The 51,175-nt window shown below is 73.0% G+C and carries 49 protein-coding genes, 4 tRNA genes and 1 riboswitch; of the genes, 26 read left to right on the plus strand and 27 right to left on the minus strand.

Translation table 11 applies throughout. The annotated features are described in order from the left end of the window. Positions 1 to 177: 177 nt before the first annotated feature. The 9 genes from pcp to IEZ07_RS30735 all read right to left on the minus strand — a co-directional run bounded on the left by pcp (position 178) and on the right by IEZ07_RS30735 (position 5,933). Positions 178 to 816, minus strand: coding sequence for a pyroglutamyl-peptidase I (gene pcp, locus IEZ07_RS30695; RefSeq protein WP_191897998.1), 639 nt, complete (start codon positions 814 to 816; stop codon positions 178 to 180). Continuing rightward, positions 813 to 1,190 carry a thiol-disulfide oxidoreductase DCC family protein gene (locus IEZ07_RS30700; protein ID WP_191897999.1) on the minus strand — a complete coding sequence of 126 codons (378 nt, stop codon included), beginning with the start codon at positions 1,188 to 1,190 and terminating at the stop codon, positions 813 to 815. The genes pcp and IEZ07_RS30700 overlap by 4 nt, the downstream gene beginning before the upstream one ends. A 9-nt stretch (positions 1,191 to 1,199) precedes the next feature. Then, complete coding sequence (locus IEZ07_RS30705; RefSeq protein ID WP_239320545.1) at positions 1,200 to 2,105, minus strand: hypothetical protein; 906 nt, start codon at positions 2,103 to 2,105, stop codon at positions 1,200 to 1,202. A 56-nt stretch (positions 2,106 to 2,161) separates the two neighbouring features. Further along, positions 2,162 to 3,037, minus strand: a complete 876-nt coding sequence (locus tag IEZ07_RS30710) for a hypothetical protein (RefSeq protein ID WP_239320548.1) — start codon at positions 3,035 to 3,037, stop codon at positions 2,162 to 2,164. A 196-nt stretch (positions 3,038 to 3,233) separates the two neighbouring features. After that, a tRNA-Val gene (locus IEZ07_RS30715) sits at positions 3,234 to 3,308 on the minus strand. Positions 3,309 to 3,321: 13 nt separating this feature from the next. Continuing rightward, positions 3,322 to 3,393: transfer RNA gene (locus tag IEZ07_RS30720), tRNA-Gly, on the minus strand. A gap of 77 nt (positions 3,394 to 3,470) precedes the next feature. Then, positions 3,471 to 3,541, minus strand: a tRNA-Cys gene (locus tag IEZ07_RS30725). A gap of 25 nt (positions 3,542 to 3,566) precedes the next feature. Further along, positions 3,567 to 3,638 (minus strand) — tRNA-Gly (locus IEZ07_RS30730). A gap of 96 nt (positions 3,639 to 3,734) precedes the next feature. Beyond that, positions 3,735 to 5,933, minus strand: coding sequence for an N-acetylmuramoyl-L-alanine amidase (locus IEZ07_RS30735; protein ID WP_191898000.1), 2,199 nt, complete (start codon positions 5,931 to 5,933; stop codon positions 3,735 to 3,737). A gap of 151 nt (positions 5,934 to 6,084) precedes the next feature. On the opposite strand from IEZ07_RS30735, the gene IEZ07_RS30740 reads away from it, so the two are divergent. The 6 genes from IEZ07_RS30740 to IEZ07_RS30765 all read left to right on the plus strand — a co-directional run bounded on the left by IEZ07_RS30740 (position 6,085) and on the right by IEZ07_RS30765 (position 14,368). Beyond that, complete coding sequence (locus IEZ07_RS30740) at positions 6,085 to 6,360, plus strand: hypothetical protein (protein ID WP_191898001.1); 276 nt, start codon at positions 6,085 to 6,087, stop codon at positions 6,358 to 6,360. 44 nt (positions 6,361 to 6,404) lie between these two features. After that, positions 6,405 to 8,225 carry a glutamine--fructose-6-phosphate transaminase (isomerizing) gene (gene glmS / locus IEZ07_RS30745; protein WP_191898002.1) on the plus strand — a complete coding sequence of 607 codons (1,821 nt, stop codon included), beginning with the start codon at positions 6,405 to 6,407 and terminating at the stop codon, positions 8,223 to 8,225. Positions 8,226 to 8,405: 180 nt separating this feature from the next. Then, positions 8,406 to 9,353, plus strand: a complete 948-nt coding sequence (locus IEZ07_RS30750; protein ID WP_191898003.1) for a Bug family tripartite tricarboxylate transporter substrate binding protein — start codon at positions 8,406 to 8,408, stop codon at positions 9,351 to 9,353. A 4-nt stretch (positions 9,354 to 9,357) separates the two neighbouring features. After that, positions 9,358 to 9,554: riboswitch (cobalamin riboswitch) on the plus strand. 208 nt (positions 9,555 to 9,762) lie between these two features. Continuing rightward, positions 9,763 to 12,144, plus strand: a complete 2,382-nt coding sequence (locus IEZ07_RS30755; RefSeq protein ID WP_239320552.1) for a ribonucleoside-diphosphate reductase subunit alpha — start codon at positions 9,763 to 9,765, stop codon at positions 12,142 to 12,144. Positions 12,145 to 12,283: 139 nt separating this feature from the next. After that, on the plus strand, positions 12,284 to 13,279 hold the full coding sequence (locus IEZ07_RS30760) for a ribonucleotide-diphosphate reductase subunit beta (protein ID WP_191898004.1): 996 nt from the start codon (positions 12,284 to 12,286) through the stop codon (positions 13,277 to 13,279). Positions 13,280 to 13,345: 66 nt separating this feature from the next. Continuing rightward, positions 13,346 to 14,368, plus strand: a complete 1,023-nt coding sequence (locus IEZ07_RS30765; RefSeq protein WP_230881880.1) for a mechanosensitive ion channel family protein — start codon at positions 13,346 to 13,348, stop codon at positions 14,366 to 14,368. Positions 14,369 to 14,377: 9 nt separating this feature from the next. Here the strand turns inward: IEZ07_RS30765 and IEZ07_RS30770 are convergent, their stop codons facing one another. Beyond that, the gene (locus IEZ07_RS30770; RefSeq protein WP_191898006.1) at positions 14,378 to 15,022 is read right to left on the minus strand and encodes a MarR family winged helix-turn-helix transcriptional regulator; all 645 of its coding nucleotides are present in this window, start codon (positions 15,020 to 15,022) and stop codon (positions 14,378 to 14,380) included. 112 nt (positions 15,023 to 15,134) lie between these two features. Here IEZ07_RS30770 and IEZ07_RS30775 point away from each other — a divergent pair, with 112 nt between their 5' ends. Further along, positions 15,135 to 15,953 carry a hypothetical protein gene (locus IEZ07_RS30775; protein WP_191898007.1) on the plus strand — a complete coding sequence of 273 codons (819 nt, stop codon included), beginning with the start codon at positions 15,135 to 15,137 and terminating at the stop codon, positions 15,951 to 15,953. Positions 15,954 to 16,055: 102 nt separating this feature from the next. On the opposite strand, the gene IEZ07_RS30780 is transcribed toward IEZ07_RS30775, so the two are convergent. Both IEZ07_RS30780 and IEZ07_RS30785 read right to left on the minus strand, forming a co-directional pair. Next, positions 16,056 to 17,762 (minus strand): pentapeptide repeat-containing protein, encoded by a 1,707-nt coding sequence (locus IEZ07_RS30780; protein ID WP_191898008.1) that lies wholly within the window; start codon positions 17,760 to 17,762, stop codon positions 16,056 to 16,058. Positions 17,763 to 17,807: 45 nt separating this feature from the next. After that, the gene (locus IEZ07_RS30785; protein WP_191898009.1) at positions 17,808 to 18,869 is read right to left on the minus strand and encodes a DUF5685 family protein; all 1,062 of its coding nucleotides are present in this window, start codon (positions 18,867 to 18,869) and stop codon (positions 17,808 to 17,810) included. An 80-nt stretch (positions 18,870 to 18,949) separates the two neighbouring features. On the opposite strand from IEZ07_RS30785, the gene IEZ07_RS30790 reads away from it, so the two are divergent. Both IEZ07_RS30790 and IEZ07_RS30795 read left to right on the plus strand, forming a co-directional pair. Continuing rightward, positions 18,950 to 19,714: an enoyl-CoA hydratase/isomerase family protein gene (locus tag IEZ07_RS30790; RefSeq protein ID WP_239320554.1), complete on the plus strand. Its 765-nt coding sequence runs from the start codon at positions 18,950 to 18,952 to the stop codon at positions 19,712 to 19,714. Positions 19,715 to 19,995: 281 nt separating this feature from the next. Further along, entirely contained in the window at positions 19,996 to 20,541 is a 546-nt protein-coding gene (locus IEZ07_RS30795; RefSeq protein WP_191898010.1) for a hypothetical protein, read from the plus strand. Between the two features lie 129 nt (positions 20,542 to 20,670). Here the strand turns inward: IEZ07_RS30795 and glgC are convergent, their stop codons facing one another. Beyond that, the gene (gene glgC, locus IEZ07_RS30800; RefSeq protein WP_191898011.1) at positions 20,671 to 21,897 is read right to left on the minus strand and encodes a glucose-1-phosphate adenylyltransferase; all 1,227 of its coding nucleotides are present in this window, start codon (positions 21,895 to 21,897) and stop codon (positions 20,671 to 20,673) included. A gap of 49 nt (positions 21,898 to 21,946) precedes the next feature. On the opposite strand from glgC, the gene glgA reads away from it, so the two are divergent. Continuing rightward, complete coding sequence (gene glgA / locus IEZ07_RS30805; protein WP_191898012.1) at positions 21,947 to 23,128, plus strand: glycogen synthase; 1,182 nt, start codon at positions 21,947 to 21,949, stop codon at positions 23,126 to 23,128. A 15-nt stretch (positions 23,129 to 23,143) separates the two neighbouring features. Here glgA and IEZ07_RS30810 read toward each other — a convergent pair whose 3' ends face one another. The 4 genes from IEZ07_RS30810 to IEZ07_RS30825 all read right to left on the minus strand — a co-directional run bounded on the left by IEZ07_RS30810 (position 23,144) and on the right by IEZ07_RS30825 (position 26,801). After that, a complete protein-coding gene (locus IEZ07_RS30810; RefSeq protein WP_191898013.1) occupies positions 23,144 to 23,611 on the minus strand; it encodes an OsmC family protein in 468 nt (155 codons plus the stop codon). A 228-nt stretch (positions 23,612 to 23,839) separates the two neighbouring features. After that, positions 23,840 to 24,655, minus strand: a complete 816-nt coding sequence (locus IEZ07_RS30815) for a sirohydrochlorin chelatase (RefSeq protein ID WP_239320556.1) — start codon at positions 24,653 to 24,655, stop codon at positions 23,840 to 23,842. Between the two features lie 226 nt (positions 24,656 to 24,881). After that, entirely contained in the window at positions 24,882 to 25,439 is a 558-nt protein-coding gene (locus IEZ07_RS30820; RefSeq protein ID WP_191898015.1) for a GNAT family N-acetyltransferase, read from the minus strand. Between the two features lie 54 nt (positions 25,440 to 25,493). Next, positions 25,494 to 26,801, minus strand: a complete 1,308-nt coding sequence (locus tag IEZ07_RS30825) for an MFS transporter (RefSeq protein WP_191898016.1) — start codon at positions 26,799 to 26,801, stop codon at positions 25,494 to 25,496. 90 nt (positions 26,802 to 26,891) lie between these two features. On the opposite strand from IEZ07_RS30825, the gene IEZ07_RS30830 reads away from it, so the two are divergent. Both IEZ07_RS30830 and IEZ07_RS30835 read left to right on the plus strand, forming a co-directional pair. After that, positions 26,892 to 27,578: a GntR family transcriptional regulator gene (locus IEZ07_RS30830; RefSeq protein ID WP_191898017.1), complete on the plus strand. Its 687-nt coding sequence runs from the start codon at positions 26,892 to 26,894 to the stop codon at positions 27,576 to 27,578. A 137-nt stretch (positions 27,579 to 27,715) separates the two neighbouring features. Then, positions 27,716 to 29,008, plus strand: a complete 1,293-nt coding sequence (locus IEZ07_RS30835; protein ID WP_239320558.1) for an alpha/beta hydrolase family protein — start codon at positions 27,716 to 27,718, stop codon at positions 29,006 to 29,008. Between the two features lie 9 nt (positions 29,009 to 29,017). Here the strand turns inward: IEZ07_RS30835 and IEZ07_RS30840 are convergent, their stop codons facing one another. Then, entirely contained in the window at positions 29,018 to 29,440 is a 423-nt protein-coding gene (locus IEZ07_RS30840) for an Lrp/AsnC family transcriptional regulator (protein ID WP_196453548.1), read from the minus strand. A gap of 150 nt (positions 29,441 to 29,590) precedes the next feature. Here IEZ07_RS30840 and IEZ07_RS30845 point away from each other — a divergent pair, with 150 nt between their 5' ends. Further along, positions 29,591 to 30,445 (plus strand): tryptophan 2,3-dioxygenase, encoded by an 855-nt coding sequence (locus tag IEZ07_RS30845; protein WP_204054587.1) that lies wholly within the window; start codon positions 29,591 to 29,593, stop codon positions 30,443 to 30,445. A gap of 94 nt (positions 30,446 to 30,539) precedes the next feature. After that, positions 30,540 to 31,406 (plus strand): dihydrodipicolinate synthase family protein, encoded by an 867-nt coding sequence (locus tag IEZ07_RS30850; RefSeq protein ID WP_191898018.1) that lies wholly within the window; start codon positions 30,540 to 30,542, stop codon positions 31,404 to 31,406. A gap of 111 nt (positions 31,407 to 31,517) precedes the next feature. On the opposite strand, the gene IEZ07_RS30855 is transcribed toward IEZ07_RS30850, so the two are convergent. From IEZ07_RS30855 to IEZ07_RS30870, 4 genes are all read right to left on the minus strand, one after another. Then, a complete protein-coding gene (locus IEZ07_RS30855; RefSeq protein WP_191898019.1) occupies positions 31,518 to 32,327 on the minus strand; it encodes an Fpg/Nei family DNA glycosylase in 810 nt (269 codons plus the stop codon). A 9-nt stretch (positions 32,328 to 32,336) separates the two neighbouring features. Then, positions 32,337 to 32,741 (minus strand): ribosomal maturation YjgA family protein, encoded by a 405-nt coding sequence (locus IEZ07_RS30860; RefSeq protein WP_191898020.1) that lies wholly within the window; start codon positions 32,739 to 32,741, stop codon positions 32,337 to 32,339. Positions 32,742 to 32,895: 154 nt separating this feature from the next. Next, entirely contained in the window at positions 32,896 to 33,768 is an 873-nt protein-coding gene (locus IEZ07_RS30865; protein ID WP_191898021.1) for an alpha/beta fold hydrolase, read from the minus strand. 23 nt (positions 33,769 to 33,791) lie between these two features. Continuing rightward, on the minus strand, positions 33,792 to 34,337 hold the full coding sequence (locus tag IEZ07_RS30870) for a dihydrofolate reductase family protein (protein ID WP_191898022.1): 546 nt from the start codon (positions 34,335 to 34,337) through the stop codon (positions 33,792 to 33,794). 117 nt (positions 34,338 to 34,454) lie between these two features. Here IEZ07_RS30870 and IEZ07_RS30875 point away from each other — a divergent pair, with 117 nt between their 5' ends. Continuing rightward, positions 34,455 to 35,345 (plus strand): LysR family transcriptional regulator, encoded by an 891-nt coding sequence (locus tag IEZ07_RS30875; RefSeq protein ID WP_191898023.1) that lies wholly within the window; start codon positions 34,455 to 34,457, stop codon positions 35,343 to 35,345. Between the two features lie 18 nt (positions 35,346 to 35,363). On the opposite strand, the gene IEZ07_RS30880 is transcribed toward IEZ07_RS30875, so the two are convergent. Further along, a complete protein-coding gene (locus tag IEZ07_RS30880; protein ID WP_191898024.1) occupies positions 35,364 to 36,257 on the minus strand; it encodes a LysR family transcriptional regulator in 894 nt (297 codons plus the stop codon). Between the two features lie 303 nt (positions 36,258 to 36,560). Here IEZ07_RS30880 and IEZ07_RS30885 point away from each other — a divergent pair, with 303 nt between their 5' ends. The 8 genes from IEZ07_RS30885 to IEZ07_RS30920 all read left to right on the plus strand — a co-directional run bounded on the left by IEZ07_RS30885 (position 36,561) and on the right by IEZ07_RS30920 (position 42,040). Continuing rightward, complete coding sequence (locus tag IEZ07_RS30885; RefSeq protein ID WP_191898025.1) at positions 36,561 to 37,490, plus strand: response regulator transcription factor; 930 nt, start codon at positions 36,561 to 36,563, stop codon at positions 37,488 to 37,490. 81 nt (positions 37,491 to 37,571) lie between these two features. Then, positions 37,572 to 37,976, plus strand: a complete 405-nt coding sequence (locus IEZ07_RS30890; RefSeq protein ID WP_191898026.1) for a nuclear transport factor 2 family protein — start codon at positions 37,572 to 37,574, stop codon at positions 37,974 to 37,976. Further along, positions 37,973 to 38,434, plus strand: coding sequence for a nuclear transport factor 2 family protein (locus IEZ07_RS30895; RefSeq protein WP_191898027.1), 462 nt, complete (start codon positions 37,973 to 37,975; stop codon positions 38,432 to 38,434). Before IEZ07_RS30890 ends, IEZ07_RS30895 begins: the two co-directional genes overlap by 4 nt. Next, positions 38,431 to 39,309 (plus strand): alpha/beta hydrolase, encoded by an 879-nt coding sequence (locus IEZ07_RS30900; protein ID WP_191898028.1) that lies wholly within the window; start codon positions 38,431 to 38,433, stop codon positions 39,307 to 39,309. Before IEZ07_RS30895 ends, IEZ07_RS30900 begins: the two co-directional genes overlap by 4 nt. Next, positions 39,306 to 40,142: an NAD(P)H-binding protein gene (locus IEZ07_RS30905; RefSeq protein WP_191898029.1), complete on the plus strand. Its 837-nt coding sequence runs from the start codon at positions 39,306 to 39,308 to the stop codon at positions 40,140 to 40,142. The genes IEZ07_RS30900 and IEZ07_RS30905 overlap by 4 nt, the downstream gene beginning before the upstream one ends. Before the next feature lie 74 nt (positions 40,143 to 40,216). Then, the gene (locus tag IEZ07_RS30910; RefSeq protein ID WP_191898030.1) at positions 40,217 to 40,969 is read left to right on the plus strand and encodes an SDR family NAD(P)-dependent oxidoreductase; all 753 of its coding nucleotides are present in this window, start codon (positions 40,217 to 40,219) and stop codon (positions 40,967 to 40,969) included. A gap of 26 nt (positions 40,970 to 40,995) precedes the next feature. After that, on the plus strand, positions 40,996 to 41,367 hold the full coding sequence (locus IEZ07_RS30915; protein WP_195826256.1) for a MerR family transcriptional regulator: 372 nt from the start codon (positions 40,996 to 40,998) through the stop codon (positions 41,365 to 41,367). A 262-nt stretch (positions 41,368 to 41,629) separates the two neighbouring features. Continuing rightward, positions 41,630 to 42,040: an STAS domain-containing protein gene (locus IEZ07_RS30920; protein ID WP_191898032.1), complete on the plus strand. Its 411-nt coding sequence runs from the start codon at positions 41,630 to 41,632 to the stop codon at positions 42,038 to 42,040. A gap of 93 nt (positions 42,041 to 42,133) precedes the next feature. Here IEZ07_RS30920 and IEZ07_RS30925 read toward each other — a convergent pair whose 3' ends face one another. Then, complete coding sequence (locus IEZ07_RS30925; protein ID WP_204054588.1) at positions 42,134 to 43,300, minus strand: carboxylate-amine ligase; 1,167 nt, start codon at positions 43,298 to 43,300, stop codon at positions 42,134 to 42,136. A 225-nt stretch (positions 43,301 to 43,525) separates the two neighbouring features. Between IEZ07_RS30925 and IEZ07_RS30930 the strand changes: the two genes are divergently transcribed. Then, positions 43,526 to 44,572 (plus strand): hypothetical protein, encoded by a 1,047-nt coding sequence (locus IEZ07_RS30930; protein WP_191898034.1) that lies wholly within the window; start codon positions 43,526 to 43,528, stop codon positions 44,570 to 44,572. 159 nt (positions 44,573 to 44,731) lie between these two features. Here IEZ07_RS30930 and IEZ07_RS30935 read toward each other — a convergent pair whose 3' ends face one another. Next, positions 44,732 to 45,811 (minus strand): FUSC family protein, encoded by a 1,080-nt coding sequence (locus IEZ07_RS30935; protein ID WP_239320560.1) that lies wholly within the window; start codon positions 45,809 to 45,811, stop codon positions 44,732 to 44,734. Positions 45,812 to 45,927: 116 nt separating this feature from the next. On the opposite strand from IEZ07_RS30935, the gene IEZ07_RS30940 reads away from it, so the two are divergent. Next, positions 45,928 to 47,553: a RecQ family ATP-dependent DNA helicase gene (locus IEZ07_RS30940; protein WP_191898035.1), complete on the plus strand. Its 1,626-nt coding sequence runs from the start codon at positions 45,928 to 45,930 to the stop codon at positions 47,551 to 47,553. Positions 47,554 to 47,643: 90 nt separating this feature from the next. Here the strand turns inward: IEZ07_RS30940 and IEZ07_RS30945 are convergent, their stop codons facing one another. After that, entirely contained in the window at positions 47,644 to 48,510 is an 867-nt protein-coding gene (locus IEZ07_RS30945) for a hypothetical protein (RefSeq protein WP_191898036.1), read from the minus strand. A gap of 53 nt (positions 48,511 to 48,563) precedes the next feature. Then, positions 48,564 to 49,823: an MFS transporter gene (locus IEZ07_RS30950; RefSeq protein ID WP_191898038.1), complete on the minus strand. Its 1,260-nt coding sequence runs from the start codon at positions 49,821 to 49,823 to the stop codon at positions 48,564 to 48,566. 65 nt (positions 49,824 to 49,888) lie between these two features. On the opposite strand from IEZ07_RS30950, the gene IEZ07_RS30955 reads away from it, so the two are divergent. Continuing rightward, positions 49,889 to 50,884 carry an ArsR/SmtB family transcription factor gene (locus IEZ07_RS30955; protein WP_191898039.1) on the plus strand — a complete coding sequence of 332 codons (996 nt, stop codon included), beginning with the start codon at positions 49,889 to 49,891 and terminating at the stop codon, positions 50,882 to 50,884. The last annotated feature ends 291 nt before the right edge of the window (positions 50,885 to 51,175 follow it).

Genomic DNA, 51,175 nt, shown 5'->3' on the forward strand with positions numbered 1-51,175 from the left:
CAGTGATCTTCAACGAAAGATCACTGTCTTGGTGGACGTTTCGCAACAGTCACTGAGGCGCTGCCCGGCCCGGGCCCGGGGCGCCGCGGCCGGAGCCGGCGGGTCCGGTCGGAGAGACCGCGGCCGGACGGAGCGGGAACCGGATCCGCCGGGAGGCGTTCGCCCGCGTCCTCACCGTCAGTGCAGCGAGCCGCCGGTCAGGCGCAGGTCGTCGTGGACCAGGCCGGCGGCCGTCACGATCGCGGTCAGCGCCTCGGCGACCATCGTGACCGGCATGGACGGCATGGACGGCATGGACGGCCCGCCCTGGTCGAGGACCTGTCCGGGGGCGACCGGCACGTGCACGAAGCCCCCGCGCACCTGCGGGAACTCGGTGGCGATCAGGTGCATGAGGCCGTAGAAGACGTGGTTGCAGACGAACGTCCCGGCGCTGTGCGACACGCTCGCCGGCACGCCCGCCTTCCGCGCCGCCGCCACGCAGGCCTTCACCGGCAGCGTGGCGAAGTAGGCGGCCGGCCCGCCGGGGACCACCGGGCGGTCCACCGGCTGGTCGCCCGCGTTGTCGGGGATGCGGGCGTCGTCGAGGTTGATCGCGACCCGTTCGACCGTGACGTCGGCCCGCCCGGCCGCCTGCCCGACGCAGACCACCACCTCGGGTCCGTGCTCCAGCATCGCCGCCCGCAGGCGGTCGGTCGCCGCGCCGAACACGCACGGCAGCAGTACGGCGTGCGCGCCGGGCACCAGCCGCACCGCCTCCCACGACGGGTTGACGGTCGCGCCGTCGAACGGCTCGAACCCGGCCAGCAGCGCCCTCATCGCCGGGCCGCCGGCAGGGCGCAGGCCGGGGTGCCGCCGGGCAGGCGGTGCCGGTTGGCGGCGACCAGCCGGTAGAGGCCGTGGGCCGCCCACCGCAGCGGCGGGAGCCGGAGCGCGAACCCCAGCGCGCTCCACGGCGCCCCCGCGGCGATCAGCAGCCGGGCGGCGGCCTGCGCCCCGCCGTACACCCGGCCGCGCTCGACCCAGAGCACCTCGCGGTCCGCCCGCTGCGGGGTGGTGCCGAGCGCGGTCAGGTCGGCGGACTGCCAGGGCGTCACGCGGGCCCGCACGCCGATCCACCTCTCGGCGAAGTGCACGCTCGCCGTGCAGAATCCGCAGTCGCCGTCGTAGACCAGCACCGGTCGTTCTGTCATAGACAAACCCTACTTGTCACCTTCTGTGCTAGGGCCGTCCAGGTAGCGGAAGGCCTCGTGCGCGGAGCGGACGCTCTCCCGCAGCGCCCGCTCCAGCCGGCCGGCGTCCTGCGCCAGGTGGTCGATCTCCGGCACGGCGAGCGCGTCGGCGCCCGTCTCGGCGAGGAGCTCCTCGTATCTGGGCAGCCGCGAGCGGAGCAGTTCGACCTGCTGGTGGGCGCGGAAGGCGCGCTCGGCCTCGGCGACGTGGCCGGCGTAGCGCTCCAGCGCCTCGACGCGGGCGACGACGGCGGCCTCGCTGGCGGCCAGCGCCCGCTCCAGCGGCGCCATCGCCGCGGCCACCTCCGGGGTCCTCGCGTCGTGGCCGAACCGGCCGTGCTCGTCCCGCAGGGCCGACAGCTTGGCCAGCAGCCGGGCGATCTCCCACTCCTGGGCCGGGAGCATCACGGAGTTGCGCGCGTCGTCGAGCAGTCCGGAGGCGTTGACCTGGGAGCGCAGGACGTACTCGACCGCCTTGCGGGTCCGCTCGCGCAGTTTCTCGGCGGGGGCGTCGAAGTCCTCCGGGAGCAGGTAGCGGTCCTCGTACCAGCGGGCGTTGCGGTAGACCTCCTGCTCGGTGTCCTCGCTCTCCAGGGGCCCCTCGCGGGCGACCAGGTGGCCGGTGAAGACCACGAAGAGGAGCAGCGCGGGGACGAACACGAGGATCCGCCCGTCGTCGGCGCGGAGGGCGCCGGCGAGCAGCAGGAGCGAGACGATCGCCCCGCCGACCTGCAGCGCCCGGACCGGCAGGCCGGGGGCGTCGATCCGCGGCTCGGGAGTCCATCCGGCGCGGATGCGCGACAGCAGCGATCCGTTCCTGCGGAACAGATCGGCGACCTCCGCAGGAACCTCCGGGTCGACCGCCACGTGCTGCACCGGCTCGTTCTCCCCTTTCCCGCGGTCGGACCGTAGTCGAGAAATCTTATTTTCGGCTATCCGTCGAGATAGCGGAACGCCTCGTGGGCGGAGCGGATGCTGGCGTTCAGCGCCTGCCGCAGCTGGTCGGCGTCCTGCGCCAGATGGCCGATCTCCGGAGCCATCAGCCGGCCCGCACCCGCCTCCGCGACGAGCTGCTCGTACTCCGGGAGCTGGGCGCGCAGGGCCTCGATCTGGTGGTGGGAGAGCAGCGCCCGCTCGGCCTCGGCGACGTGGTCGGCGTAGCGCTCCAGCGCCTCGACGCGGGCGACGACGGCGGCCTCGCTGGCGGCCAGCGCCCGCTCCAGCGGCGCCATCGCCGCGGCCACCTCCGGGGTCCTCCCGCTCCTGGCCATACCGTGGTGCCTGGCCCGCAGGGCCGACAGCTTGGTCAGCAGGCGGGCGATCTCCCACTCCTCCGCGGGGAGCATCACCGAGTTGCGGACGCCGTCCAGCAGGCCCATGGCGTTGACCCGGGAGCGCAGGATGCGGTCGATCGCCTGCTGGACCCGGCCGAGCAGGTGGCGCGAGGGCGGGTCGAAGTCCTCCAGGACCAGGAAGCGGCCGCGGAACTGGACCGCGTGGCGGTACAGGACGCGCTCCAGGGAGTCGGCGGGGGTGGGCTTCCTGGCGAGGTAGAGGATCGCCATGACGAGGAGCTCGATCCCGGCCAGGACGATCAGGGGGAAGGCGCCCATCCCGGCGGCGACGAGGGTGACGAACGCCAGCACCAGCGTCAGCGCGAAGACTCCCAGGACCGGGCCGGGGATCCGCGAGCCGTCCCGCGCCTCGGGGTTCCAACCGCGGTGGAACCGCGACAGCAGCGGTCCGTTCCGGCGCATGAGGTTGGCCACCTCCGCGGGCACCTCCGGATCGACCACCACACGCAGCACGGGCCCGCCCCCTTCGCCGAAGCCAAAAGCATACCTATCAACCCGATTTCGGGTCAGGCGTGCTTCCATGGTGCCTCTTCGCGAGGCCTGCGGTGTCCTCCCTGCGGGTGATTCCGGCCGCCGGTCAGGGCGCGGCGGGAACCGGAAGGAGTGGAAACGAAGCGGTCCCCCGGCCTTGGGGCCGGGGGACCGCTGGTGGTGGACGATACAGGGATTGAACCTGTGACCTCTTCCGTGTCAGGGAAGCGCTCTCCCGCTGAGCTAATCGTCCTCGGGTGAACCAGAGCGGAAGACGGGATTCGAACCCGCGACCCTCACCTTGGCAAGGTGATGCTCTACCACTGAGCCACTTCCGCGCGTCCCGCTGCGGGTTTCCCCTCGCGGTGCTCGCAACACTTTACCGGATCCCGCGGGCTCCGGCGTCCGTGCGGTGAGGTGGAGACGGGATTTGAACCCGTGTACACGGCTTTGCAGGCCGTTGCCTCGCCTCTCGGCCACTCCACCAGCCAGATCCCGGGGGATCTGTCAGAGCGGAAGACGGGATTCGAACCCGCGACCCTCACCTTGGCAAGGTGATGCTCTACCACTGAGCCACTTCCGCGTGTTTCCCGGCGAATTCGTCCGGGGCACGGGAGAACTCTAGCGCGTTCCCGGAGTGCGCGCGTCCAACCGGGCCGCCGCCCCGGAGCCGGGATTCTCAGCCCTGGAGCCGGACGACGTCCTCGGCGCGGACGAACATGACCCGGTGCCCGAACTGGATCTGGTGGTAGCGCGTCGCGCCCCGGATGAGGCGGTGCTTCGACGGGTCGAAGGTGACCGCGTGCAGGTGGGAGCCGCGCCGGGTCAGGCCGAGGCTGTAGCGCTGGCCGGCCGGGAGCCGGTACTGCAGCGGGACGGGTCGCTGCCGCTTCACCCCGCGCGGGTAGGCCGAGGCCTCGGGGTACGGTCTGCCGTACAGCCTCACCGAGGCCAGGCCCGGCCGGGGGGTGACCACGGGACCGCGGGCGCGTACGGAGGTCCGGGCACCGGCGGGGTCGTGGAACCAGGCCTTCTGGCCGAGGTACCAGATCGCGGTCCAGTCGCCCCGGCGCTCGGCCAGAGCGTAGCGCTGGCCGGTCGAGGCGCGGGCGGCGTGGTCGTAGACGCTGTGGCTGGAACCCCCGGTCGGATGTTTGCCGACGTCCCTGACCAGCGGGGCGTCGGCCGCCGGGGCGGTGCGCAGCCAGACCGAGGACGCGCCCGCGGGAGGGCAGGGGCGCGACCCGCCGCCGCACCCGGTGAAGTGGGGCCGGTGGACGGCGTAGCGGGGCAGGATCGTCACCGAGCGCGCGGGCCGCCGACCGGAGAGGGCGGTCAGGACGGCCAGGGCCGGCCGCGGAGCCCGGGCGGCCCGGTCCAGCGGGCGGCCCAGCAGCTCGAAGTAGTGCTCCCAGTCCCAGTAGGGCCCCGGGTCCTCGTGCATGCCGCGCACGGTCGCCGGGGTGGCGCCGGGCACGTTGTCGTGGCCGAGGATGTGCGCCCGGTCAAGCGGCACGCCGTACCGCCGGGCGAGGTGGCGGACCAGCCGGGCCGAGGCGCGGTACATCGCCTCGGTGTACCAGGCGCCGCCGCGGGCCAGGTGGCCCTCGTGCTCCAGGCCGATGGAGCGGGAGTTGACGTACCAGTTGCCCGCGTGCCAGCCGACGTCCTGGCCGCGCAGGTGCTGGGCGATGTGGCCGTCGCTGGAGCGCAGGGTGAAGTGCCAGCTCAGGTAGGCGGGGTTGGCCGCGAGCCGGGTCATGGCGTCGTAGCTCGTCTCCCCGTCGTGGATGACGATGTAGTCGATCTCCCTGCGGCCCTCGTAGCGGTCGTGGTTGCCGTAGCGGTCCCTGCCCAGCTTCCGGTAGGCGGCGGGGATCCACTCGCAGGAGACCCCGCGGGGGCAGTCGGGCCCGGTCCTGCCCCGGGTCTCCTGCCGCAGTGCCAGCCGCCGGGGCGCGCGGGCGTCCCGGTCCGTACGGCCCGCCTCCGCGGGGCCCGCCGGGGCCGCCGGGGCCGCCGGGGTCGTCGGGGCCAGGGCCGGGTCCGGGCGCAGGACCATCCGCTCGCCGTCGTCGGTCACCCGGGCGGCCCCGGTGCGGAGCGTCGCGTAGACCTCGTCGGCGAAGACCGCCGCGGCCCGGGCGTCACGGGTCGCGGGATAGCGGGCCACCGCGTCGTACCAGTGGGCGGGACCGGCGCCCGGCCGTCCTCCGCCGCTCCGCTGGTGGTGGGCGAGGAGCGCGGCGCCGCCCATGATGTTGGCGGCCGGGTCCAGGCGCAGCCGGGCGGGGGAGATCCCGGTCAGGCGCGCGGCCCGGTGCAGGGTGTCCGGCGGGACCCGGTCGCCGTGAGCGGCGGGGCGGGGGGGCGCCACCCGGAGCGGCCGGGTCTCGTCGCCGCGCGGGTCCGCCCCGGCCGCGCCGTGGTGGTCGTCGCGGTGGCGGCCGGGAGACGCGGCGGTGCGCGCGTCGACCAGGTGCATGGGGCCGTACCCGCCCGAGACGCTCGGTCTGCCGCCGTGGGCGTCCCAGCGGGACTGCAGGTAGGAGACGGCGAGCAGCAGGCTCTCCGGCACGCCGTACGTCCGGGCGGCCCGGGTGAAGGCGGCCTGCCTGCCCTGGTGCGGACGGTCCCGCATCCGGCTCTCCGGGCCGTTCCCCGAGCCGTTTTCCAGGGCGCTCTCCTCGCCGTTCCCCGGGGCGGTCTTCAGGTCGTTTCCGTGGGCGTTCCCCGGGGCGAGTTCCGGGCCGGGGAGCGGAGGCGGCTGCGGGCCCGTCCGGAGGTTCGGTTCCGGGGCGGCGTGGGCAGAGGGCGCGCCGAAGGCAGCGGAGACGGCGAGAGCGGCGAATACGGTGATGCACGGCAGGCGGCGCATAGTGGTTCCTCCCGCCCCCACCACTACCCAGAGTAACGATGAACTACCGTATGTGGTTCATGTGGCCGATCGGATGGAATCGCTGATTTCCTGCCCGATTCCGGGCAGGAAAGTTGGCGAATCGCGTTCTCCCTGCATATCGTCCTGGTCTGTGTCCACCGCATGGCATCCGCACGAGGAGCTGATCACTCATCTGACCCGGACGAGCGCGCTCGGGCCGGGAGAGGCGGCGCGGGTGGTGGCGGACGTGCTGGCGTACTTCTCGGAAGGGACCGAGGAGTACGTCCGGCGGCGCCACGCCGAGCTCAAGGCGAAGGGGCTGGTCAACGACGTCGCCTTCCCGCGGATCGCCGCGGAGCTGGCAGCCCGCCGCGTCTCGCCGCCCGAGCTCTCCCTGCGCCAGTTGCGACGGATCATTTACGGATAAAACCGCACAAAGGGTACAAATATCTCAGTGAGAGGGTGATGATCATGTGTGGAATCGTGGCCTACGTCGGCCCGAAGGACGCGGCGCCGATCCTGCTGGAGGGCCTCCAGCGCCTGGAATACCGGGGCTATGACTCGGCCGGCGTGGTCGTCTCCAACAAGGGACTGAAGATGCGCAAGGTCAAGGGCCGCGTGGCGGACCTGGCGGCGGCCGTGCCCGCGCGGTTCAAGGGGACGGTCGGCATCGGCCACACCCGCTGGGCCACCCACGGCGTGCCCAGCGACGTCAACGCCCACCCCCACCTGTCGAACGACGAGCGCGTCGCGGTCGTGCACAACGGCATCATCGAGAACGCCGACGAGCTGCGGGCCAAGCTGGAGGCCGACGGCGCGGTCTTCCTGTCCGAGACCGACACCGAGGTGCTGGCGCACCTGATCGCCCGGACCGTCAAGGAGACCGACTCGCTGGAGGAGGCCGTCCGCCTCGCGCTCAAGCGGGTCGTCGGCACCTACGGCATCGCCGTGCTCGACGCCGAGCGCCCCGGCGAGGTGGTCGTGGCCCGCAACGGCAGCCCGATCGTGCTGGGCATCGGCGAGAAGGAGATGTTCGCCGCCTCCGACGTGGCCGCGCTGGTCCGCTACACCCGCCAGGTGGTGCACCTGGAGGACGGCGAGCTCGCGGTGCTGCGGGCCGACGGGTTCAACACCTTCGCCAGCGACGCGCGGGAGACCGCCAAGGAGCCGCTGACCGTCGACTGGGAGGCCGCGCACTACGACACCGGCGGCTACGAGCACTACCTGCTCAAGGAGATCTCCGAGCAGCCCGACACCGTCGCCCGCACCCTGCGCGGACGGCTCGACGAGCGCTTCAACGTCGCCCACCTGGGCGGCCTCAACATGGACGCGCGGGAGACCCGCTCCTTCCGCCGCGTGAAGATCATCGGTTGCGGTTCGGCCTACTACTCCGGCCAGATCGGCGCCCAGCTCATCGAGGAGCTGGCCCGCATCCCCGCCGACGCCGAGCCGGCCAGCGAGTTCCGCTACCGCAACCCGGTCGTGGAGGCCGACACCCTGTACGTGGCGATCAGCCAGTCGGGGGAGACCTATGACACCCTCGCGGCCGTCCAGGAGCTCAAGCGCAAGGGCGGCCGGGTGCTCGGCATCGTCAACACCGTCGGCAGCGCCATCGCCCGCGAGTGCGACGGCGGCGTCTACCTGCACGCCGGGCCCGAGGTCTCCGTCGCCAGCACCAAGGCGTTCACCTCGACCGCGGTGGCCTTCGCGCTGCTGGCCCTGCACCTGGGTCGGGTGCGCGACCTGTCGCCGGCCGACGGCCGCCGGATCTGCGAGGGGCTGCGCGCGCTGCCCGATCAGATCAAGGAGATCCTCGCCCTGGAGCCGCAGGTCAAGGAACTGGCCGAGAAGTACGCCGACTCGCCGAGCATCATGTTCGTCGGCCGCGTCCGGGGCTACCCGGTGGCGCGCGAGGGCGCGCAGAAGCTCAAGGAGATCTCCTACGTGCACGCCGAGGCCTACCCGGCCAGCGAGCTCAAGCACGGCCCGCTGGCGCTGATCGGCCCGGAGATGCCGACCGTGGCGATCGTCCCCGACGACGAGCTGCTGGACAAGAACCTCACCACCCTGGGGGAGATCCGGGCGCGCGGCGGACGGGTGCTGATGGTCGGCCACCGCGTCGCCGACCCCAAGCTGGCCGACGACTGCCTGATCGTGCCCAAGAACGAGGTCGAGCTGGACCCGATCCTGCTGGGCATCCCGCTCCAGCTCTTCGCCTACCACGCGGCCGTCGCCCTGGAGCGGGACGTGGACAAGCCCCGGAACCTGGCCAAGAGCGTCACGGTGGAGTAGCCGGAACACGGCGCCCGCTACGTCCCGTTCTGTGGCGGAAAGTAATGGTGCTGTAACCTAGAGTGCCAAGGGCACCCTGGGGAAGGGGCACCTATGCACCGTAGGCGGTTTTTCTGGATCACCGCGGGGGTCGCGGCCGCCGCGGCGGGATGCGGGACGACGGACGGCGCCGGACCTCCGGTGCCGGAGAGGTTGTCGGTCATCGCGCCCGCGGCCCGCGGGCGGGAGGCAGACCGGGTGGCCCGGGCGCTGGCGTCGGCGCTGACCGGCGACGGACTGGCCCGGACGGTCGAGGTGGAGAACCACCCGGGCGGGGCCGGGGCCGCCGCCCTCGCGGCCCTCGCCGCGTCGCGGACCTCCGGTGCGCCGTTCACCCGCGAGGGCGGGCTGCTGGTGGCCGGGATGCCGATGGTCGCCGGGGCGGAGACGTCCGGCGCCGCCCCGCTGGCCGAGTCCGCCACCCCGCTGGCCCGCCTGGTCGGCGAGTGGGCGGCGCTGGCGGTCTCCGCCGACTCGCGGCTGCGCTCCTTCGAGGACTTCGCCGCCCGGCTCCGCCGGGACCCCGCCGGGCTGGTGGTCGGCGGCCGGGCGGCCGGCGGCCCGGACCACGTCCTCTACGGCATGATCGGCAAGTGCCTGGGCGTGGACGCCCGCCTCCTCGAGTACACCGGGTACGCCGGGGCCGACCAGGCCGTCGAGGCGCTCGGCGGCGGATGGGCCGCCGCGATCCTGGCCCCGGCCCGCGCCCTGGCCGCCGGACTCGCCTCGGGACGCCTGCGCGTGCTGGCGGTCTCCTCCCGCGAACGGATCGACGGGATCGAGGCGCCGACGCTCATGGAGCTGGAGGTCCGGCTGGAGTACGCCGACTGGCGCGGGCTGCTCGGCCCGGGGGAGATGAGCGCCGAGGACCGCGAGGCCGCCGTCGCGCTCTGCGACCGGATCGACGCCTCCCCGCGCTGGCGGGAACTGTGCGCGCGCCAGGGCTGGGAACGCGTTTACCTCAGCGGCGACGACTTCCGGCAGTGGCTCGCCACCGAGACCGAGCGCACCCGGGGAGTGCTCTACGAACTCGGGCTGCTGGGCTCGTCCGACACAAATTGTAGGGCCGGTTGCGCGATCCGCCCCTAGATGTAGGATCTTCCTCGTTGCTGGTTCGCCCCTGGCGGGGCGAGGAAAGAGGGAACCCGGTGCGATTCCGGGACTGCCCCGCAGCGGTGAACGGGAACGACCGCCGTCAGAGGCACTGGGGAGACCTGGGAAGCGACGGCCAGTAGGAAGCGCACGAAAACGCCCGTGAGTCCGAAGACCTGCCGGTGACGCGTGGAAGGGGAGCCGGACCGGGCTCCGGGACGCCCGAGGGCGCTCCGGACCGCCCTCGGGCGTCCCCGGCCACGCAAGCGGTCCAGGGCCTCGAGGGAGGGCCCGCGGACGAGGCGGTTCCCGCATGCCCTTCCTGCGGCCGGGATCCGCCCTCCGACGCGCGCCCGTTCCTCGAGAGCCGTACACACGGGGAATTCCAGCGCGCGAGGGGTGGCACGTGACACAGACCATGGCAGAGGCCGCGATCGGCACGGCGGGCGAGGCGGCGGGCGACGCGGCGATCGACGCAGCGGGCGACGCGGTGACCGGCACGGCGGATGACGCGGCGGGCGGCGCGGTGACCGGTACGGCGGCCGGCGCCGTGCCGGGGGCGGGAGCCGGCCCGGACACCCGCCGGCTGGCCATCGAGGAGGCCGCCGCCCGGGTGATCACCGACCCGGAGAACTCCAGGACCGCCGCCGGGCTGCTGGACGGGCTGATCGCCGACGAGACCGCCGAGCACGGCGTCCGGACCTTCTCGGAGTCCGTCGCCGCCACCCACGCGGCCGGGCTGGTCGCCGACCGGCTGGCGGAGTTCGTCGCGGCCAACGCGGCGGAGCTGGACGCGCTGGTCCGCGAGGAGACCCGGTTCGAGTACTTCGGCCTGCGCACGGTCTACGACCGCTACCTGCTGCGCCACCCGGAGACCCGCAAGGTCCTGGAGCGCCCGCAGCACTTCTTCCTCCGGGTGGCCTGCGGCCTGTCGGAGACGGTGGCCGAGGCCGGCGAGCTGTACGGCCTCATGACCACGCTGTCCTACCTGCCGAGCTCGCCGACCCTGTTCAACTCCGGCGCCCGCCGCCCGCAGCTGTCGTCGTGCTTCCTGCTCGACTCTCCGCGCGACGAGCTGGAGGCCATCTACGAGCGCTACGCGCAGGTCGCACGCCTATCGAAGTACGCCGGGGGGATCGGCATCGCCTGGACGCGGGTGCGCTCGCGGGGCTCGCTGATCCGGGGCACCAACGGCCACTCCAACGGCATCGTGCCGTGGCTGCGCACGCTGGACTCCAGCGTCGCCGCGGTCAACCAGGGCGGCCGGCGCAAGGGCGCCGCCTGCGTCTACCTGGAGACCTGGCACGCCGACGTCGAGGAGTTCCTGGAACTGCGCGACAACACCGGTGAGGACGCCCGCCGCACCCACAACCTCAACCTGGCCAACTGGGTGCCGGACGAGTTCATGCGCCGCGTCGAGGCGGACGAGGAGTGGTCGCTGTTCGACCCCAAGGACGTCCCGCACCTCACCGACCTGTACGGCGCCGCCTTCGACGCCGCCTACCGGGCCGCCGAGGAGGCCGGGCTGGCCGTGCGGCGGATCCCGGCCCGGACCCTCTACGGCCGGATGATGCGGACCCTGGCCCAGACCGGCAACGGCTGGATGACCTTCAAGGACGCGGCCAACCGCACCTCCAACCAGACCGCCCGCCCCGAGAACGTCATCCACCTGTCCAACCTCTGCACCGAGATCCTCGAGGTCACCAGCGACGCCGAGACGGCCGTCTGCAACCTCGGCTCGGTGAACCTGGCCGCCCACCTGGCCGGGGACGGGGTCGACTGGGAGCGGCTGCGCCGCACCGTCCGCACCGCCGTGCGGTTCCTGGACCGCACCATCGACCTGGGCTTCTACCCGACGCCCGAGGCCGAGGCGGCCAACCGCCGGTGGCGGCCGATCGGGCTGGGCGTGATGGGCCTGGCCGACGTGTTCTTCGCGCTGCGCCTGCCGTTCGACTCGCCGGAGGCGCTGGAGCTGTCCACCCGGATCGCCGAGGAGATCGCGCTCGCCGCCTACGGCACCTCCGCCGACCTGGCCGCCGAGCGGGGCCGGCACCCCTCCTACGGCGAAACCCGGGCCGCGGACGGGGTGCTCCACCCCGACCACTACGGCGACGGCCACAGCAACGGCCGCAGCGGCGGTCACGGGGCCTCCCGGTCCGCCGCGCGCTCGCCCGAGTGGGCCGCGCTGCGGGAGCGGATCGCGGAGACCGGCCTGCGCAACTCCCTGCTGATCGCGATCGCGCCGACCGCCACGATCGCCTCCATCGCCGGCTGCTACGAGTGCATCGAGCCGCAGGTCTCCAACGTCTTCAAGCGCGAGACCCTGTCGGGCGAGTTCCTCCAGGTCAACCGCTATCTGGTCCGCGACCTGCAGGCGCGCGGGCTGTGGAACGAGCGGATCCGGGACGCGATCAAGCGGGCCGACGGCTCGGTCCAGGACATCCCGGAGATCCCCGCCGACCTCAAGGTCCTGTACCGGACCGCCTGGGAGCTGCCGCAGAAGGCGCTGATCGACTTGGCCGCCGCGCGCACGCCGTACGTCGACCAGGCGCAGTCGCTGAACCTCTTCATGGCCACCCCGACCATCGGCAAGCTCTCCTCGATGTACGCCTACGCCTGGAAGTCGGGCCTGAAGACCACCTACTACCTGCGTTCACGCCCCGCGACGCGGATCGCCCAGACCACCGTGGCCGCCGCCCCGGGCGCGCCCGCGCCCGCCGCGGTCGCCGACCCCGAGGCCGTCGCGTGCTCCCTGGAGAACCCCGAGGTCTGCGACGCCTGCCAGTAGGGCCGCCCGGCGCCCCGCCGCGGCACGGCGCGCCCTACCGCGCCTTTCCACGGCCCGGCGCGTTCCACGGCCCGACCCGCGATCCGCGACCTCACGCACGACCTCACGCACGACCGACGACGACACGGAGACATCCAGCATGCTGCTCGACCCCGGCATGGACCTGACCCTGCGGCCCATGCGCTACCCGGACTTCTACGAGCGCTACCGGGCCGCCATCCGCAACACCTGGACGGTGGAGGAGGTGGACCTGAACTCCGACCTCGCCGACCTGGCGAAGATGACGGACCAGGAGCGCCACCTGATCAACCGGCTCGTGGCGTTCTTCGCCACCGGCGACTCGATCGTGGCCAACAACCTGGTCCTCAACCTCTACCAGCACGTCAACGCCCCCGAGGCCCGGCTCTACCTCAGCCGCCAGCTGTTCGAGGAGGCCGTGCACGTCCAGTTCTACCTGACGCTGCTCGACACCTACCTGCCCGACCACGACGAGCGGGTCAAGGCCTTCGCCGCGGTCGAGCACATCCCGTCGATCAGGGACAAGGCCGAGTTCTGCTTCCGCTGGATCGACTCGCTCGGCGGGCTGGACCGGCTGGAGACGAGCCAGGACCGCCGCGCCTTCCTGCTCAACCTGATCTGCTTCGCCGCCTGCATCGAGGGCCTGTTCTTCTACGGCGCCTTCGCCTACGTCTACTGGTTCCGCTCCCGCGGCCTGCTCGGCGGCCTGGCCACCGGGACGAACTGGGTGTTCCGCGACGAGTCCATGCACATGGAGTTCGCCTTCAGCGTGGTGGACACCGTGCGCGCCGAGGAGCCCGGTCTCTTCGACGACGAGCTCGCCGCGCAGGTCGTCCGGATGATGGAGGAGGCGGTCGCGGCCGAGCTGGCCTTCGCCGCCGACCTGTGCGGCGACGGCCTGCCCGGGATGGGCGTCGAGGCGATGCGGGGCTACCTGGAGTACGTGGCCGACCAGCGCCTGGCCCGGCTCGGCATGCCCGCCCGGTACGGCACCGCCAACCCGTTCGCCTTCATGGAGCTGCAGGACGTGCAGGAGCTGGCGAACTTCTTCGAACGCCGGGTTTCTGCGTATCAGGTGGCTGTCGAGGGGAATGTCACATTCGACGAGGACTTCTGATTATGGGCCAGCCATAGGGGAAACCTCTCGCCGGTAAAAAGTCGACGAGGGGGGACGCCGTCCGTGATGGACTGGATCATCATGCTGGTCGCCGTACTGGCCGCGGTCGCGGCCGTGGAGGTGGTGAGGCGGGTGCTGCGCTCACGACTGATCGGGGAGAAGTGGGTCCTCGCCGGCCCGCTGGTGCGGCGCTGCACCTGGCCCGCGTTCGCCACGGCGGCCGTGGTCGCGGCCTACACGGTCTACGAGCCGGGCGCCATGGCCGACGGCGAGGCCAACCAGAACATCCAGCGGCTGCTCAGCCTGGCCATGATCGCCTCCATCACGTGGCTGGTCATCCAGGCCGCCTACGCGGTCACCGACGTCGTGCTGGAGCGGCTGCTCAAGGTCGAGGGCGAGCGCAACCTGCGGGCCCGGCGCATCCGCACCCAGATCGCGCTGGTCCGCAGGGTCGCCTCGGCGGTGGTCGTCGTGGTCGCGCTGGGCGCGATGCTCTTCACCTTCCCGCAGATGCGCGCGCTGGGCGCCGGACTGCTCGCCTCCGCCGGCATCGCGGGCGTGGTCGCGGGCATCGCGGCCCAGTCGACGCTCGGCAACCTGCTCGCGGGACTGCAGCTCGCCTTCAGTGACGCGATCCGGCTGGACGACGTGGTCGTGGTGGAGAACGAGTGGGGCCGGATCGAGGAGCTGACCCTCACCTACGTGGTCCTGCGCCTGTGGGACGAGCGCCGGCTGGTCCTGCCCGTCTCCTACTTCACCACCAACCCGTTCCAGAACTGGACCCGGCACGGCAGCCGGGTGATCGGCCACGTGATGTTCCGGGTCGACTGGTCGGTCCCGGTGGACGAGCTGCGCACCGAGCTCTACCACGCGCTGCGCGAGCACCCCCTGTGGGACCAGAAGGACTGGGTGCTCCAGGTCACCGACGTCCTGCCCAACGGCCTGGTGGAGCTGCGCGCGCTGATGAGCGCCGCCGACTCCGCCAGCGCCTGGGACCTCAAGTGCGACATGCGCGAGCACCTGGTGAGGTTCGTCCGGGAGAAGTATCCCGAGTCGCTGCCCCGCTTCCGGGTCGAGACCTCCGCCTGAGGGCCTTTCCTACGCCTCGCCGGCCGGCTGGTGCTCGGCGCAGTCCACCCGCAGGGCGGCGTCTCCGAAGGGCGTGTCGAGCAGGCGGCAGTGGTGCGTCAGTTCCGGGTCGTCGTGCGCGGCGCGGGCGAAGAAGCGGCAGGTCACGCAGGTCCGGGCGACCGCGAGCACGCCGGTCCCGTGGAGGCGGGCGATCAGGTCGAGCAGGAAGCGCAGGGTGCCGGCCTTGTCGGCCTCCGGGGCGCCGCCCAGCCAGGTGGTGACGGGATCGGACCAGTGCGCCAGCTCGCCGGCGAGTCTCCGGCCGGCGTCGGTCAGCAGGAGGACGTGGCTGCGCCGGTCGCCCGGATCGGGTTCCCGCCGGACGAGCTCCTTGCGGCGCAGCGCCGTGAGCGCCTCGCTCATGGTGGCGGCCGAGACGTCGAACTCGGCGGCCAGGTCGCTGGAGCGCGGCGGCCGCGCCCCGCCGGACAGGTGCAGCAGCAACTGGGTCTGGATCGGGCTCAGCCCGTTGGCGTAGGCCTGCCGCCACAGCAGGGTGCGCACCGCGTGCCCGGTCCGCTCCAGCGCCGCGGCCAGCCGGCGGTCCAGGTCGGCGCCGTCGGCGACCGTCGGTGCGGCCGTGTCGGCCGGTAGCGGTCCTTCCTGCTGCACCGCTCCTCCATTCGTCAGGAGTCCTAAGCATAGAGGTTGACAGCACCTCCCCGCTCTTCTAATTTACTTCGGAGTCCGAAGCTTAGGACTCCGAAAGAAAGAGAGGGTCACCATGTCCCGAATCGAGATCCGGGGGCGCCGCCTCACCGTCGCGACGGCCCTCGGCCTGCTCGCCGCAGGCCTGCTCGCCACGCCTGCGGCCGCCCACCCGGGCGGGAAGGGCCATCCGGACGGGAAGGGCCACCGGCACGCCGCGGAGCAGGGCGGCATCCGCTCACCGCGCGGCGACGCCCGCCCGTCCGCCTTCGACCTCGTCCGCACCAGCGTGCGGCGCGACGGACGCCATCTCGTCTTCACCGAGCAGGTGCGCGGCCGCGCCGGTTCCGTACGGCCCGAGCGGCACGGGTCCTTCGCCGGCAGCGAGGTGCTCAGCTACGTCTGGCCCACCTCGCTCGACCCCTCCGCGGTCGGGTTCACCGCCGGCAGCGGCACCCTGGCGCTCGCCGCGACCTCCCACCCCGACTTCGACGACACCCCCGGCTACGACGAGGACCGCAACGGCCGCACCGACGACGACGGCGCCCGCTGGCACAGCCACTGGGTGGTCCTCGTCCCCGACACCACCCGCCCCGACGGAGCGCTGAAGGTGCGCGACATCGCCGAGGGCGAGAAGCCGGACCTGCCCCGCACCTGGCCCGGGGTGCCGCTCTACCTCGACAGCCCGCCCTACCCGACGCGGCTGGACGCCCACACGGTGCGGATCCGCGTTCCCCTGGCGGACCTGGGCTTCCCGAAGGACTTCGCCTACGACGGCGTCACCGCCGCGCTGCGGATCAACGCCGATCTGCACGATCCGCTGCTGCGGGTGAGCAACGTGCTCGACGTCGCCTCCGGGGACCTCTCCCTGCGCGGTCGGGTCGGGCGGCGCTGAGCCCCGCCGCGGATCCCCGCGCGTGCGGGCGCGCAGCCTCGAAGGCCGCGCCCGCACGCGGGACCGGAAGCCCTCACCGGGGGTCGCGGGGATCCGGGACCCTCACGGGGAGTTCGACGGTCGGAGCACCCGGGCGGCTCCGGCGATCAGGGCGGTGGCCAGGATCCATCCGGAGGCCACCAGCGTCCAGGCGAGCCACCGGGTCCAGCCCACCGGCTCCCAGGCCCCGCGCTGCTCGAAGACGCTCACCGGGACCAGCAGGTCCAGCGTGTAGACGAAGGCGTTGAAGTGCCGGACGTGGTCCGGGTCGATCTTCACCGGCTGCACGGACGAGAAGACCGCCGTGCCCGCGGCCAGCAGCACCACCGCCCACAGCCCGGCCAGCCAGGGGCGGTAGCCGTACCCGACGGCGACGTCGAGCAGGCGGCCCCAGAACCGGCCGGTGGGCCTGAGCGTGCCGCGGTGCTCGCGCTGCTTGGCCAGCAGCACCCGGCGGGCGTCCGGCTCGTGGCCGATCCGCCGGTACCAGGCGGCCAGCTGCTCGTACGGCTGCGGCCGGTAGCCGCCCGGGTCCCGGCCGACCCACGAGAGCCGCTCGGCCACGGTCCACGGGCCGCGCAGCGCCTCGTAGGTCAGCCCGTTGAGCTGGACCCGGTCGGGGTAGGCAGCGGGGTGGTCCAGCAGCACGCCGATCCGCGAGTAGCCGAGATTGGCCTCGCCCTCGATCGCCGACGGCTTGAGGATCAGCTCGTCCACCTGCATGTGGCTCAGGTGCAGGGACCGGTCGGGCGCCTCCAGCGTCGCCCGGTCGAACGAGAGCACGCCGTTGATCCGCGCCCCGCGCAGCCGCACGGTGCCCACGGCGGTGAACCCCGCGCTGAACTCCGCCGCGGAGGACTCCAGGAAGTCGGCGTAGACGGCGTACGACGTGGCCGGGCTCTCCCGGAAGCCGGAGTAGCCGTACGGCTCGGCGGCCGTAGGCTCGGCGGTCGCGGTCGCGGTCGCGGTCGCGGTCGCGGTCGAGGGCCCGGGCTCGGGCCCGGTGGCAGGGAGAGCGGAGTGCCGGGTGGCGGTGATCGACGCCTCCTGCAGGTAGAGGCCGCCGTTGAATCTGGCGCCCACCATGCGCAGCCCGCCGGTGGCCCGCAGGCCCCGCAGGAACGCGCCGCCGTCCACGACCGCGCCGCCGGCCCACACGGCCCAGCGGTGCCCGTCCTCCAGGCCGCGCTCCCGCCGCTCGGCCTCGCTGTACGGCCTCCTGACGTCCTCCATGAACCGCATCAGGTCGGGGTCGGCCGCGTCCGGAGGGCTCACCCGAGCCCTGGCGAGCCGGAGCTGGCCGGTGATGTGGGCGTTGTCCATCCGCAGGCCCCGCAGGGACGAGCCGTCGAAGTCAAGCAGCCCGTCGACGGTGCTGCGCGCCGCCCGGACCCGGCCCAGTTCGCAGCCGCGGAAACGCAGGCCCTGGGTCTTCGCGTCGCTGATGTCGACCGTCCCGGACAGGTGGCAGTTGAGCAGGTGGAGCTTGGCCCCGACGGCGCCGTCCGACAGGTCCAGGTTCCCGGTGATCCGGGCCCCGGCCAGCCGCAGGCCGGGGGTCGCGCCCGGCTCCGGCTCCCGTGCGCCGAGCAGCAGCGCCGCGACGACCTCCGCCCGGACCGTCCGCTCCGGCCCCCAGCACTCCCCGTTCGCCGGGTCGTCGGCCTCCGGATCGCCGGAGCGCAGGTCCACCCAGGCGCCCGTCTGGTAGGCGTCCCAGAGCCGCCGCTCGGCCGGGTTCAGCCGGCGGAAGGGCCGGTTCAGCCGCATTCGGTCTCTCCGTCCTCCGTCGAAAGCGGTCTCGGAACCGCGGTCTCAGGGACTGCAGTCACAGCAGCAGCAGTCGCAACAGCCGCCGGAGCAGTCGCACTCGCGCAGGTAGCAGCGCTCGTCGCCCGGGCGGCCCCGCTTCCTGCTCCACCGGGGCCGCCACATCCCGCAGGTGAGGAAGGTCGCCACCCCGGCCGCGGACCTGCGCACGAACCCCGGCCGTTCGTACGAGGCCGAGGACGCGGAGGCGCCGAACGCCCGCTCCACCGCCCGCCGCACCTCGGTGCCGAGCAGCACCTCGGCCAGGTGGCGGTCCTCCAGCTCCACCTCCCGCAGGGCCAGGGCCAGGCCGCGGGCGGCGTCGTCGCAGAGCCGCCGGGCCTCCTCGCGGGAGGTCCCGGTGGCGGTCAGCGGGTTGAACGCCCCCCGGGCGTCGTCCTCCTCGCGGTCCTCCACCGCGTCCAGCAGGTGGGCGATCCGGCCGAAGAACCTGCCCGCCTCGGCCAGCGCCTCGGCGTTGCCCGGCCTTCCCGCGAGCACCGCCGTGTGCGCGAAGGCGGCCGCCACGGCCTCCTCGGCGGGACCGGTCAGATCGAGCAGCGTGACACCCGGCGTCCGGGCCGGGACCGCCGCACGGCGCTCCAGCGCGAGCTGCCGCTCCACGGCGGCGTCCAGGACGGCGGTGTCGAATCCGATCCCGGCCCCCATCCGGGCCCCGGCCGAAGCCCAGCGGGCGGCGACCAGGCCGCGAACCGGCGCGGTGGCGGGAGTGGAGTCGCCGTCGGCGACGTGGTCGCGGATCCTGCCCGCGGCCAGCACGAGCGAGACCGAGGCCGCCAGCCGGGCCCCCTGCGCCCGGGCGTCCACCACGTCGGCGGACCGGAACCCGCGCAGCGGGCACGGGCCCGCCTTCCGGTGCGGGGAGGCCGACGGCAGCTGCGCCTCGGTGAGCACCGAGACGATCAGGCCGTCGTAGTTGGCGGCCAGCCGCGCCGTCTGACCCTGCCCGTCGCGCAGGGTCAGGCAGAGCCCGCACAGGTGGGCCGCCCACGCGCGGCGCAGCGACGGGCAGGTGTGCTCGCCGCACGGGCGGATGATTCCGAACATTCGGCCTCACAGCTTCGGGCGTCCGGGGGGAGCGGGGTCCGGCCGCATGATCGAACAGAGCTCCCGGGAGAATCTACCCCGTGCGGATCTGCAACGGCTTCCGGCTGACCCTCGGCGCACCCGCCGAGCACGTCGCCACGCTCACGATCGACCGACCGGACAAGCGCAACGCGATGAGCGCGGACATGTGGCGGGCGCTGCCCGGCATCCTGGAGCCGCTCGCGGCGGACCCGGCCGTACGGGTGCTCGTGCTCACCGGAGCGGGCGGGACCTTCTGCTCCGGCGCGGACATCTCCGAGATCGCCGAGCTGTCCGAGGACGGCGATGACACCGGCCTGACCGTCACCGCGGAGCGGGCGCTGACCAGGTTCCCCAAACCGGTGATCGCGATGATCGAGGGCTTCTGCGTGGGCGGCGGCTGCCAGCTCGCGCTCGCCTGCGACCTCCGCCTGGCCGCCGACGGCGCCCGCTTCGGAATCACCCCGGCCAAGCTCGGCATCGTCTACCCCCTCTCCTCCACCCGCCGCCTGGTCGACCACGTCGGCCCCTCCGCGGCCAAGTCGCTGCTCTACACCGCCGACCTGGTCGACGCCGGGCGGGCGCTGCGCATCGGCCTGGTCGACGAGGTCCTGCCGGCCGGGGAGCTGGCGGGCCGGGTGTACGGCCTGGCCCGTACGATGGCCGGGCGGTCGCAGCTCACCCTGGCGGCCGGCAAGGAGATCGTGGACGGCCGGGCGGGGGAGGATGCCTTCCGCGCCTGGCAGAAGGCATCCCGGGAGGAGCTGGCCGAGGGCGTCGCGGCCTTCCTGGAGCGCCGCCCGCCCCGCTTCACCTGGGGTCGATGACGGGCGGTCCCGGTGCGAAGCGCACTTCCGTTCGCGAAGGAGAATATTTCCGGTCATCTGCTCAAGGAAAGTATGGGTTTTCTCCCTCCGGGTGGGGTTTCGTTCAAACGCGGGCGGAACGATTTGATGCGATTGTCGAATCTGAGGTATTTCAGTTTCACTGTTTCCCGGTGAACGCACGCCGAGATCTCCAAAACTGCATCCCGCGAGGCCTCCCCCATCCCCGGCCTCGCCGGCGGGCTTCGGCTACGCTGCGGAATCACATCCGGAGGACTTCCCCCATGACCACGACGCCCACGATCGAGGAACGGGTCACCCATTTGGAGCGGGACATCATGGAATTCGGCATGAGGTGCAGACAGCGGTCGCTGCAGCACGCCCACCAGGCGGTGGACCCCGCCTACGGCATGATCGAGGAGATGCACCACCGGCTCGTCGGTGTCGAGCAGGCGGTCGGGCGGACCAGGGACGACGTCAAGATCCTGGGCGAGCAGATCGGCGGGGCCATCGGCCGGATGGACCGGGTGGAGCGCCGGTTCGACCTGCTGCTCGGCCAGGTCTACGACCTCGACAAGCGTCTGACCGACCGGATGGACGGGCTGGACAAGCGCATCGACGGGCTGGACAAGCGGATCGACGGGCTGGACAAGCGACTGAGCGGACGCATCGACGAGCTTGACGAGCGGTTGAGCGGACGGATCGACGAGCTGAGCGCCCAGGTGGGGGAGCTGAACGGCCGGGTCGATGCGCTGGCCAAGTCCAACGCCGCCATGTTCCAGGCGATCCTGGAGCGGCTGCCGGAGAAGAGGGAACCGGCCCGTCCGTAGCGGGTCCTCCCGGCGATGAGCCGGGCGCGGACCGCACCTCACACCCGGCGGCGAGCCGGAACGGGTCCTGGTTCCCCGGCGTCCGGGGAACCGGGATCCCGGCTGCGGGCACCGGGGCGGCGGCGGATCCTACCGGTCGACGATCTCGTTCTTGCCGATGACCACGACGCCGCTGCCGGTGACCGCGAAACGGGAGCGGTCGTGCTCCAGGTCGAAACCGATCCGGGCGCCGTCCGGGATGACCACGTTCTTGTCGATGATGGCCTTGCGCACGATCGCGCCCCTGCCCACCTTCACGTTGCCCATCAGCACGGAGTCCTCGACCACTGAGTGGGAGTGCAGCACCACGCCGGGGGAGAGGACGGACCTCTCGGCCAGACCGCCGGAGACGATCACCCCGGAGGAGACCAGCGAGTCGATCGCCCGGCCGACCCGGTCGCCGTCGTTGTGCACGAACTTCGCCGGGGGGAGCGGGTCGTGGCCGGTGTAGATCGGCCAACGGTCGTTGTAGAGGTTGAAGAACGGGTGCGCCGAGATGAGGTCCATGTGCGCCTCGTAGTAGGCGTCCAGCGTCCCCACGTCGCGCCAGTAGCCGCGGTCGCGCTCGGTCGAGCCGGGCACGACGTTGTCGGCGAAGTCGTAGACCTCGGCGCTGCCGCTCTTGACCATCATCGGGATGATGTTCCCGCCGAGGTCGTGCTTGCTGGTGGGGTCGAGCGCATCCTCGCGGAGCGCGTCGATCATCGCCTGGGTCCGGAAGACGTAGTTGCCCATCGAGGCGTAGACCTGGTCGGGCGCGTCCGGCAGGCCCACGGCGTCGGTGGGCTTCTCGCGGAACGCGGTGATCCGCCGCCCCGCCGGATCGGTCTCGATCACCCCGAACTGGTCGGCCAGCGACAGGGGCTGCCGGATCGCCGCCACGGTCACGTCCGCGCCGGAGTCGATGTGCTGCTCCACCATCTGCCGGGGGTCCATCCGGTAGATGTGGTCGGCGCCGAACACGATGACGTGCTCGGGCATCTCGTCGTAGACCAGGTTCAGGTTCTGGAACAGCGCGTCGGCCGACCCGGAGAACCAGTGCGGCCCGAGCCGCTGCTGCGCCGGGACCGGGGTGACGTAGTTGCCGAGCATCGCCGACAGGCGCCAGGTGCGTGAGATGTGCCGGTCGAGGCTGTGGTTCTTGTACTGCGTCAGCACGACGATCTTCAGGTAGTGACCGTTGGCCAGGTTCGACAGCACGAAGTCGATCAGCCGGTAGATCCCTCCGAACGGCACCGCCGGTTTGGCCCGGTCCGCAGTCAACGGCATGAGCCGCTTGCCTTCACCACCGGCGAGCACGATCGCGAGGACTCTCATACCCAGGACCTTAACCTGACGAAGGGGGATGAAACACTAGGGTGTGACCATGCGAGTCGATCTACTGAGCCGCGAGTACCCGCCGGAGGTCTACGGCGGTGCCGGAGTGCACGTCGAGTACCTCGCCAGGGAGCTGAGGGCGCTGGCCGACACCCGCGTCCGCTGCTTCGGGGCCCCGCGGACCGAGCCCGGGACCGACGCCTACCGGGTCCCCGGCGGCCTGGAGGCGGCCAACGCCGCGCTGCAGGTGCTCGGGGTGGATCTGGAGATGGCCGCGGGGTGCGAGGGCGCCGACCTCGTGCACAGCCACACGTGGTACGCCAACTTCGCCGGCCACGTGGCCAAGCTGCTGTACGGCACGCCGCACGTGGCGACCACCCACAGCCTGGAGCCGCTCCGGCCGTGGAAGGCCGAGCAGCTCGGCGGGGGGTACACCCTCTCGTCGTGGGCCGAGCGGACCTCCCTGGCCGCGGCCGACGCGATCATCGCGGTCTCGGAGGGCATGCGCCGGGACGTGCTCGCCTGCTACCCGGAGATCGACCCGGCGCGGGTCTCGGTGATCCACAACGGCATCGACACCGACGAGTACGCCCCGGACCCCGGCACCGAAGTGCTGAAGAAGCACGGCATCGACGCCGGTCGGCCGTACGTTGTGTTCGTCGGGCGGATCACCCGGCAGAAGGGCCTGGTCCACCTGCTGCACGCGGCCCGGGACCTGCACCCCGACGCCCAGCTGGTGCTCTGCGCGGGCGCCCCCGACACACCCGAGATCTCCGCCGAGGTGACCGGCCTCGTCCGGGAGCTGGAGCGGGACCGGGCCGGGGTCGTCTGGATCTCGGAGATGCTCCCGCGCCCCGAGGTGATCCAGATCCTCACCCACGCCGCCGTGTTCGTCTGCCCCTCGGTCTACGAGCCCATGGGCATCGTGAACCTGGAGGCCATGGCGTGCGAGACCGCCGTGGTCGCCACCGCCACCGGCGGCATCCCCGAGGTCGTGGCCGACGGCTCGACCGGGCTGCTGGTCCCGATCGAGCAGACCGCCGCGGACGGCACGCCGGACGACCCGGCCCGGTTCGCCGCCGACCTCGCCGCGCGGGTCAACCGGCTGCTGGCCGACCCGGCGCTCGCCGCCGAGCTGGGCCGGGCCGGGCGGATCCGGGCCGTGGAGCACTTCTCCTGGGCCCGGATCGCCGAGCGGACGATGGAGCTCTACCGGTCGCTCGTGCCCTGACAGGTCCGAAGGGGGTCAGAACCCGATCACGGGCTCGGGCCTGACGGGGAAGTTCACCGAGCGGGCGATGAAGCAGTATTCGTGGACCTCGCCGTGCAGGCGCTCGGCCGTGGCCGCCATCTCGGCGGAGGCGACGGTCACGGCCGGCCGGAGCACGACCTCGGTGAACCGCCCCGAGCCGTTGCCGTCCTCCAGCATGACGCCCTCCGGCTCGTCCGTGTAGCCGGTCACCACGACGCCGTTGACCGTGCACAGGTGCAGGTACCAGAGCATGTGGCACTGGGAGAGCGAGGCGACGAGCAGTTCCTCGGGATTCCAGCGGGCGGGGTCGCCCCGGAAGGCGGGGTCGGACGAGCCGGCCAGCGGTTCCTTGCCAGGGGCGGAGACCTCGTGCTCCCGGCCGTAGCCGCGGTAGCTCACGGTGCCCTCGCCGCGGTTCCCGGTCCAGGTGACGGTGAGCCGGTAGCGGTGTTCGCGTGTCATGCCGGAATCATGGCGGAGAGATCGCGACCGGAACCGGTCGGGGCGCACCCGCGGAAGGGCGCACGGGCCACGGCGGCCGTATCCGCCGGAATCCGTACCGCGGGGCCGTGTCCGCCGGGCCGCCGGAATCCGTACCGCGGGGCCGTGTCCGCCGGGCCGCCGGAATCCGTACCGCGGGCGGGGCGCGCCCGTGGGGACCTCCGTCCGCCGCGGGCGCGCCCGGGAGCCCTACGCCTCGGCGAGCACGCTTCCGTAGGCGCGGGCCGCCAGGTCGGCGATGAGCCCGTGCGAGCCCAGCAGGGCGGCGCACTCGATCCCGGCGTCCCCGGCCGCCGCGTCCGCGAGACCGGGGGCGGCCTCGGGACCGATCAGGCAGGGGGACAGGGCGATGCGCCCGGCGCCGATGCCGCGCAGCCGCTCGGCCGCGTCGGCGACGGAGGGGGCGCCGTCCAGGGAGGCGACCAGCACGGGGAGGGTCAGCCGGGAGGCCAGCAGCACGGCCGTCGGCTGCGCCTCCACCGCCCCCCGGTCCCCGCCGACCGTGGCCAGGACGACCGCGTCGACCGGGCTGGAGACATTGAGCAGCCGCACCCGGTCGGGCCTGGCGAGGTCCTTCTCGGCGAGCCGGATGTGCAGGGCCTCGGCGAGCAGCGGGTGCGGGCCGAGGTGCTCGGTGACCGTCACGGTCGCCCCGCTCTCCGCCACCGCCTCGGCGATCATCCGGTCGGCGACGGGGTGCGGCCCGGTCAGCAGGGGCACCACGATGGCGGCCACGCCGTCCTCGGGCCTGGAGCGGGCGGCGGCCTCCAGTTCGGAGGTCAGCTCCTTGCCGTCCTCGCCGAGACCGGCCAGGCGGACCTCGATCTGCGGGTTGTCGACCCGGACGGTGGCGGCGAGCTCGGCGGCGGCACCGGACGCGTCGCCGGGTACGGCCAGCACGAGCGCGGGGGCCTCGGGCGGGAGCTGGGAAGGCACGGGCCTGCGGTGCCGGCCGGAGGGCCGGGCGGCGCGTCCGCGCACGGGGAGGCTGGAACTCTCACTCACACGCGCGAACTCTAGGGCCATTTCGGTCGCTCCGTCGCCGGAAAACGGCAGCGATTCCGTCACAACCTGCCGGGACGCCGGAGGAGGCACCCACACCGCGCCCCTCCAGCCCTCCCGCGGTGCCCGCCACGGGTGCCCGTCGCAGTGCCCGTCGCAGTGCCCGCCACTGCCCGCCACGGTGCCCCGCGGCGCCTTCGCGGGACCGCCGGGGGCGCGCCCGGAGCGGTCAGGTGTCGCGCTGGCCCTCCCACTCGTCCTCCAGCGCCGAGTGCACGATGGAGTCGCGCCAGGAGCCGTTGACCCGCACGTGGTGCCGGATCCTGCCCTCCTCGACCATCCCGGCGACCAGCATCGCGAGCTGGGCGGCGGTGTTGGCGGGGGAGCGGGCGCCCCAGATGCGGTGCAGGCGCAGGTGCTTGAAGCCGAACGTCAGCAGCAGCCTGATCAGGTCGGTGCCGATCCCCCGCCCCCAGTGGTCGGGACGGAGCCCGAGGCCGATCTCCGCGCTGTGCGGGTGGTCGGCCTCGATGTGCAGCCGGGCGACGCCGATGACCTCGCCGCCGTCCAGGTCGGTCACCGCCAGGACGTAGAGCCGCCGGGGCTCCCCGCCCGCGGACTCGATCGCCTCGGCGACGATCTCCTCGACCTCCCCCCTGGTGCGGGGGTCGAACGGCAGATGCTCGGTGGTCGCCGGATCGCCGTACACGGCGTGCAGCGCGTCCACGTCGGCGGGCGTCACTTCCCTCAGTCCGAGTCTCTTGCCGGAGATCTCAACAGGGCGCATGCGCAGACGCTAACGTCTCACGCGTCCCGCGGCTAGAGATGATTCCGGTCGGGATCATTTCCCGATTTCGGCGCGATTCGTCGCGGGCGGCACCCGGGTGGCCTGGGAAGCGCTCTCCGGAGCGATCAGCAGGCCGGCGGCGGTGACGGCGAGGGCCGCGACCACGTAGAGGGAGATCGCCACCGTGGTCTGGAACCTGCCGAGCAGCTCCAGGGCGACGATCGGGGCCAGCGCGCCGCCGAAGATCCCGGCGACCTGGTAGCCCATCGAGGCGCCGCTGTAGCGCAGCCGGGTGCTGAACAGCTCGGCGATGAACGCCGCCTGCGGGCCGTACATCGCGGCGTGGCAGGCCAGCGCCACGATCGAGGCGAGCGCGATCACCGGGAAGGACCTGCTGTCCAGCAGCGGGAAGAAGGCGAACACCCACAGCGCGGTGGCGGCCGTGCCCGCCAGGTAGACCGGGCGCCTGCCCACCCGGTCCGACAGGGCGCCGAACAGGGGGATGAGGAAGAGCTGGACGGCCGAGCCGATCAGCACCGCGTTCAGCGCCACCCCGCGGTCCAGCTTCAGGGTGCCGCTGACGTAGGAGAGGCTGTAGGTGACGAAGGTGTAGAAGGCGACGTCCACCCCGATGCGCGCGCAGAAGGCCGAGGCCAGCGCCCGGGGGTGGGTGCGCAGGACCTCCAGCAGCGGCATCTTCGCCTTCTGCCCGCTCTGCTCCACCTCGGCGAAGAGCGGCGACTCCACGATCCGGAGCCTGATCCACAGGCCCACGGCCACGAGCAGGCCGGACAGCAGGAACGGCACCCGCCAGCCCCAGGACAGGAACGCCTCCTCCGGCAGCGCCGCGGACATGATCCCGAGCACGCCGGCCGCCAGCAGGTTCCCGGCGGGCACGCCGGCCTGCGGCCAGCTCGCGTTGAAGCCGCGGCGCCCGGGGTCGCCGTGCTCGATGGACATGAGCACGGCCCCGCCCCACTCGCCGCCCAGGCCCAGACCCTGCAGGAAGCGCAGGGCGACCAGGAGCAGCGGCGCGGCGACGCCGAGCGTGGCGTAGGTGGGCAGCAGGCCGATGAGGAAGGTCGCGATGCCCATCAGCAGCAGGGTGGCCACCAGCACGTTCTTGCGGCCGGCGCGGTCGCCGAAGTGGCCGAAGACGATGCCGCCCAGGGGGCGGGCGACGAACCCGATGGCGTAGGTGAGCAGCGCCAGCAGCGTGCCGGTGAGAGGTTCGAAGGTGGGGAAGAAGAGCTTGTTGAAGACCAGGGCCGCGGCCGAGCCGTACAGGAAGAAGTCGTACCACTCCAGGGAGGTGCCGATCAGTCCGGCGAGGACGACCCGCCGGGTCTGGGAGCCTGCCATCGCGCTCGCTCCTTACGCTGGGGGATTAAATTCAACATAAGGATCGTTCAACAATTCGACAATAGGCTTGCTCGATGATTCTGTGGGGCCGTGAACGACGCCGTCGCCGAACTCGAGCACGACCGCGACCGCCTGGGGCGCAGCAGCACCGCCGAGCGGGTCGCCGACATCCTGCGCGAGCGGATCGCCGAAGGGCTCTTCGCGCCGGGCCGGCGCCTGTCGGAGGAGGCCATCGGGACGGCCCTCGGGGTCTCCCGCAACACCCTGCGCGAGGCCTTCCGGCTGCTCGGCCACGAGCGCCTGCTGGAGCACCGGCTCAACCGCGGGGTGTTCGTGCGGGTGCTCTCGGCCGAGGACGTGGCCGACCTCTACCGGGTGCGCCGGGTGATCGAGGGCGCCGCCGTACGGCACAGCGCCGGAGCCCCGCCGGAGAGGTTCGCCGCGGTCCGGCGGGCCGTCGCCGACGCGGCCCGCGCCGCCGAGGAGGGCCGCTGGCAGGACGTGGGCACCGCCAACATCCGCTTCCACCAGGCCCTGGCCGCGCTGAACGGCAGCCCCCGGCTGGACGAGGCCATGCGCCAGCTCCTGGCCGAGCTGCGCCTGGTGTTCCACGTCATGGACAACCCCCGCGACTTCCACGAGCCGTTCGTGGCCCGGAACCTGGAGCTGCTGGAGCTGCTGGAGGCCGGACGGGCGGAGGAGGCCGGGCGCGCGCTGGAGTCCTATCTCGGCGACGCCGAGGAGCTCCTGGTCCGGGCGTTCGCGCCGGACCGGTGACCACCGGCACCTGACCGAGGGCGCCTGCCGGTTCCCAATCGGGGCGTCGGTGCCCGCCTCGCGCTCACGGACGAGGCCCGCCTGCCGTCCGGCGCCGTGGACGGAGGGGGCGCGGGTGGATGGAGGACAATGGGCGGATGTCCTCGCATACCGCGGATATCGCGGATATCACGAATGCTGTTGATGTCGCTGACGTCCGCGTACTCGCCGGTCCGGGCCTGGTCGCCGACCTCCGGCTGCTCGCCGAGGTCGCCGACCGGGAGTTCGCCTCCCTGGGTGTGCGAGGGGCCGTGACGGTGCTCCCCGGGCCCGCCGAGCTGGAGGCCGCGGTCCTGGAGTCCTCCGGTCCCCTGGTCGTCCTGCCCGGGCCCGACCCCGAGGCGCGAGCCCTCATCGCCCGGCACCCCCGCGCCGTCTGGCTGGACCTCCACCGGGTGGCGGAGCCGGCGGGCCCGGGGCACCTGCACGGGCGCGGGGTTTGGGGACTGGCCTGGGCGATCCGCCACGCCGTGCACCGGCTGCGCCGGCCCGTCCGCCGGGTCGCCTACGGCGCGCACCCCGACCAGTGGGCGGAGGTACGGCGGCCGCACGGGTCACCGGACGAGTCGGGGGACGGCCCGCGAGGTGACCGGCAGGGCGGCCCGGGGGGTGACCGGTGGAGCGGCTCGGGAGGTGATCGGTGGAGGGGCTCGAGGGACGACCCGAAGGGCGGCCCGCGGAGCGGTCCGGGAGGAGCGGGAGGAGAGCGGCAGGGCGGTCCGCGGGAGCCGGTCCCGGTGGCGGTGGTGCTGCACGGTGGCTACTGGCGGTCGGTCTGGGGCGCGGACCTGATGGACGCGCTCTGCGCCGACCTGGCCGGGCGCGGCCTCGAGACCTGGAACCTCGAGTACCGCCGCCCCGACCTGCACGGCTGGGCCGCGACGACCGCGGACGTGGCGGCGGGGCTCGCCCTGGCGGCGGAGGGCGCGCGGGGGCCGGTCGTGGTGATCGGCCACTCCGCGGGCGGCCAGCTCGCCCTGCGCGCGGCGGCCGACGACGGCCGGGTCGCGCTGGCGGTCTCCCTGGCGGGGGTGCTCGACCTGGTGGAGGGCGACCGTCGCCGGCTCAGCGGGGGCGCGGTCGCCGCCGCCCTGGGCGGCCCGGCCGACGAGGCGCCCGAGGTCTACGCCCGCTCCAGCCCGCTGGAGCGCCTCCCGCTGCAGGTCCCGCAGCTCGTCGTCCAAGGCGACGGGGACGACCTCGACCTGGTCGACCTGGGCCGCCGCTACGCGAGGGCCGCCCGCGCCGCGGGCGACGACGTGACGTACCTGGAGGCGGCCGGCGACCACTTCGACGTGATCGACCCCGCATCGCCGATCTGGCGCACCACCGCGGAGATGATCACCGGCCGGGTCCTGCGAGGTTCCGAGGGTCCGCCGGAAGGACGGTGACGCGGACGTTCAGGGGGAGAGCGGGCGCCAGGGCACCGGGCTGGAGAGCACCATCATGCTCGACGGGTGACCGTACGGCGCCAGCCGGTCGATCAGCTCCTCGAAGGCCGTCATCGAGGCGGCCGACACCCGCATCAGGCAGCACGTCTCCCCGGTCACCCGGTGCACCTCCAGGATCTCCGGCCAGGCCAGCGCCTGCTCGTCGCGGAGCACGCACCGCGGCCCGTAGCACGACATCCTGATCAGCGCCGCCACCGCGCGCCCGGCCCGGGCCGGGTCCACCCGGGCGTGGTAGCCGGTGATCACTCCGGACTCCTCCATCCGCCGCACCCGCTCGGCCACGGCCGGAGCGGACAGATGGACCCGGCGGGAGAGCTCGCTGTAGGAGAGCCGGGCGTCTTTCTGCAGCTCAGCCAGGAGTGCCCAGTCCATCGCGTCCACTGTCACGCTCCGTCATCCGCAAACCGGAGCGGCGGTACGGCCTTCCGATCCAAAAGTAAACCATTCGATCGCCTTTATCATGTTATTTCAGTATTCGAGGGAGTGGGACAGGATGGAAGGGAGACCGTAAGAGGGGGAGAAGTGAACAGCATCAAGCAGCGCACCGAGCGGGAGCGGGCCGAGCGGGCCGCCGAGAACGAGGGGCTGCCCACGCTCGGATTCGACTCCGCCACGCCGTACGACGACTACGTGGGCACCGCGGTGCTGCACCGGCTCCAGCGCACCGTCACCGACGCGCCGGAGGAGCTCGCGTTCCTGGTTACCACGCAGGTGATGGAGCTGTACTTCGGGCTGCTCCGCTCGGAGTGGCGGCTGGCCCAGCGGCAGCTGGACGACGACGACGCCGCGGCCGCGATCACGACGGTCAAGCGCAGCGTCCGGCACTTCGAGGCGCTCAACGCGGCCTGGTCCTCGCTGAGCTGGCTCACCCCGGCGCAGTTCAACCAGTTCCGCGACGCGCTCGGCGAGGCGTCCGGCTTCCAGTCGGCGTACTACCGGCACGTGGAGTTCCTGCTCGGCATCAAGTCCGAGGCCATGATCCGCCCGCACCGCCGCAACCCCGAGGCGTACGCCGAGCTCGTCGACGCGCTGGCCCGGCCCAGCCTCTACGACTCGGTGCTGGCCTTCCTGGCCCGCAACGGCTTCGCGGTTCCGCGCCAGGCGACCGAGCGCGACCACGCGGCCGAGTACCAGCCGAGCCAGCAGGTGGAGGCGGTCTGGGTCGAGGTCTACGCGAGCCCGCTGGCGCCGCTGGCCGAGGCGCTCACCGACCTGGCCGAGCAATTCTCCGACTGGCGCTACCGCCACCTGATGGCGGTCCGCCGCTCCATGGGCGCCAAGCCCGGCTCGGGCGGATCCAGCGGGACGACCTGGCTGGAGCGGAGCATGCGCCGGGAGATCTTCCCCGAGCTCTGGACCGCCCGCACGCTGATGTGAGACGGCCCGCGCCGGGACGGATCAGCGTTGCTTAACGGACGACCAAACGAAGGATAACTGGACCTGAAGGCTGGTGGGCTGCCAGGCTCGGACCATGACGTTCTCCGGTGTCCTCGTCCCGCTGATCACCCCGTTCGCCGCCGACGGCGAGGTCGCCGCCGAGGCGCTGGAGGGCCTCGCGCACGCCGTGCTCGACGGGGGCGCGAGCGGCCTGGTCGCGCTCGGCACCACCGCCGAGGCCGCCATGCTCACGGAGAAGGAGCGGCGGGCGGTCGTGGAGGTGTGCGCCCGCGTCCGCCGGGAGCGGGGGGCGACGCTGGTGGTCGGAGCCGGATCGAGCGGCACCCGCGGCACCGCCGAGGCCCTGCGCGACCTCGGCGGGGTGGCGGACGCCGCGCTGGTCGCCGTGCCGTCCTTCGTCCGCCCCGGCGAGGCGGGGGTGCTGGCCCACTTCACCGAGCTGTCCCGGCGCAGCCCGGTGCCGCTGATCGTCTACAACGTCCCGCACCGGACCGGCCAGGCCGCGGGCGCCGCCGCACTGCGCGAGATCGGCGCGCTGCCCACGGTGCGGGGGGTCAAGCAGGCGGTCGGCGGCGTCGACGCCGACACCGTCGCCCTGCTGGCCGACCCGCCGGAGGACTTCGCGGTGCTGGCCGGCGACGACGCGTTCCTCTCCGCGCTGCTCGCCCTGGGCGCCCCCGGCGGCATCGTCGCCACCGCCCACCTGCGCACCGCCGACTTCGCCGCGCTCGCCGAGGCCTGGCGCTCCGGCGACGCCGCCCGCGCCCGCGCGCTCGGCCACCGCCTGTCCGCCCTGGCGGCGGCCGTGTTCGCCGAGCCCAACCCCACCGTGCTCAAGGGCGTGCTGCACGCGCGGGGCCTCATCCCCACCCCGTCGGTACGGCTCCCGCTCCTCCCGGCCCGGCGCGAGTCGGTCGAGGCGGTCCTGCGGCTGCTCTGAGCAGCCCTGCGTCGAGCCGCCACCGGCCGATCCCGTCTGAGCGAGGCCGGGGCGACCCCGGCTTCTCCTCCGGCCCCGGGCATCGGCGCGGGGCGCGCCGGACGGGGCCGGTCAGCCAGGTTGGCAGCCCGGGCAGTAGAAGAGGTTGCGGCCGACCAGCGACTCGGTGCGGACCTCGGTCCCGCAGACCAGGCAGGGCATGCCCGAGCGCCGGTAGACGTAGACCTCGCCGCCGTGGTCGTCGACCCGGGGCGGGCGGCCCATCGCCTCGGGCGTGTGCTCCTCCCGGACCGTGTCGATCCGGCCCGCGCGCACCCCCTCGGCCATCAGTGCCGCCAGGTCGGCCCAGACGGCCTCCCAGCGCTCGCGGGTCAGCTCACGGCCGGGCGTGGCCGGGGCGATGCCCTGGCGGAACAGCACCTCGGCCCGGTAGATGTTGCCCACCCCCGCGACCACCGACTGGTCCATCAGCAGCGCCGCGACGGACGTGCGGCTGCGTGAGATCCGCCGCCAGGCGAGGTCCGGATCGGCGTCGGGGCGCAGCGGGTCGGGGCCGAGCCGGGCGTGCAGCGCCTTGACGTCGACGGGGTCCAGCAACTCGCAGGTGTTCGGGCCGCGCAGGTCGGCGTGGGCGTCCGCGCCGGTCAGGCGGAGCCGTACCGCGCCGACGGGGGCGGGGGCGGGCACCGGGCCGAAGGCGTACTTGCCGTAGATGCCGAGGTGCACGTGGAGCCAGCGGTCGTCGTCGAAGCCGAGCAGCAGGTGCTTGCCGTGCGCGTCGGCCTCCCGGAGCACCCGCCCGTCGATCTGCCGCGCCCCGGCGGCGAACCTGCCCTGCGGGCTCTCCGCGCGGATCGCCCGCCCGGCGAAGACCCGCCGGTGCTCGGCGGCCAGGCGGTGGATGGTGTGTCCTTCGGGCATGGGCGAAGGTTATCCGCTCGTCAGCGGAGCGGGGGCGGGCCTGCGGCGCAGGAGCGCGTGGACGGCCGCGGCCAGGGCGGCCCCGGCGGCGTAGGCCGCCAGGTCGGCCGCGCCGAACGTGCTGCCGAGCACCAGCCGGGCCACCGTGCTCGCCTCGGAGAGCGCGGCGGGCACGGGGGTGAGCTGGGCGAACTCGACCGCCCAGCTGAAGGCCAGCGCCCCGGCCGCGGCCCGGAGCGGCGCGGTGCGCGGCAGGGCGAACACGATGATCGTGTGGATGAGCACGGTGTAGAGGGCGTCGCCGCCGTACGCGCCGAGCGGGCCGTCGGCCAGCGCCCGCAGGGTCAGCCCGGCGGCGACGGTCGCCACGGCCGCCAGCGCGGCGGGCAGGCGGGAGCGGAGGGCGTCGGGCACCGCCCCACGATAGCGGCCCCCCCGGCCCCGACCGCTCCGGCCCCGGCGGCGCGGCCCGACCGGCGGCACGCCTGTCAGCTCACGGCCCCGACCGCGGTCTCCGGCGGCGCGGCGCGGCCCGACCGGCGGCACGCCCGTCGTGCTGGGGAAACCCCTACATCACCTCCGCGGGGGCGACCGCATCCCGGGTGAGGCGGGTGAAGGCGTCGTGGACGATCCCGGCGCTGGTGGTCGGGTCGAGGGTGAGGCCCTGGTGGTCGCCGGGGAATTCGATCGGCTCGGTGCCGAGGTGCTCGGCGAGTGCGAGGGCGGAGCGGGAGGGGACGCCGTCGGGCGAAGCCGCGCCGACTCCGACGGCGATCCGGGTGGCGGAGGAGCGCAACGCGAAGAGGTCCGGCACGAAGCGCAGGACGGGCAGCAGGACGTGGGCGAGGAAGAAGTCGATGTTCCCTTGGATCCGGCCCATCATCTCCAGCGCTTCGGGAGGCATCTGGGAGAAGTCGGGCATCTGCGGCGGGCCGCTGGGCTCTCCCTCGATCGTGGTGAGGAATTTCTGCATCGCGGCGCCGGGCCCTTCGGCGTGGTAGGTGTCCTGGACGTTCTGGAACACCGCCCGCCAGCGCTCGCGGTCGGGCAGTATCTCCGGAATCGGCGGCTCGTGCGCCACCAGGGCACGGACCTGCTCGGGGTGGCGGACGACCAGGTCCAGGGCGGTGAGCGCGCCGCCGCTGTTGCCCAGTACGTAGGCGGGCCCATCACCGTGCGCGGTGAGCAGCCGGTGCGCGTCCTCGGTGAAGACGGCCACGTCCTGATCGCGGGCGGGCCCGGTCAGCGGGCTGCGCGACAGGCCGCGCTGATCGTAGGTGATGACGGTGTACCGGGTGGACAGCGCCGCGGCGAGGCCGGCCAGCGCCCCGGCGTCGGCGGGCGCGCCCGGGATCATGAGCAGCAGCGGCCCGGCGCCCCTGATCTCGTAGTGCAGGTTCGCTCCCGGAACCTGGAGTGTCCTGATCTGGACGTCGTTCATGGTCTTCTCCGTTAGTGGTGGGTTCAGAGCGGCCGGTAGGTCAGGTCCATGACGCCTGTGGCGAAGGTGGCGGATCGGAGCAGCTTCAGGGGCACCCGGTCGGCGCCTTCGGGGAAGAGCCGGAGGCCGGTGCCGAGCACGACCGGGTGGACCAGGAGACGGAGCTCGTCGATGAGCCCGGCCTTCAGCAGGGCGCGGGTCAGGGTGATGCTGCCGGACAGGTTGATGTTCCCGCCCGGTCGGTTCTTGGCCTCGGTCAGCGCGGTGACGACGTCGCCGTCCAGCACCGTCGAGTTCGCCCAGGCCGCCCCGTCCAAGGTGGCCGAGACGACCATCTTGGGCAGGCCGTTGATCCGGTCGGCGAGCGCGCCGGTCTGGTGGGGCCAGACCGCGGCGAACGTCTCGTAGGTCACCCGGCCCAGCAGCAGGGTGTCGGCCTCCTCGTGCATCGCGCCGACCGCCGCGTTCATCTCCTCGTTCAGATACGGGAAGTGCCAGGTCTCCGGCGCCTCCACGACCCCGTCCAGAGAGACGAACAGTCCGGACACGATCTTTCGTTTCGCTCTCATTTCGCTGCTTTCGTTAGCATGTGTCGCTGGTCCCCAACGATGGCGTGCCAGGCTGACCTGCATCAACGTGTGATCAGCGAAGCGGCGGTTAGCCGGACTCAACGATCGGAGGGCACGATGCTGGAGCGGCAGGAGACCCAGATCTTCCTGACACTCGCCGACGAGCTGCACTTCGGCCGTACGGCCGAGCGTCTGCGGCTCACTCCGGGACGTGTCAGCCAGACGATCAAGAAGGTGGAACGGCTGGTCGGCGCGCCGCTGTTCGAGCGGACCAGCCGCCGTGTCCGGCTCACGCCGCTCGGCGCCCGGCTGGCCGACGACCTGAGGCCGCATGTGAAGGGCATCGAGGACGCGTTCCAGCGGGCGGTCGACACTGGACGGGGCGTCACCGGCGTGCTGCGGGTGGGATTCCTCGGTGCCCTCGCCGGCCAGCTCCTGCTCAAGTCCGTCGGTGTGTTCGCCGCCCGTCACCCCGACTGCGAAGTGCACATCCACGAGACGCAGTGGCACGACACCGTCTCCCGGCTCTTCGACGGCGACGTCGACGTCCAGATCACCGACATCCTGTTCGCCGCCCAACCGGGCCTCACCTCGGGCCCGGTCCTGGTGGCCGAGCCGCGCCTGCTGGCCGTCCCGGCCGGCCACGCCTTCGCCGGAAAGGACGCGGTACCGGTGGCGGTGCTCGCCGACCACCCGGTGATCCAGGTGCCGGTGGACATCCCGCGGAGATTCCAGTCCGACCGGACTCCGTCGCGTACCGGGGACGGACTGCCCGTCCCCCAAGGCCCGCGGGCGACCAGCTTCGGTGAGGCCCTCGCCCTCATCGCCGCCGGTCAGGGAGTCTTCCCCGTCGGCGAGCACGCCGCCCGCTTCTATCCTCGCCCCGACATCGCCTACGTCCCGCTCCAGGACGCCCCGCCCATCCAGTGGGGTCCCATCTGGCTCACCACCAACACCAGCGGCCGCGTCCGCGAGTTCGTCCGGGCCGCGACCGACGCGGCCCGGTGAATCCCGAAGCGGCGCGGGTCAGCTCCCTGACGGGAGGGAGCCGAGGTCGCGGATGACATCGGCGAGGGAGCGGATCAGTTCGTTCTCCGCCTCGCTGCGCCACACCGGCGCGTACGGCAGCGGGCCGATGTCGTGGACCGGCAGGTAGACGATGTCCGGCCGTACCCAGTAGCGGGACATGTGGGCGGGGAAGAGGGTGACGGTCTCGGCCAGGCTGGTGTAGGTGATGATCTCTTCGGTGTCGTGCACCACGGGGCCGCGTTCGATCGGGCGGCCGCGGCGGCTCTGGCGTGGAACATAGGCGTCGAACCAGTAGTCGGGCCCGGTTCCGGGGCGGGGATGCTGGAAATCGGCGACCATCTCCAGCGAGAGCGACGTGCGCCGGGCGAGCTCGTGGTCGGCGGCAACGGCCAGTACCCGGGGGTCGGCGAACAGGACCGGCCCCACCGTGAGGTCGGGCTCCTCGACGGGCAGCCAGCAGATCAGGACGTCGATGTCCCCGCGGCGCAGCACGGTGAAGGCGTCGCTGAACCGTGCGCGCTGGATGCGCAGCCGCCACTGCGGGTGCCGGAGGTGGAAGGCGTCCCAGTAGGGGCGCAGGTCGTGGAGGTTGGCGGGGAGCAGGCCGACGCGCAACGTGCCGGTGATGCCCCGGCCGGTCAGCTGGGCGCGCTGCACGCTCTCCCGCAGCCCGGCGTGCAATGGCCGGAGGTCGTCGCGGAGCTGACGGCCGATGGACGTCAGCCGGACCAGGCGATTGGTGCGCTCGAACAGCGGGGCGCCGATGAGCCGCTCCTGCTTCTGGATCGCCTGGGTGACGCGGGCCGGTGACAGGCGCAGCCGAGTGGCGGTGCGGCCGAAGTGCAGTTCTTCGGCCAGGGTCAGGAAGATCTCGATGTCGCGCAGTTCCACGCCTGACCTGATCCGTTAGCTCCCACTGAATGTGATCTTTCGGAATTCACCGTTGTTCCGGGTGTCAACCGTACTTGATACTCGAAACGCATGGATCAGTCGTTCGATGCAGTGCGAATGGACCTCCTTGCCTCCGGTGCCGGGCGCTGATGACGGCTCGGCGACACCGGCACAGGATGCCGGAAGTGATCAGGGCTGCTCGGAGCCGGTGACGCGGGTCGGCGCGCGCAGGCCGGTGACCCGCGGCGCCGATAGGGGACCGGCCGGGGGATCGGTGCGGCACGGCGTCCTTGGAAGGTGACGATGACCCTGATCAGCCTGGGGCTGACCACCCAGCAGGAGCGGCTCTACCGCTACCTGCTCCGCGAGCCTCGTTCTGACGTGGAGCGCGCCGCCGCCGACCTGTGCATGCCGGATGCCCGCGCGGTGCTCGCCGAGCTCGAAGCCCTCGGCCTGGTCGATGACCTGCCGGCCGTACTCCCCCCGGCCGCCGCCGTGAACCTGCTGGTACGGCGGCGCATGTCGCAGACCCAGCGCCAGCTCGCCGAACTGGGCCTGGCCTGGGACGTGCTCACCGAACTGTCGGAGGAACACCGCAGCGGCCGGCCCGTGCAACTGGTGGAACGCCTGCCGGACGGGCCGGCGGTCACCCGCCGCATGCACATTCTGATGAACGAGGATCCCGGCGAATTCGCCCACCTGAAGGACCGCGCGTTCTACGCGGAGACCGGCCACGCCACTCCGGCCTTCACGGGCTTCCTCGCCCGCGGGCTGCGCAGCCGCACCCTCTTCTCCGTCCGCACCCTGGACGACCCCGCCCAGGAGCCCTACGCCCGGAGCATGGGCGCCCTGGGCGATCTGCACCGGGTCACCACCGAGCCGATCCGGCACCTGGCCATCGTCAACCGCGCCGTCGCCTTCGTCCAGGCCGACCCGGCGGACCCGAAGGCCGGCGCCCTGCAGATCCGCCAGCCCGGCGTGGTGGCCACGCTCTCCGATGTCTTCGACGGCATGTGGGAACGCGCCCGCGACCTGGACGATCTGTCCCTGTCCCCGATCGAGCAGCAGGTCCTGCACGCCCTCACCCGCCACGACACCGACGAGGCCGCCGCACGCTCGCTCGCCGTCTCCGTCCGCAAGTTCCGCGCCCACGTCGCCGACCTGATGGCCCGCCTGGGCGCCGCCACCCGCTTCCAGGCCGCCCTGCTGGCGAAGGAACGCGGCTGGCTGTGAGGTCCGGGTGCAGCTTCCTGCACCCGGACCTGCAACTTCTCCGTCTCCCCCCGCGACGCCGGAGCGCGGCAGGCTGACCGCATGGATCGATTCGACGTCATCGACGTCTGCACCCGGATGGCCTGGCACGCCGACCAGCGCGAGTGGGACGAGCTGGCCGGGGTGTTCGCCGACAAGGTGACCCTCGACTACACCAGCCTCAACGGCGGCGAGCCCGCCGTCCTCGCCCCGGCACAGATCATCGAGGGCTGGCGGAACGCGCTGGGCGCCTACAAGACCACCCAGCACCTGCTCGGCAACCACCTGGTCGCCGTCGACGGCGGCACCGCGGTGTGCACCGCCTCCTTCCAGGCCACCCACCGCGGACCCGACGACACCCTGTGGACGCTGGGCGGCACCTACCGCTTCGACCTGGTGGCCACCGGCGCCGGCTGGCGCATCACCGGCGTCGTGATGACCGCGGCCTGGAGCGACGGCGTCCGATGAGGAGGCTCGCCATCGCGGGGGCGGCGGCGGCCGTACTGGTCGTCGCCGGCGTGGCGGCCGCGGCCGGCGGCGGCGGCGGCCTCCTGCACGCGACGGCCGACGACGCCGTCCACTCCACGCCCTCCCCGGCCGCCCCGCGCGGGCCGCTGGACCCGGCGGCGCAACGCTATCTGGACGCGGTGGCGGCCGGGGACGCCGCCGCGCTCGCAGCGGCCTTCGCCCCCGACGCGCTGGTCATCGACGTCGGCCGGGAGATCCGCGGCCGGGACGCGATCCGGCGGTGGGCCGAGAACGAGGTCATCGGCGGTGTCTACACGCTGCTGGAGCACACCCCCCGTGCGGACGGGGTCACCATGCTGGTCCGCTTCCAGCCCGGGGGCTCGGACGGCTTCCGCGCCCACTACCACTTCGACATCACCGGCGGATCGATCACCAAAGCCACTCTGGAGTACGCATGAACAAGATCACATTCGACGGCGGGGGCGCGACCCTGACCGGCAACCTGTTCCTTCCCGAGGGAGTGGAGCGGGCGCCCGGCGTGGTCGTGGCGGGCACCTGGACCAGCGTCAAGGAGCTGATGGCCGACCGTTACGCCCAGCGCCTTGCCGAACGCGGTTACGCCGCCCTGTCGTTCGACTTCACCGGCTTCGGTGAGTCCGAGGGTGAGCCGCGGGACGTGGAGAACCCCGCACGCAAGGTGCGCGACATCCACCACGCGGTCGGCTTCCTGGCCGCGCACCCGAAGGTCGACGGCGACCGGCTGGGTGCGCTGGGCATCTGCGCCGCGGCGATGTACATGGCCGACAACGCCGCTCGCGACCCCCGGGTGAAGTCCCTGGCGCTGGTGGCGCCGTGGCTGCACGACGCCGCCATCTGCGAGAGCGCCTACGGGGGCGCGGAGGCGGTGGCTGAGAAGATCAAGACCGGGAGGGAAGCGCGCTCCCGCTACGACGAGACCGGCGAGATCGACTACGTGCCGGTCGTCAGCGCCACCGACCCGCACGCCGCCATGCCGTACGACATCGACTTCTACCTCAACCCCGCCCGGGGCGGCATCCCCGCCTGGCCCAACCGGTTCGCCGTCATGGCCTGGCCGGACTGGCTCACCTACGACTCCATCGCCCTGGCCCCGCAGATCACCCAGCCCACCCTGCTCGTGCACAGCGAGGACGCCGCCATCCCCGACGGTGCGCGCCGCTTCCACGCCGGACTGGCCGGGCCCGGGGACATCCTCTGGACCCGGGGCACCCAGTTCGACTTCTACGACACCGAACCCCAGGTGACGGTGGCGGTCGACACCGTGGCCGCGCACTTCGGCAGGACGCTGCGGTGATCCTCGTCACCGGAGCCACCGGAAACGTCGGCGGCGAAGTCGTCCAGGCCCTCGTCCGCGCGGGAGAACCGGTGCGCGCGCTGGTGCGCGCCCCCGCCGACCTGCCGGTCGAGCAGGCCGTCGGAGACCTCGACCGGCCCGGCTCGCTGGCCGCGGCCCTCGACGGCGTACGCGGGGTGTTCCTGCTGCCCGGCTACCGCGACATGCCCGGCCTGCTCGCCCGGCTGCGGCAGGCGGGGGCGGAACGGGTGGTGCTGCTGTCCAGCCCGGCCGCGGTGTCCGCCGACACCCGCAACGCCGTCTCGCAGTACATGATCCGCTCGGAGACGGCGGTGCGCGAGTCGGGGCTCGCCTGGACGCTCCTGCGGCCCAACGCGTTCATGTCCAACGCACTGCGCTGGCTGCCGCAGCTGCGTGCGGGCGACGTCGTCGCGGACGCCTTCGGCGACGTGCCGATCGCCTCCACCGACCCCTACGACATCGCCGCCGTGGCCGTCCGTGCCCTGCTCGACCCCGGACACGACGGACGGGTCCACCCGCTCAGCGGGCCCGAACGGCTGCTGCCGGCGCAGCGGCTGGCCGTACTGGCCGACGTGCTCGGCCGCGACCTGCGCTTCCGCGCCCTGTCGGATGAGGAGGCCAGGGCCGACATGGCCGGGCGGGTGCCGGAGGAGTACATCCGGGCCTTCTTCAGCTTCTACAGCGACGGGACCCTGGACGAGTCCCGGATCCATCCCACCGTGGAGGAGGTGACCGGGACGCCGCCGCGCACCTTCCGCCAGTGGGCCCTCGCCCATCGCGAGGCCTTCGCAGGGGATGCGGACGCGGGGTAGGACACGATGCCCGGCCGGAAAAGTGCCGGACGCCTTGACCTTGTCATTGGCGTCATGGTCTGAAGATCTCCCGCATGGACAGCTCATTTCAGGACATGGTGGTCATCGTCACCGGAGCCGGCACGGGCATCGGCCGTGCGACGGCGCGGATGTTCGCAGGCGAAGGCGCGCAGGTGGTGGCGGTGGGCCGCAGAGCGGAGCCGCTGGCGGAGACCGCGACCGGCTATGACGGCATCCATCCGATGATCGCCGACGTCACCGCCGAGGACGCCGCGGAGGAGATCGTGCGCGGCGTCATGGAGTCACACGGCCGATTGGACGTGCTGGTCAACAACGCGGGCATCGTGCGCAGCGCGGCGCTCGGGATGCTGACCCGGGACTTGATCGAAACGCAGCTGGCGACGAACCTGGTCGCGCCGACGCTGCTGGCGCAGGCCGCGCTGCCTGCGCTGGAGATCCACGGCGGCGTGATCGTGAACGTGAGCACATCGGTCGGGCAGCGTGCCTGGCCGGGCAACTCGGTGTACGCGGCGACGAAGGCCGCCCTGGAACTGCTCACCCGCAGCTGGGCGGTGGAGTTGGCGCCCCGCGGGGTCCGGGTGGTCGCGGTGGCACCCGGCGGGATCGACACCCCGATCGGTGAGCACCAAGGGCTGTCGCCTGAACGGATGACCGAGGTCAGGGAGTGGCAGACGGCCCGCACACCGCTGGGACGGATCGGTCGCCCTGAGGAGGTGGCATGGGCGATCACGCAACTCGCCTCGCCGCAGGCCTCGTTCGTCACGGGAGCGGTGCTCCCGGTGGACGGCGGAGCCGTGGTCGCGTGATAGGACTGGCGGCGGAGGTGAGGGCGGTGCGTATCGGCGAGCTGGCGCAGGCGACGGGCACGACCGCGCGTGCGCTTCGGCACTACGAGGACGAGGGGTTGATCAGCTCCAGGCGGGCGTCCAACGGCTACCGGATCTACGACGAGGACATGGTGGTGCGGGTCCGCAACATCCGCCGTCTGCTGGCCGCCGGTCTCACCCTGGAAGACGTCCGGGCGTTCCTGCCGTGCCTGGACGGTGACGTGGCGGCCGCGCCGCCCTCGGCCAGGGGCATTCAGATCGCGCTGGATCGCCTTGCCGTCCTCGACGAGCGCATCGCCGTCCAGATCGAGGCACGCGACCGGTTGGCGGCGACACTGCGCCGGGTGGCCGAAGGCGAGATCCACCCGGTCGTCTGATCCTCGTTCCGTGTGGCCGCAGCCACCCGTCGACGGTGGCGACGATGACGGTGGCTTCGTAGCGGGTGACCACACCACCCGGTGCCTCCGCCGGGTGGCGTGTTCCTCATCCCCGCCGAGCGCTGCCAGGAGGTGCGAGTTGAGGTAATCGAATAACTACTGAGCGTGATATGCCCTGGTTTCCGGGTAACAGTCAGGCACCCCCTCAGCCAGTACGGCGGAGCCCAGGCCTGCCGCCCCGTCCGAGGAGGTCGCGTCGACCATGAGGAGTCTCGAGAGCCGCAACGTGCCGGAGATCACCCCGGTGCCCACGGGGAAGCCGCCGGAGGCCGCGCCCGTCGCCGAGCTGAAACTCGTGATCGGCTCGGAGTCCGAGGAGACGGTCGTCACGCTGGCGGGCGGTCTCACCATGGCGACCGCCTGCCTGCTGGGGCGGGTCCTGACCGAGCTGGTGGACCAGGGGCACCGGTTCCTCGTCCTCGATGTGAGCTCGCTCGACTCCTGCGACGGCGCCGGCTGGACGCTGCTCCTGGGCATCCGCTGGCGCCTGGCCACCGTCTCGGGGCGGCTGAGGCTCGCCGGCCTGCCGCCCCGCCTGATGCGCTCGTGCCGCCAGATGGAGCTGGCCGAGGTGTTCGAGCTGGACGGGCTGACTGCGGAGCCGGTGGGCTGAGGACCGGGACCCGGCCGCCGTGCGGGGCTCGCGCGGCCGAGGGCTCCCGCCGGTCTCCCGGCGCCGGGGCCCGCCTGCCGTACGGGGGCGCCGCTACCTGGCGGAGGCTCTCACGGGGGCGGCGGGTTCGGGCAGCGGCCGGGTCTGCTCGACCAGCAGCCGCGCCACGTCGCGCAGGCAGTGCCGCCGCCGGTAGGCGGCGCGCTGGCGGGCCGCGCCCGAGCCGCCGGATCGCAGCCGGTTCAGCACGTCCGTGACGAAGGGCAGGTCGCCGCTGAGCTCCAGGGCGGGCCGCGCCCGCTGCAGCAGGCCGCCGACCAGCTTCCAGGCCGGTCTCCGCCTGCCGGAGAGCAGGTCGTACCCGCTTCCCTCCAGCCCGTCGTGGGCCGCCCGCCAGTAGGCCACGTTGAGCAGCGTCTGGTCGACCGCCGGAGCGGGCAGCCCTCTCCTGACGTCGGCGAGGGCGACGGTGCACAGCGCCCTGACCAGGCCCGCCAGCGCGACGGCCTCGTCAACGGTCGCGCACGCGTCGGCGCCGCGGAACTCCAGGGTGGGCAGGTGGTGGGAGGGCCTGATGTACCAGTAGACCATTCCCCGGTCCATGATGGCCCCGGTGGCGTACAGGGCGTCGACGAGGGCGTCGTAGTGCTCCGGCGAGGTGAAGAACGGCGGCGGCCCGGCGCTCGGCCAGCGGGTCCACTGCACGATGCGCCAGCTGGCGTGCCCGGTGTCGGTCCCGTCGGCGATGGGGGAGTTGCTCATCAGCGCCTGGAGCACCGGGAGCCAGGGGCGCAGGTGGTTGCTGACCTGGACGGCCTCGCGGCGGTCGGGGACGCCGACGTGGACGTGGCAGCCGCAGACCCCCTGCCCCCGCAGGATGCCGTCGTACTGCCGGTGCATGCGCTGGTAGCGGGGAGAGGGGGTCAGCGACGGCGGTCCGGTGTTCCCGAGCAGCGCCGTGCCGGAGGCGGCCAGGCGGACCCCCGCGTACTCGGCCGCGGCGGCCGTGGCGGTCCGGAGCTCGGCCAGGTCGTGCCGGAGCCGTTCCAGATCGGTGTGGACGAGGCTGTTGGTCTCGATCTGGAACCTCATGAGCTCGGGGTGGACCCGGTCGGCGAGCGGGGCGCCGATCCGCCTGCGGACGGCGTCCGCCACGGGGGCGACCGCGCCGGTCTCGGGATCGACGATCAGGAACTCCTCCTCCACGCCCACGGTGAGCACCTGCTCGGCGGAGGAGAGTGCGGCGGTGAGGGAGTTCACGCCCGCGGCTTCCCGCTCCCGGCGGAGCGTCCGGCGGGAGGTGCGAAAAAACCTGACATCGCAATCATATATTTTCTTTCCTCGCATAAGTTATGAAAGGGTAGAAACGTCTACTTCCCTGGGTGAATCCGACAAAACCCCGTATAACGCTCTCGACGTCCCGTGCATGACCGGCGTCTTCCTGCGATTCCGGCCGATCATTCCGTAATCGGCCGCATCCTCTCCGTGGTTTCCGGCAGGCTGGAGCGGAGCACCTGCGACACGGGAGACGAGATGCACGGTGAGCACGGCCCCACCCCCAGGTCCGTACGGCGCGGCCGCATGCCCTACGACGACTCCCCGCCCGAATTCTCCGACCCGCCCGGTCCCGGCGGGCAGGACGGAACGGTCACGCTCCCGCGTTTCCCCGGAAAGGGCACGCGGGCCCGGCCGCGGACCTTCCGCGGAGGCCTCTCCGGGCCCGTGCTCGTCGGGGGCTTCCTCCTCCTGGCAGGAGCCGGCGGCCTGTCCTCCGTGTGGCTGGGCGAGGCCGGGCCGTCCGCCGCACCGGGCCACGGGAGCCCGCTCCCGGCCGCACCTCCGGCGGGCGACGGCCTGGGGACCGCACCCTGGAACGCGGCCCCGGCACCCGCTCCCTCCCTCACCTCCCGCGGCGCGCCCTCGGAGAGGTCGTCGGCCCGCCCGCACGCCGGGGCCGGGAAGGAGTCGGTGGACGGGTCCCGTCCCGGGGCGGAGGACGGCCTCCCGCCGGGTGCGGAGGCCGGATCCTCGGCCCGGATCACGGCCGCGCCCGAGGCGGACCCGTCGGGTGCCGCCGTCGTGGAACGCCCGCGGCCCGCGGTGACGGCCGTCCGCGGGGACGGGGCGGTGCAGGGCGGCTCCACCGGCTCCACCGGGGCCGGTGGGACGGCGGCCGCGGGGCGCGGGCCCGGGGGCGCGGCGATCAAGCCGGCCGTACCGCCCGGCCGGACGCCCCCCGCCGGGACGAGGCCGTCCGCCGACGGACGACCGCCGGGGGGGACGGGGCCGTCCGGTGGAAGGCCGCCCTCCTCCGGGGAGGGCGTGCCGGGCGACGGGCCCGCATCCCGCGGAGACGGTGCGGGGGGAGGTGCGGGATTCGGGACGGGAGGCGGCGGGCCCCACGGCGCCGACGCCCTCGACCAGCGCTTCAGCAGCGCCTACGTCTGCAGGCGCCTGCCCCGCGGCGACTGGCGCCACACCTACTGCGTACAGGTGTGGGAGGACTTCAGGCGGACCAACGGCCTGCCCTGATCCGGGGAACGGCGGACCAACGGCCTGCCCTGATCCGGGGAACGGGCCAGATGCGGTCACGGCCCTTCCGGCCGGCCGCCGCGTCACACCATCGCCTGCCCGCCTGCCCGGCCGTTCTCGTCAATCCACCTGCCTGCCCGCGCGACCGTTCTCGTCGACTCAACCGGGCGGCGGGGGGAGCGGCGGCAGGGCGGCGACGGCGGCCTCCCGGTCCGCCCCGGTGGCCTCCAGCAGATCGACGACGACGGACCGCAGCTGGGCGGTCATGGCGTCGGTGGACAGCCCCGACCGGCCGGGGGGCATCTCGGCCAGCCGGGCCGCCGCCCCCATCACGGCGGCCCTGGCCCCGTCGGGCGGCCGACCGGCCGCGAGCTCGTCACGGAACAGGAGCACGGCCCCGGCGAGCTCCCGCAGGGCCGCCGGGAGCGCGGCGGGCGGTGACTCCGCCTGGCTCAGGGCGACGACGGCCCGCCGCGACAGCACCCGCATGTTCCGCAGCGCGTGGTCGACCGGCGTCCAGGCCGTCTCGTACCTGAGGAAGCGCTGACGCCGCCGGCGGCGCAGCGGCGCGATGGCGGTGATCTCCCGCCCCGTCTCCAGCGCCTGGCCGAACGCCTCCACCTCGGCCTGGGTCTCCCTGGCCTCCGCCAGCACGGCCGCGGCGCGCTCCGGATCGGCCCGCTCCACGGCCTCCGCCGTACCGTCGAGCGCGGCGGCCAGAGCCTCCAGGACGGCCTCGGCGTGCCGGTGCACGATGGCGGCCGGGCTGGCGGGCAGCAGGGCGACGGCGGCGATGCCCAGCACCCCGCCGATCAGCGCGTCGACCATGCGGTCCAGCCCTCCGGTGCCGCTGGGCGGCAGCAGGGTGGCGACCAGGACCGCCGACGACCCCGCCTGCAGCACGATCAGCGTGCCGCTGTCCAGGAACACCGCGGTGCCCATCGCCAGGGCCACCACGAGGGCGATCTGCCAGGGCCCGGAACCGATCTTGAAGATCAGCAGGTCGCCGACGCCCACCCCCAGGCTCACCCCGGCGACCAGCTCGGCCACCCGCCGCAGCCGCTGGCCGACGGCGACGCCGATGCAGACCACCACGGCGATCGGCGCGAAGAAAGGGCGTTCGTGGCCGAACAGGTCCGTGGCCACGACCCACGCGAGCCCGGCCGCCACGGAGGTCTGGACGATGGAAGGCCCCATGAAGGCCAGCCGCCGCAGCCGGCCCCGCACATCGACCTCCACGGAACCTCCTCCTGACGTGCACCCTTCCGCAGATGCTGCCACACCCGCCGACGAGTACCTCACCGATCCGCGGGTAGCCGACGGCGGGTCGGAACGGACGACGGAGGGGGACGGACGTGGGAAACGGGTCCGGGACGGGACGGCTGCGCGAGGTCGCGCGCGAGGTCTTCGGCTGGGAGGACCTGCGCGACGGGCAGCTCGAGGCCATGCGCCACCTGCTGGACGGCGGCGACGCCCTCGTGGTCATGCCGACCGGCAGCGGGAAGTCGGCCGTCTACCAGGTGCCCGCGCTGCTGCTCGACGGGCCCACGGTGGTCGTCTCGCCGCTGATCGCCCTCCAGCGCGACCAGGTCGCGGGCCTGGCCGAGGCCGACGCCGGCGGGGCCGTCGCGGTCAACTCCGCGCAGTCCGGCGGCGAGGCCTCCCTGGAGGCCGTGCGGGCGGGCCGTACCGAATTCGTCTTCCTCTCACCCGAGCAGCTCGCGAAACCGGAGACCGTGGACCGGCTGCGCGCCGCCAAGCCCTCGCTGATCGCCATCGACGAGGCGCACTGCGTCTCCGCCTGGGGCCACGACTTCCGCCCCGACTACCTGCGGCTCGGACAGGTCGTCGAACGGCTCGGCCACCCGCCCGTGGTGGCGCTGACCGCCACGGCCACCCCGGCGGTCCGCGAGGAGATCACGGCGTCGCTGGGCCTGCGGGACGTGCTCCACGTCGTGCGCGGGTTCGACCGGCCCAACCTCGACCTGGAGGTCCGCCGCTTCGTCACCGACGAGGACCTGCGGCGGGCGCTCGTGGAGGACGCCGCCTCCCGCACCGGCCTCGGCCTGGTCTACGTCGCCACCCGCCGCGCCGCCGAGGAGTACGCCGAGGCGCTCCGGGAGTCCGGCCGCAGGGTCGAGCCGTACCACGCGGGCCTGAAGGCGGCCGACCGGCACCGGGTCCACGAGATGTTCCGCGACGACGAGCTCGACGCCGTCGTGGCGACCTCGGCGTTCGGCATGGGCATCGACAAGCCCGACGTGCGGTTCGTGCTGCACGCGGCCCCGCCGGAGTCGCCCGACTCCTACTACCAGGAGATCGGCCGGGCCGGACGGGACGGGGACCCCGCCGCCGCCGTGTTGTTCTACCGGCCGGAGGACCTGGGACTGCGCCGGTTCTTCGCCGGAGGCAGGGCCGACGAGGAGCTGCTGCTGCGGGCCGCGACGCTGATCTGCGAGCACGGCGGCACCGTGCCCGCCCGCGAGCTGCGCGAGGTGCTCGACGTCAGCGCCACCCGCCTGACCCGGGCGGTGAACCTGCTGGAACGCGCGGGCGCCGTCGAGGTCACCGCCGAGGGCGACCTGCGCGCGGTCTCCGGCGGGCCCGGCCCGGAGAGCGCCGTGGAGACGGCGGTGGAACTGGAGGAGACCCGCCGCCGCATCGACGACTCGCGCATCGACATGATGCGCGCCTACGCCGAGACCACCGGGTGCCGCCGCCGGTTCCTGCTGGAGTACTTCGGCGAGCCGTACGAGCGGGCCTGCGGGAACTGCGACACCTGCCGGGCGGGCGTCGCCGAGGCACCCGAGGTCGACGACGGTCCTTTCGCGATGCACGCCCGGGTACGGCACAGCGCCTGGGGCCCGGGAACGGTGATGAGCCGGGAGAACGACCGGGTCACCGTCTTGTTCGAGGAGGTCGGCTACAAGACGCTCTCCCTGGAGGCCGTCGAGCGCGACCACCTGCTGGTGGCCGGTTGAGGAGGAGCCGCCGGAGGGGCCGACGGGCGCGACCCGGCGGGAGCGCCCGCGGAACGGGACACGGACGGGGACGGGGCCGCGCGGACGGCCTCAGTCGTCCCCGAAGACCTCGGCGGTGGCGGTGGCGGTGGCCGCGCGGGTCACCCAGGCGGTCAGAGCCTCGGGGTCGGTGCAGGAGGCGATCCGCTCACGCTGGGAAGGACTCGGCGTGAGCCCGCGGGTCTCCAGGACGAGGACCAGCATCTCCGCTTTCGTGTGCACCTCCGTGCGCGCCTTCGTGCGTGCCTCCGCGATGGCCTCCCGCCGTCGCATGAGCCGCTCGATGCCGCTCTCGGTCTCCGGGGTGACGGTGCTCATGATCTCCTCCAGCCGTGCGCGGACCGGCTCCGCGAGATGTCCATAAAGGTAATCGTAATAAACAGGACCCCGCTCGTCCTCGATCTCGGCCATGGCGGTCCCCACCGTGGACACGACGTCGAAGTCGTCGCTGTGCGCGATCGCGCACAGCACGGCGAGTTCGGGGGAGGCCAGCACGTCCTCGGTGGTGCGGGGAAGCGGGAGCTGGTCGGGGCCGACGACGACCGGACAGAGCAGCATGCACGAGTCGGTCGGCATGATCGGCCGGTCGTAGCGGGCGGCGACGGCCTTGTTGAGGCAGACCACGACGAGGAGCACCGCGCACCGGTGCCGCCCCATCAGGCCGCCGACGTAGGCCGCCCAGGACCAGACCTTCCGGTCGTCCCACGCCCGCTGGACCTCCACGATCACGAAACGCCGGCCGCCGCCGGGGCCTTCGACCGAGATGACCGAGTCGGCCATGTACTCGGCGGGCAGCCGCTCGTTCAGCTCCACCGACTCGAGGCGGGCGTCGTGGTATCCGTCCGGATGGGCTTTCAGCCCCAGAGCGAGGAGCTCCAGGGCGAAGGCGGGGCGGCGTCTGGTCATCTCCAGGGGCATTTCATGCTCATGGCCGGGGGACACGATTCTCCCTTCAAAAAGTAATCATTACTTTACTCTCGGTGTCGAGTGGTGCCGTCCGATGGTGCTGTGGCGCAGGTCCGGAAGGAGCGGATCAGGACGGGCAGCGCCACCAGCAGAGCGATCCCTCTCAGCACGCCGGCGGCGAGGTAGGGGACGCGCAGGCCGAACGCGTGCGCCACCAGTCCGCCGGCCAGCGCCCCGAGCGGGATCAGCCCCCAGCCGATCATCCTGTAGGCGCTGTTGACCCGGCCGAGCATCCCGGACGGCACGGTCTGCTGGCGGAGACCGAGGGTCACGATGTTCCAGAGGGTGACGATGAAGCCGTTGCCGGCCAGCAGGACTCCGAGCGCGGTCGCGTTCGGGCTCAGCCCGATCCCGACGAAGACGATGACGTTCGCGGTGAGCGCGGCGAGCAGTACGGGAATCGCGCCGAAGCGGGTGATGAGGCGCGCGCCGGTCAGGCCGCCGAGCAGGCTGCCCGTCGCCGCCCCGGCCAGCAGCAGTCCGTAGCCGCGCGTGCCGAGGTGCAGGACCTGGGTGGCCAGCAGAACGAGGGTCGCGCTGGCCAGGTGGGCGCAGAAGGTGTTGGCGCCGAGCAGGAGCGCCAGAGTGCGCAGCAATCGGTGACGGGCCAGCCATCTCAAGCCGTCGGCGACGGCCGTGCGCATCGGCGGGTGCCGAACGCGCCGGGGTCCGCGCCGCGGGAGGGCCGCGAGCAGGACGGCGGACAGGGTGAGGAGGACGGCATCTACGCCGAACGGCAGTGCTGCGGCGACCGCGAACAGCAGACTGCCGATCATCGGGCCGGCGAACTCCCGGCCGATGGTCGTGATCGTCTGCTGGTGGCCGTTCGCCGTGTGCAGCAGAGGTCCTGCGGCGAGGTCCGGCACGATCGCCTGAGCCGCGTTGGCGGAGACGACCGTGCAGGCGCCCAGCCCGAAGGCCAGGGCCGCGAGCACCTCAATGCCGAGGCGACCGGACGCGGCGAGGACCGCGAGGACGGTGACGATCACTGCCTGGATCGCCTGGGAGGGCCGCAGGAGGCCGACCCGGTCGCAGCGGTCGACGAACACGCCGACAGGCAGGGACAGCAGCAGCCACGGCAGGTAGGCCGCCGCGGAGACGGCCGACACCAGCCGTGGGTCGCGCGTGATCGTGACGGTCAGCAGCGCGATCGCCGCGGCGAACACCCCGTCGCCGACCGCGGTGACGCCCGTGGCCCACCACAGCCGCCAGAAGGCCGCGGGTAGACGCGGCTCGGCCTCGATCCCCGGCATGTCCGACCTCATGCCGGGATCCTGCGATCCCGGATGCCGCCACGACAGCATTTAGGCTCCGGCTACATAATCGATCGATGGCTTTGACGATCCATCTCGGCGTGGCCGAGCTGGCGACGACGAGGTTTTCCGTCTCGCCGCTGTCGGAGACGGTGGCGGGCCTGCAGCAGTTGAGCGGCCGCGACCGCAACCCGGTCAACCTGCGGTGGCTGCGCTGGGCGGCCGACGAGCTCGCCCGTCGGCCCCTCGACCTGTCGCACACATGGCCGCTGCTCGTCAGCGACCGGCCGAGCTGGCCGGAGTTCCTCGTCCCCGCCCCGTCCGGCGCGGGGTCGTCCATCGACGATGAGCTGGCCGTGCTGCGGAGAACGACGGCCCGCCAGGTGCGGGCCAGCCTCCGGCGCGTCTTCGGTGAACGGCTCCCCGATGTGGCCGCCACGCTCGCCGCCCGGCCGGCGGCTGGTCTGCGGACGATCGCCGCGGAGCTGCGCGCGGCGCACGAGCGGCTCGTCGCGCCGCACTGGCCCCGGATCCGGGCCGTGCTCGATGCGGACGTCGGCCACCGTGCCAGGCGGCTGGCCGCAGGCGGTGCCGAGAGGCTGTTCGCCGACCTGCATCCGGATCTGCAGTGGTGCGATGGCCGGCTGATGCTGGGAGGAGAGCGCTGGCGCGCCGAGCGCGTGGTGAATCGCGGTCCGGGCGGGCTGGTCCTCATCCCGGTCGTTCTCGGCTCGCCGTACGTGCTGGTCAAACAGAGCACGTCCACGCAGACCACGGTGCGCTATCCGGCGCGGGGCGTCGGAGCGCTGTGGACGGCGGGGACGCGGCCGTCCGCGGGGAGCACGGTCCGGTTGCTCGGCCGGGTGCGGGCCGAACTGCTTGAGACGCTCCGGTCGCCCGCGACGACGACGGAGCTGGCTCGTGCGCTCGGTGTCACACCCAGCGCGGTCTCGCAGCACCTCGGAGTGCTGCGCGAGAGCGGGCTCGTCGCGCGCGAGCGCTGCGGGCGCAACGTCCTGTACATGACGACCGCGCTGGGGGCGTCCTTGTGCGGGACGCCTCCCGGTGGCTGAGCGGGCGTCCGGATGCGGGACCGGCCGGGACGCCGTGTCTCAACGGCCCGGATCGGATGATGGGAAGGAAACCGCTGACGAACCTCGCTTCGAGGGGGGCACGACGTCGGCGCCGGTGCTGACAGCGGCCCGAAGCCATCAGGGACGACAAAAAGCCCCAGGCTCTCGGCTGAGGCCGTGAGCTGGGGCTTGACCTCCCGTTCGACCGGGAAGAACCCGGTCGTGGAGCGTGGTGGACGATACAGGGATTGAACCTGTGACCTCTTCCGTGTCAGGGAAGCGCTCTCCCGC

It is taken from the genome of Planomonospora parontospora, from assembly GCA_014647935.1.
GTDB lineage: Bacteria > Actinomycetota > Actinomycetes > Streptosporangiales > Streptosporangiaceae > Planomonospora > Planomonospora parontospora.

What these genes read in the sequence shown, in the direction of transcription:
- IEZ07_RS30760 (WP_191898004.1), top strand. Translation starts at nt 12,284, where the DNA reads ATGCTGCTCGACCCCGGCATGGACCTGACCCTGCGGCCCATGCGCTAC.
- IEZ07_RS30765 (WP_230881880.1), top strand. Translation starts at nt 13,346, where the DNA reads ATGGACTGGATCATCATGCTGGTCGCCGTACTGGCCGCGGTCGCGGCC.
- IEZ07_RS30795 (WP_191898010.1), top strand. Translation starts at nt 19,996, where the DNA reads ATGACCACGACGCCCACGATCGAGGAACGGGTCACCCATTTGGAGCGG.
- IEZ07_RS30875 (WP_191898023.1), top strand. Translation starts at nt 34,455, where the DNA reads ATGCTGGAGCGGCAGGAGACCCAGATCTTCCTGACACTCGCCGACGAG.
- IEZ07_RS30865 (WP_191898021.1), bottom strand. Translation starts at nt 33,768, where the DNA reads ATGAACGACGTCCAGATCAGGACACTCCAGGTTCCGGGAGCGAACCTG.
- IEZ07_RS30895 (WP_191898027.1), top strand. Translation starts at nt 37,973, where the DNA reads ATGAGGAGGCTCGCCATCGCGGGGGCGGCGGCGGCCGTACTGGTCGTC.
- glgC (WP_191898011.1), bottom strand. Translation starts at nt 21,897, where the DNA reads ATGAGAGTCCTCGCGATCGTGCTCGCCGGTGGTGAAGGCAAGCGGCTC.
- IEZ07_RS30735 (WP_191898000.1), bottom strand. Translation starts at nt 5,933, where the DNA reads ATGCGCCGCCTGCCGTGCATCACCGTATTCGCCGCTCTCGCCGTCTCC.
- IEZ07_RS30900 (WP_191898028.1), top strand. Translation starts at nt 38,431, where the DNA reads ATGAACAAGATCACATTCGACGGCGGGGGCGCGACCCTGACCGGCAAC.
- IEZ07_RS30955 (WP_191898039.1), top strand. Translation starts at nt 49,889, where the DNA reads ATGGCTTTGACGATCCATCTCGGCGTGGCCGAGCTGGCGACGACGAGG.
- IEZ07_RS30885 (WP_191898025.1), top strand. Translation starts at nt 36,561, where the DNA reads ATGACCCTGATCAGCCTGGGGCTGACCACCCAGCAGGAGCGGCTCTAC.
- IEZ07_RS30920 (WP_191898032.1), top strand. Translation starts at nt 41,630, where the DNA reads ATGAGGAGTCTCGAGAGCCGCAACGTGCCGGAGATCACCCCGGTGCCC.
- IEZ07_RS30775 (WP_191898007.1), top strand. Translation starts at nt 15,135, where the DNA reads ATGTCCCGAATCGAGATCCGGGGGCGCCGCCTCACCGTCGCGACGGCC.
- IEZ07_RS30890 (WP_191898026.1), top strand. Translation starts at nt 37,572, where the DNA reads ATGGATCGATTCGACGTCATCGACGTCTGCACCCGGATGGCCTGGCAC.
- IEZ07_RS30840 (WP_196453548.1), bottom strand. Translation starts at nt 29,440, where the DNA reads ATGGACTGGGCACTCCTGGCTGAGCTGCAGAAAGACGCCCGGCTCTCC.
- IEZ07_RS30825 (WP_191898016.1), bottom strand. Translation starts at nt 26,801, where the DNA reads ATGGCAGGCTCCCAGACCCGGCGGGTCGTCCTCGCCGGACTGATCGGC.
- IEZ07_RS30945 (WP_191898036.1), bottom strand. Translation starts at nt 48,510, where the DNA reads ATGCCCCTGGAGATGACCAGACGCCGCCCCGCCTTCGCCCTGGAGCTC.
- pcp (WP_191897998.1), bottom strand. Translation starts at nt 816, where the DNA reads ATGAGGGCGCTGCTGGCCGGGTTCGAGCCGTTCGACGGCGCGACCGTC.
- IEZ07_RS30910 (WP_191898030.1), top strand. Translation starts at nt 40,217, where the DNA reads ATGGACAGCTCATTTCAGGACATGGTGGTCATCGTCACCGGAGCCGGC.
- IEZ07_RS30820 (WP_191898015.1), bottom strand. Translation starts at nt 25,439, where the DNA reads ATGCGCCCTGTTGAGATCTCCGGCAAGAGACTCGGACTGAGGGAAGTG.
- IEZ07_RS30850 (WP_191898018.1), top strand. Translation starts at nt 30,540, where the DNA reads ATGACGTTCTCCGGTGTCCTCGTCCCGCTGATCACCCCGTTCGCCGCC.
- IEZ07_RS30950 (WP_191898038.1), bottom strand. Translation starts at nt 49,823, where the DNA reads ATGAGGTCGGACATGCCGGGGATCGAGGCCGAGCCGCGTCTACCCGCG.
- IEZ07_RS30855 (WP_191898019.1), bottom strand. Translation starts at nt 32,327, where the DNA reads ATGCCCGAAGGACACACCATCCACCGCCTGGCCGCCGAGCACCGGCGG.
- IEZ07_RS30810 (WP_191898013.1), bottom strand. Translation starts at nt 23,611, where the DNA reads ATGACACGCGAACACCGCTACCGGCTCACCGTCACCTGGACCGGGAAC.
- IEZ07_RS30700 (WP_191897999.1), bottom strand. Translation starts at nt 1,190, where the DNA reads ATGACAGAACGACCGGTGCTGGTCTACGACGGCGACTGCGGATTCTGC.
- IEZ07_RS30785 (WP_191898009.1), bottom strand. Translation starts at nt 18,869, where the DNA reads ATGTTCGGAATCATCCGCCCGTGCGGCGAGCACACCTGCCCGTCGCTG.
- IEZ07_RS30780 (WP_191898008.1), bottom strand. Translation starts at nt 17,762, where the DNA reads ATGCGGCTGAACCGGCCCTTCCGCCGGCTGAACCCGGCCGAGCGGCGG.
- IEZ07_RS30870 (WP_191898022.1), bottom strand. Translation starts at nt 34,337, where the DNA reads ATGAGAGCGAAACGAAAGATCGTGTCCGGACTGTTCGTCTCTCTGGAC.
- glmS (WP_191898002.1), top strand. Translation starts at nt 6,405, where the DNA reads ATGTGTGGAATCGTGGCCTACGTCGGCCCGAAGGACGCGGCGCCGATC.
- IEZ07_RS30835 (WP_239320558.1), top strand. Translation starts at nt 27,716, where the DNA reads ATGTCCTCGCATACCGCGGATATCGCGGATATCACGAATGCTGTTGAT.
- glgA (WP_191898012.1), top strand. Translation starts at nt 21,947, where the DNA reads ATGCGAGTCGATCTACTGAGCCGCGAGTACCCGCCGGAGGTCTACGGC.